47 protein-coding genes (1 of these 47 only partly in view) are annotated in these 57,516 nt (G+C 69.4%); 20 read left to right on the top strand and 27 right to left on the bottom strand.

Annotated elements, in window-relative coordinates; all coding sequences use genetic code 11:
- The 6 genes from KXR53_RS20570 to KXR53_RS20545 all read left to right on the top strand — a co-directional run.
- Positions 1-478 carry the end of a carbohydrate ABC transporter permease gene (locus KXR53_RS20570; protein WP_437377130.1) on the top strand. The gene continues 653 nt to the left of window position 1, outside the view, so only the last 478 of its 1,131 coding nucleotides appear in the window; its start codon lies beyond the left edge, outside the window; the stop codon is at positions 476-478.
- Entirely contained in the window at positions 475-1,368 is an 894-nt protein-coding gene (locus KXR53_RS20565; RefSeq protein WP_437377129.1) for a carbohydrate ABC transporter permease, read from the top strand. The genes KXR53_RS20570 and KXR53_RS20565 overlap by 4 nt, the downstream gene beginning before the upstream one ends.
- Positions 1,369-1,482: 114 nt before the next feature.
- A complete protein-coding gene (locus KXR53_RS20560) occupies positions 1,483-4,692 on the top strand; it encodes an alpha-1,4-glucan--maltose-1-phosphate maltosyltransferase (RefSeq protein WP_437377128.1) in 3,210 nt (1,069 codons plus the stop codon).
- Position 4,693: 1 nt separating this feature from the next.
- Positions 4,694-7,984, top strand: coding sequence for a maltose alpha-D-glucosyltransferase (treS, locus tag KXR53_RS20555; protein WP_437377127.1), 3,291 nt, complete (start codon positions 4,694-4,696; stop codon positions 7,982-7,984).
- A 19-nt stretch (positions 7,985-8,003) separates the two neighbouring features.
- Positions 8,004-10,172: a 1,4-alpha-glucan branching protein GlgB gene (glgB, locus tag KXR53_RS20550; RefSeq protein WP_437377228.1), complete on the top strand. Its 2,169-nt coding sequence runs from the start codon at positions 8,004-8,006 to the stop codon at positions 10,170-10,172.
- A 345-nt stretch (positions 10,173-10,517) separates the two neighbouring features.
- Complete coding sequence (locus KXR53_RS20545) at positions 10,518-12,731, top strand: amylo-alpha-1,6-glucosidase (protein WP_437377126.1); 2,214 nt, start codon at positions 10,518-10,520, stop codon at positions 12,729-12,731.
- 12 nt (positions 12,732-12,743) lie between these two features.
- On the opposite strand, the gene KXR53_RS20540 is transcribed toward KXR53_RS20545, so the two are convergent.
- Complete coding sequence (locus KXR53_RS20540) at positions 12,744-12,968, bottom strand: hypothetical protein (protein ID WP_437377125.1); 225 nt, start codon at positions 12,966-12,968, stop codon at positions 12,744-12,746.
- Between the two features lie 255 nt (positions 12,969-13,223).
- Here KXR53_RS20540 and KXR53_RS20535 point away from each other — a divergent pair, with 255 nt between their 5' ends.
- Complete coding sequence (locus KXR53_RS20535; protein ID WP_437377124.1) at positions 13,224-13,592, top strand: response regulator; 369 nt, start codon at positions 13,224-13,226, stop codon at positions 13,590-13,592.
- Between the two features lie 15 nt (positions 13,593-13,607).
- Here the strand turns inward: KXR53_RS20535 and KXR53_RS20530 are convergent, their stop codons facing one another.
- From KXR53_RS20530 to KXR53_RS20510, 5 genes are all read right to left on the bottom strand, one after another.
- On the bottom strand, positions 13,608-15,134 hold the full coding sequence (locus tag KXR53_RS20530) for a SulP family inorganic anion transporter (RefSeq protein WP_437377123.1): 1,527 nt from the start codon (positions 15,132-15,134) through the stop codon (positions 13,608-13,610).
- Between the two features lie 5 nt (positions 15,135-15,139).
- The gene (locus KXR53_RS20525) at positions 15,140-15,814 is read right to left on the bottom strand and encodes a carbonic anhydrase (protein WP_437377122.1); all 675 of its coding nucleotides are present in this window, start codon (positions 15,812-15,814) and stop codon (positions 15,140-15,142) included.
- A 91-nt stretch (positions 15,815-15,905) separates the two neighbouring features.
- The gene (locus KXR53_RS20520; RefSeq protein ID WP_437377121.1) at positions 15,906-17,228 is read right to left on the bottom strand and encodes an ATP-binding protein; all 1,323 of its coding nucleotides are present in this window, start codon (positions 17,226-17,228) and stop codon (positions 15,906-15,908) included.
- Entirely contained in the window at positions 17,225-17,977 is a 753-nt protein-coding gene (locus KXR53_RS20515) for a response regulator (RefSeq protein WP_437377227.1), read from the bottom strand. The genes KXR53_RS20520 and KXR53_RS20515 overlap by 4 nt, the downstream gene beginning before the upstream one ends.
- 783 nt (positions 17,978-18,760) lie before the next feature.
- Positions 18,761-19,246, bottom strand: a complete 486-nt coding sequence (locus KXR53_RS20510) for an adenosine-specific kinase (protein ID WP_437377120.1) — start codon at positions 19,244-19,246, stop codon at positions 18,761-18,763.
- Positions 19,247-19,587: 341 nt separating this feature from the next.
- Between KXR53_RS20510 and KXR53_RS20505 the strand changes: the two genes are divergently transcribed.
- The 4 genes from KXR53_RS20505 (at position 19,588) to KXR53_RS20490 (ending at position 25,554) form a co-directional block, all read left to right on the top strand.
- Complete coding sequence (locus KXR53_RS20505; RefSeq protein ID WP_437377119.1) at positions 19,588-21,426, top strand: glycoside hydrolase family 15 protein; 1,839 nt, start codon at positions 19,588-19,590, stop codon at positions 21,424-21,426.
- A complete protein-coding gene (locus KXR53_RS20500; RefSeq protein ID WP_437377118.1) occupies positions 21,423-21,926 on the top strand; it encodes a hypothetical protein in 504 nt (167 codons plus the stop codon). The genes KXR53_RS20505 and KXR53_RS20500 overlap by 4 nt, the downstream gene beginning before the upstream one ends.
- 654 nt (positions 21,927-22,580) lie before the next feature.
- Positions 22,581-23,093 carry a hypothetical protein gene (locus tag KXR53_RS20495; protein WP_437377117.1) on the top strand — a complete coding sequence of 171 codons (513 nt, stop codon included), beginning with the start codon at positions 22,581-22,583 and terminating at the stop codon, positions 23,091-23,093.
- 448 nt (positions 23,094-23,541) lie between these two features.
- Positions 23,542-25,554 carry an adenylate/guanylate cyclase domain-containing protein gene (locus tag KXR53_RS20490; protein ID WP_437377116.1) on the top strand — a complete coding sequence of 671 codons (2,013 nt, stop codon included), beginning with the start codon at positions 23,542-23,544 and terminating at the stop codon, positions 25,552-25,554.
- Positions 25,555-25,712: 158 nt separating this feature from the next.
- Here KXR53_RS20490 and KXR53_RS20485 read toward each other — a convergent pair whose 3' ends face one another.
- Positions 25,713-26,084 carry a winged helix-turn-helix transcriptional regulator gene (locus KXR53_RS20485; RefSeq protein ID WP_437377115.1) on the bottom strand — a complete coding sequence of 124 codons (372 nt, stop codon included), beginning with the start codon at positions 26,082-26,084 and terminating at the stop codon, positions 25,713-25,715.
- A gap of 165 nt (positions 26,085-26,249) precedes the next feature.
- Here KXR53_RS20485 and KXR53_RS20480 point away from each other — a divergent pair, with 165 nt between their 5' ends.
- Both KXR53_RS20480 and KXR53_RS20475 read left to right on the top strand, forming a co-directional pair.
- Positions 26,250-27,134, top strand: a complete 885-nt coding sequence (locus KXR53_RS20480; RefSeq protein WP_437377114.1) for an alpha/beta fold hydrolase — start codon at positions 26,250-26,252, stop codon at positions 27,132-27,134.
- Positions 27,135-27,298: 164 nt separating this feature from the next.
- Positions 27,299-27,991 carry an HAD hydrolase-like protein gene (locus tag KXR53_RS20475; RefSeq protein WP_437377113.1) on the top strand — a complete coding sequence of 231 codons (693 nt, stop codon included), beginning with the start codon at positions 27,299-27,301 and terminating at the stop codon, positions 27,989-27,991.
- A gap of 185 nt (positions 27,992-28,176) precedes the next feature.
- Here the strand turns inward: KXR53_RS20475 and KXR53_RS20470 are convergent, their stop codons facing one another.
- Positions 28,177-29,289 carry an ABC transporter substrate-binding protein gene (locus KXR53_RS20470; RefSeq protein WP_437377112.1) on the bottom strand — a complete coding sequence of 371 codons (1,113 nt, stop codon included), beginning with the start codon at positions 29,287-29,289 and terminating at the stop codon, positions 28,177-28,179.
- 386 nt (positions 29,290-29,675) lie between these two features.
- Here KXR53_RS20470 and KXR53_RS20465 point away from each other — a divergent pair, with 386 nt between their 5' ends.
- Positions 29,676-31,379: a tetratricopeptide repeat protein gene (locus KXR53_RS20465; RefSeq protein WP_437377111.1), complete on the top strand. Its 1,704-nt coding sequence runs from the start codon at positions 29,676-29,678 to the stop codon at positions 31,377-31,379.
- Positions 31,380-31,642: 263 nt separating this feature from the next.
- Here KXR53_RS20465 and KXR53_RS20460 read toward each other — a convergent pair whose 3' ends face one another.
- Positions 31,643-32,344 (bottom strand): response regulator transcription factor, encoded by a 702-nt coding sequence (locus KXR53_RS20460; RefSeq protein WP_437377110.1) that lies wholly within the window; start codon positions 32,342-32,344, stop codon positions 31,643-31,645.
- A gap of 132 nt (positions 32,345-32,476) precedes the next feature.
- Between KXR53_RS20460 and KXR53_RS20455 the strand changes: the two genes are divergently transcribed.
- On the top strand, positions 32,477-33,049 hold the full coding sequence (locus KXR53_RS20455; RefSeq protein WP_437377109.1) for a TetR/AcrR family transcriptional regulator C-terminal ligand-binding domain-containing protein: 573 nt from the start codon (positions 32,477-32,479) through the stop codon (positions 33,047-33,049).
- 994 nt (positions 33,050-34,043) lie between these two features.
- On the opposite strand, the gene KXR53_RS20450 is transcribed toward KXR53_RS20455, so the two are convergent.
- The 4 genes from KXR53_RS20450 to KXR53_RS20435 are packed head-to-tail and all read right to left on the bottom strand — an operon-like array spanning position 34,044 to position 37,873.
- A complete protein-coding gene (locus tag KXR53_RS20450) occupies positions 34,044-34,508 on the bottom strand; it encodes a response regulator (RefSeq protein ID WP_437377108.1) in 465 nt (154 codons plus the stop codon).
- A 13-nt stretch (positions 34,509-34,521) separates the two neighbouring features.
- Complete coding sequence (locus KXR53_RS20445; protein WP_437377107.1) at positions 34,522-36,093, bottom strand: sensor histidine kinase; 1,572 nt, start codon at positions 36,091-36,093, stop codon at positions 34,522-34,524.
- Complete coding sequence (locus KXR53_RS20440) at positions 36,090-36,749, bottom strand: response regulator (RefSeq protein WP_437377106.1); 660 nt, start codon at positions 36,747-36,749, stop codon at positions 36,090-36,092. Before KXR53_RS20440 ends, KXR53_RS20445 begins: the two co-directional genes overlap by 4 nt.
- The gene (locus tag KXR53_RS20435) at positions 36,746-37,873 is read right to left on the bottom strand and encodes a sensor histidine kinase (RefSeq protein ID WP_437377105.1); all 1,128 of its coding nucleotides are present in this window, start codon (positions 37,871-37,873) and stop codon (positions 36,746-36,748) included. The genes KXR53_RS20440 and KXR53_RS20435 overlap by 4 nt, the downstream gene beginning before the upstream one ends.
- 169 nt (positions 37,874-38,042) lie before the next feature.
- Here KXR53_RS20435 and KXR53_RS20430 point away from each other — a divergent pair, with 169 nt between their 5' ends.
- Positions 38,043-38,534, top strand: a complete 492-nt coding sequence (locus tag KXR53_RS20430) for an SgcJ/EcaC family oxidoreductase (RefSeq protein WP_437377104.1) — start codon at positions 38,043-38,045, stop codon at positions 38,532-38,534.
- 33 nt (positions 38,535-38,567) lie between these two features.
- Here the strand turns inward: KXR53_RS20430 and KXR53_RS20425 are convergent, their stop codons facing one another.
- Positions 38,568-39,470, bottom strand: a complete 903-nt coding sequence (locus tag KXR53_RS20425; RefSeq protein ID WP_437377103.1) for a LysR family transcriptional regulator — start codon at positions 39,468-39,470, stop codon at positions 38,568-38,570.
- A 105-nt stretch (positions 39,471-39,575) separates the two neighbouring features.
- On the opposite strand from KXR53_RS20425, the gene KXR53_RS20420 reads away from it, so the two are divergent.
- Positions 39,576-40,442, top strand: coding sequence for an SDR family NAD(P)-dependent oxidoreductase (locus tag KXR53_RS20420; RefSeq protein ID WP_437377102.1), 867 nt, complete (start codon positions 39,576-39,578; stop codon positions 40,440-40,442).
- A gap of 3 nt (positions 40,443-40,445) precedes the next feature.
- Here the strand turns inward: KXR53_RS20420 and KXR53_RS20415 are convergent, their stop codons facing one another.
- Genes KXR53_RS20415 through KXR53_RS20400 form a run of 4 tightly spaced genes read right to left on the bottom strand, consistent with a single transcriptional unit; the run spans position 40,446 to position 44,533 of the window.
- Complete coding sequence (locus KXR53_RS20415; protein ID WP_437377101.1) at positions 40,446-41,210, bottom strand: SDR family oxidoreductase; 765 nt, start codon at positions 41,208-41,210, stop codon at positions 40,446-40,448.
- Positions 41,210-42,493 carry an aspartate aminotransferase family protein gene (locus tag KXR53_RS20410; protein ID WP_437377100.1) on the bottom strand — a complete coding sequence of 428 codons (1,284 nt, stop codon included), beginning with the start codon at positions 42,491-42,493 and terminating at the stop codon, positions 41,210-41,212. Before KXR53_RS20410 ends, KXR53_RS20415 begins: the two co-directional genes overlap by 1 nt.
- Positions 42,486-43,502: a phosphotransferase gene (locus tag KXR53_RS20405; protein ID WP_437377099.1), complete on the bottom strand. Its 1,017-nt coding sequence runs from the start codon at positions 43,500-43,502 to the stop codon at positions 42,486-42,488. The genes KXR53_RS20410 and KXR53_RS20405 overlap by 8 nt, the downstream gene beginning before the upstream one ends.
- A complete protein-coding gene (locus tag KXR53_RS20400) occupies positions 43,502-44,533 on the bottom strand; it encodes a histone deacetylase family protein (RefSeq protein ID WP_437377098.1) in 1,032 nt (343 codons plus the stop codon). The genes KXR53_RS20405 and KXR53_RS20400 overlap by 1 nt, the downstream gene beginning before the upstream one ends.
- 93 nt (positions 44,534-44,626) lie before the next feature.
- Between KXR53_RS20400 and KXR53_RS20395 the strand changes: the two genes are divergently transcribed.
- On the top strand, positions 44,627-45,352 hold the full coding sequence (locus tag KXR53_RS20395) for a GntR family transcriptional regulator (protein ID WP_437377097.1): 726 nt from the start codon (positions 44,627-44,629) through the stop codon (positions 45,350-45,352).
- Here the strand turns inward: KXR53_RS20395 and KXR53_RS20390 are convergent.
- The 9 genes from KXR53_RS20390 to KXR53_RS20350 form a co-directional block, all read right to left on the bottom strand.
- A complete protein-coding gene (locus KXR53_RS20390; RefSeq protein WP_437377096.1) occupies positions 45,340-46,116 on the bottom strand; it encodes a class II aldolase/adducin family protein in 777 nt (258 codons plus the stop codon). The two genes, KXR53_RS20395 and KXR53_RS20390, sit on opposite strands and share 13 nt — an antisense overlap.
- A 16-nt stretch (positions 46,117-46,132) precedes the next feature.
- Positions 46,133-47,065: a 2-hydroxyacid dehydrogenase gene (locus KXR53_RS20385; protein WP_437377095.1), complete on the bottom strand. Its 933-nt coding sequence runs from the start codon at positions 47,063-47,065 to the stop codon at positions 46,133-46,135.
- Positions 47,062-48,678, bottom strand: a complete 1,617-nt coding sequence (locus tag KXR53_RS20380; RefSeq protein WP_437377094.1) for an ABC transporter ATP-binding protein — start codon at positions 48,676-48,678, stop codon at positions 47,062-47,064. The genes KXR53_RS20385 and KXR53_RS20380 overlap by 4 nt, the downstream gene beginning before the upstream one ends.
- The gene (locus tag KXR53_RS20375) at positions 48,675-49,502 is read right to left on the bottom strand and encodes an ABC transporter permease (RefSeq protein WP_437377093.1); all 828 of its coding nucleotides are present in this window, start codon (positions 49,500-49,502) and stop codon (positions 48,675-48,677) included. The genes KXR53_RS20380 and KXR53_RS20375 overlap by 4 nt, the downstream gene beginning before the upstream one ends.
- Positions 49,502-50,479 carry an ABC transporter permease gene (locus tag KXR53_RS20370; protein WP_437377092.1) on the bottom strand — a complete coding sequence of 326 codons (978 nt, stop codon included), beginning with the start codon at positions 50,477-50,479 and terminating at the stop codon, positions 49,502-49,504. Before KXR53_RS20370 ends, KXR53_RS20375 begins: the two co-directional genes overlap by 1 nt.
- Before the next feature lie 2 nt (positions 50,480-50,481).
- Positions 50,482-52,074 (bottom strand): ABC transporter substrate-binding protein, encoded by a 1,593-nt coding sequence (locus tag KXR53_RS20365; RefSeq protein ID WP_437377091.1) that lies wholly within the window; start codon positions 52,072-52,074, stop codon positions 50,482-50,484.
- Positions 52,075-52,293: 219 nt separating this feature from the next.
- Complete coding sequence (locus tag KXR53_RS20360) at positions 52,294-53,592, bottom strand: MFS transporter (RefSeq protein WP_437377090.1); 1,299 nt, start codon at positions 53,590-53,592, stop codon at positions 52,294-52,296.
- Between the two features lie 39 nt (positions 53,593-53,631).
- Positions 53,632-53,835, bottom strand: a complete 204-nt coding sequence (locus KXR53_RS20355; protein ID WP_437377089.1) for a DUF2783 domain-containing protein — start codon at positions 53,833-53,835, stop codon at positions 53,632-53,634.
- On the bottom strand, positions 53,832-55,412 hold the full coding sequence (locus tag KXR53_RS20350) for an FAD-dependent oxidoreductase (RefSeq protein ID WP_437377088.1): 1,581 nt from the start codon (positions 55,410-55,412) through the stop codon (positions 53,832-53,834). The genes KXR53_RS20355 and KXR53_RS20350 overlap by 4 nt, the downstream gene beginning before the upstream one ends.
- A 141-nt stretch (positions 55,413-55,553) precedes the next feature.
- Between KXR53_RS20350 and KXR53_RS20345 the strand changes: the two genes are divergently transcribed.
- Together KXR53_RS20345 and KXR53_RS20340 are read left to right on the top strand one after the other, a co-directional pair.
- Positions 55,554-56,504 carry an MBL fold metallo-hydrolase gene (locus KXR53_RS20345; protein WP_437377087.1) on the top strand — a complete coding sequence of 317 codons (951 nt, stop codon included), beginning with the start codon at positions 55,554-55,556 and terminating at the stop codon, positions 56,502-56,504.
- 65 nt (positions 56,505-56,569) lie between these two features.
- Positions 56,570-57,349 carry a helix-turn-helix transcriptional regulator gene (locus KXR53_RS20340; protein WP_437377086.1) on the top strand — a complete coding sequence of 260 codons (780 nt, stop codon included), beginning with the start codon at positions 56,570-56,572 and terminating at the stop codon, positions 57,347-57,349.
- Positions 57,350-57,516 lie beyond the last annotated feature (167 nt).

The raw sequence follows: 57,516 nt of genomic DNA, 5'->3' as shown, positions 1-57,516 counted from the left end.
GTCGCTGGCCCGGTTTCTCGGTTGGGAGAACCCGGCCTTCTTCGCCTCGCCCTGGATGGCGCGGCTCAGCATCATGGCGATGGACGCCTGGATCTGGATCCCCTTCGTCATGATCCTGCTCCTGGCCGGGCTGCAGGCGCTGCCCAACGACATCCTGGAGGCCGCGCGGATCGACGGCGCCAGGGCCTGGCAGTCCTTCTGGAAGATCACCTTCCCGCTGATGCTGCCGGTCAGCGTCACCGCCGTGGTCCTCAGGATCATCTTCGAGCTGAAGCTGGCCGACATCGTCATCAATGTGACGGCGGGCGGGCCCGGCGGCGCCACCGACACGGTGTCGAGCTTCATCTATCGCGAGTACCGGGACCGATCGAATGTCGGCTACGGCACCATGCTGGCGCAGGTCTATTTCGTGATGATCATCGTCTTTGTCAGCGCACTCCTGAGCCTGGTCAGCCGCTGGATGCGGCGGCTGACATGAGCGGCGTGGCGCCCCTGCGCCTCCGGCGCCTGTCCGGCCGCACGCTGCTCTATGCCGCGGCGCTGCTCTGGGCCTTCATCTCGCTGTTCCCGGTCTACTGGACGGTGACGACCTCGTTCAAGACCGCGGTCGACGTCACCCGGGGCCACCTGATCCCGTGGATCGACTTCCTGCCGGACTGGCGCGGCTGGCGCTCGCTCGGCCTGTCGCCGGACACGATCGGCGCCACCTCGACGGTGCGGGAGGAGTTCCTGCTGCGCTTCGAGAACAGCGTCGTGGCCTCGATCGGCGCCTCGGTGCTGGCGGTCGCCATCGGCTCGCTTGCCGCCTACGGCCTCAGCCGCTTCCGCTACCGGTTCGGGCCGTGGCGCAACAAGGACATCTCCTTCTGGTTTCTGTCGCAGCTGATCCTGCCGCCGGTGGTCCTGGCGATGCCGTTCCTGGTGCTCTACAAGGAGCTGGCGCTGCTCGACACACGGATCGGGCTGATCCTGGTCTATGCCCTGATGGTGCTGCCGATCGTGATCTGGATCATGCGCGACCAGTTCGCCTCGATCCCGATCGAGCTGGAGGAGGCGGCGCGGGTCGACGGTGCAACGGTGTGGCAGGCCTTCCTGCGCATCGTGGTGCCGCTGGCCCTGCCCGGCATGGTGGCGGCCTTCATCCTGTCGGTGGTGCTGTGCTGGAACGAGTATTTCTTCGCCGCGCTCCTGACCAGCACAGACGCCAAGACCCTGCCGGTGATGGTGGCCAGCCAGACCGGCTCGCAGGGCATCAACTGGTGGTCGATGGCGGCGCTGTCGACCGCGGCGATCGCGCCGCTCGCGGTCATCGGCGTGTTCCTCGAGCGCTACATCATCCGGGGCCTGACCGCGGGCGCGGTCAAGTAGGAAGCCCGTCTCTCGCCCCGCCTCGCCATCCCTGACCGACGCGGGTCAGGAACCGCGACAGTACGGCCCGTGTTCTGGGAAGAAGAACAAGCCGCAACTGCCGCGAGACCGGTCATGCCCGGACAGACTCTCCAGTTGCGCCGGAAGACCGGCCGCCCCGCAGCCGCCCCGCTCCGGGATCCTCGAATCCTCTACACCCTCACCGGCGACCTCGGGTCGCTGTCGGGCGCCTTCCTGGCCGAGCATCTGCCGCAGGTCGCGCGGATGGGGTTCGACCATCTGGTCGTCGCGGCGCCGCCGGACGCATCCGTCCTGTCGCAATCGCGCGCGGCCATCGACCTGGCCGTCGAGGCCTGCCGCCGGCATGGGCTGGGCCTGATCCTCGATCTCGCCCCGGCGAAGAGCGAAGCGGCGGCGGGACCGGCCGCCGATGACAGACCACCGGATCCGCGCCGCCCTCCATCCCGAGCGCCGAAATCAGTGCTCGACGACGCAGCCGCCGGCCGGCTGCCGCCATCGCTCGCGGCTGCCCGTCGGGCCGGCGTCGACGGCTTCATCTGCCGGGTCGCGAGCCCGGACGAGGCGCGACAATGGGCGACGGTCATCACCCAGGCACGGGCCGAGGCGAGCCCCATCTGGTTCGCCGCCTGGACCGACTGGGAGCCGGATCAGATCCTGCTGCGGGACTGCGGCTTCGACGCCTATCTCTCGGCCGCCGGGATGCTGGAAGCGTGGCGGCGGTTTCCGCTTCACCAGGCGACACCGGTGCTGCCGGCGATCACCTATCCCGAGCCGCCGTGGGGCCCGCGCCTGGCCGCCTGCATCCGCCACACCCCGCTGCTGCGCCGCGCCTATCGGCGGTCGCTGCGGCTGGCCGCCGCAGCGGGAGATGGGCTGCTGGTGCCCATGGGCTTCGAATTCGCCGCCCGCGAGATCCCTGTCGACACTGCCGAGACCGAGCTGAGCTGGGCTCGGCAGACGGCCCCCTTCGATCTGAGCGAGGAGATCACGGCCACTATCGCGGCGCTGATCTCGCCAAACGGCAAGGCCGCCAGGCTGCGCAGCCTCAGCGGCCCGGGGGCCGCGGTGGTCGCCCTTTTCCGCACCGAGGCCGGCACGGCGCCGGAGCGGGCCGAGCTGATCCTGGCCAACACCGACCTGCACCGCCCGGCCACTGCGCAGCCCGCCGAAGTGCTGCGCGGCATCGGCGGCGAATTCGGCCCGTTCTCGCCCAAGCTGGGCGATGCCCCGGCCGGGCTGGACGGCAGCCAGCCCGTCACTCTCGACGCCGGCGAAACCCTGGTGCTGGAGGCGCCCCGCGCGACACCGGTCGCCGCGCCGCCCGCGCGCCTCTCGGAGCAGGAGCTGGACCGCGCCATCCGCGCGCCGCGGGTGGCGATCGAGGCGGTCGAACCCTCGCCCGGCCATCCCCGCTTCCCGGTCAAGCGTATCGCCGGCGAGAGCCTGCGGGTCGAGGCCGACGTGGTCACCGACGGCCATGAGATCACCGCCGTCGTCCTGCTGTGGCGGCCGGAGGACCAGCGGACCTGGCGCGAGCGGCGCATGGCACCGATCGGCAACGACCGCTGGGCGGGGGAATTTCCGCTGGAGCGGATGGGCCGGTACCTCTTCGCCGTCGAGGCCTGGCGCGACGACTTCGGTACCTTCCTGTCCGACCTGCGCAAGAAGCAGCTGGCGGGCTTGGACCTCGCGGTCGAGATCGAAGAAGGCCGTCTGCTGATCGAAGAGGCCCGCGACGCCGCCCGCGGCCGGATCCGGGCCGAGCTGGAGGCGCTGCTGGCCAGCTTTGCCGAGGCCGCGCCGGCTCAGCGGCTGCAGCAGCTGCAGGCGCCGGAGACGGCGGCGCTGATGGCCCGTGCCGACCGGCGGCCCTTCGCCGTCCGCCAGGATCCGCCGCAGACGGTGGACGCCGAGCGCCGTGCCGCCGGTTTCGCCAGCTGGTACGAGCTGTTCCCGCGGTCGGCGAGCGGCGACCCGCACCGGCACGGCACCTTCGACGACGTGATCCGGCGGCTGCCGGCGATCCGGGCGATGGGGTTCGACGTCCTGTACTTCACACCGATCCACCCGATCGGCCGGAAGAACCGCAAGGGTCGCAACAACAGCCTGGTCGCCGGGCCGGACGATCCCGGCAGCCCCTACGCCATCGGCGCGGCCGAGGGCGGCCACGACGCGATCCACCCGCAGCTCGGTACGATTGAGGATTTCCGCCGCCTGCGCGACGCGGCGGCGGAGCACGGGCTGGAGCTGGCCCTCGACTTCGCCATCCAATGCGCCCCCGACCACCCCTGGCTGCGCCAGCATCCGGGCTGGTTCGGCTGGCGGCCGGACGGGTCGATCCGCTACGCCGAGAACCCGCCGAAGAAGTACGAGGACATCGTCAATGTCGAGTTCTATGCCGAGGCAGCGCTGCCCGAGCTGTGGCGGACCCTGCGCGACATCGTCGCCTTCTGGGTCGGCGAGGGCGTGCGGCTGTTCCGGGTCGACAACCCGCACACCAAGCCCTTCCCGTTCTGGGAGTGGCTAATCGCCGACATCCGCAGCCGCGACCCCGGCGTGGTCTTCCTGTCCGAGGCCTTCACCCGGCCGAAGGTGATGTACCGGCTGGCGAAGATCGGCTTCTCGCAGTCCTACACCTACTTCACCTGGCGCAACACCAAGGCGGAGCTGACCAGCTATCTGACCGAGCTGACCACCACGGCGCCGAAGGACTTCTTCCGGCCGCATTTCTTCGTCAACACGCCGGACATCAACCCGCAATTCCTGCAGACCAGCGGCCGCCCCGGATTCCTGATCCGCGCCGCGCTGGCGACCACGCTGTCCGGGCTGTGGGGCATGTATAACGGTTTCGAACTGTGCGAGGCGCAGGCGATCCCGGGCAAGGAGGAGTATCTCGACAGCGAGAAGTACCAGCTGCGCGCCTGGGACTGGGACCGGCCCGGCAACATCATCGCCGAGATCACCCGGCTGAACCGGATCCGCCACGCCAACCCGGCGCTGCAGACCCATCTCGGCCTGACCTTCTACAACGCCTTCAACGACAGCATCCTCTACTACGGCAAGGCGACGCCTGATCGCGGCAACTCCATCCTGGTGGCGGTCAACCTCGATCCGCACCGGCCGCAGGAGGCCGATATCGAGATCCCGCTGTGGGAATGGGGCCTGCCCGACCACGGCGCGCTCGCGGCCGAGGATCTAATGACCGGCCGTGCGTTCACCTGGCACGGCAAGATCCAGCACATCCGCCTGGACCCTGCCGCCCTGCCCTTCGCCATCTGGCGCGTCCGGCCGGTGGAGGCGTGAGATGGCCCGCCGCTCCCCGGTCCCCGGCTTCGACGACCCGGTCTGGTACAAGGACGCGGTCATCTACCAGCTGCATGTGAAGTCGTTCTTCGACAGCAACGACGACGGCATCGGCGACTTCAGGGGCCTGATCTCGAAGCTGGACTACATCGCCAGCCTCGGCGTCGACACGCTGTGGCTGCTGCCCTTCTACCCCTCGCCCCGGCGCGACGACGGCTACGACATCGCCGCCTACACCGATGTGCATCCGGACTACGGCACGCTGAAAGATGCGCGCCGCTTCATCGCCGAGGCGCATCGCCGCGGCCTGCGCGTGATCACCGAGCTGGTGATCAACCACACCTCGGACCAGCACCCCTGGTTCCAGCGGGCGCGGCAGGCCAAGCCCGGCTCCGCCGCCCGCCGCTTCTACGTCTGGTCCGACACCGACCAGGCCTATGCCGGTACGCGGATCATCTTCTGCGACACCGAGAAGTCGAACTGGACCTGGGACCCGGTGGCCGGCGCGTATTTCTGGCACCGCTTCTATTCGCATCAGCCGGACCTGAACTTCGACAATCCGCGGGTGCTGAAGGCGGTGCTCGGTGTGATGCGGTTCTGGCTCGACATGGGGGTCGACGGCCTCCGGCTCGATGCCATCCCCTATCTGATCGAGCGCGAGGGCACCTCGAACGAGAACCTGCCCGAGACCCATGCGATCCTGAAGCAGATCCGGGCCTATCTCGACGCGCGCTATCCCGGCCGGATGCTGCTGGCTGAGGCCAATCAGTGGCCGGAGGACACGCAGGAATATTTCGGCCGCGGCGATGAATGCCACATGGCGTTCCACTTCCCGCTGATGCCGCGGATGTACATGGCGATCGCGCGCGAGGACCGGTTTCCGATCACCGACATCATGCGGCAGACGCCGGAGATCCCGGAAACCTGCCACTGGGCGATCTTCCTGCGCAACCACGACGAGCTGACGCTCGAGATGGTCACCGACAGCGAGCGCGACTATCTGTGGGAGGTCTATGCCGCCGACCGGCGCGCCCGGATCAATCTCGGCATCCGCCGCCGCCTGTCGCCGCTGCTGGAGCGCGACCGCCGGCGCATGGAGCTGATGACCAGTCTGCTGCTGTCGATGCCGGGGACGCCCGTCCTCTATTACGGTGACGAGATCGGCATGGGCGACAACATCCATCTCGGCGACCGAGACGGGGTGCGCACGCCGATGCAATGGTCGCCCGACCGCAACGGCGGCTTCTCCCGCGCCGATCCGGAGAAGCTGGTGCTGCCGGCGATCATGGACGCGCTGTACGGCTATCCGGCGGTGAATGTCGAATCCCAGGCGCGCGACCCGCACTCGCTGCTGAACTGGACCCGGAGGATGCTGGCCCTGCGGCGCCAGCATCGCGCCTTCGGCCGCGGCAGCCTGCGTTTTCTCTACCCCGGCAACCGCAAGATCCTGGCCTATCTGCGCAGCCATGAGGACGAGACGATCCTCTGCGTCGCCAACCTGTCGCGCGCGCCGCAGGCGGTGGAGCTCGAGCTTGCCGATTTCGAGGGCCGGTCGCCGGTCGAGCTGACCGGGGACACCGTCTTCCCGCCGATCGGCCAGCTGACCTATCTGCTGACCCTGCCGCCTTACGGCTTCTACTGGTTCCAGCTGCGGGCCGACGCCGCGGCGCCGAGATGGCATCGCGAGCCGCCGGAGCAGATGCCGGAATTCGTCACCCTGGTGCTGCGCGACGGCCTGGCCGATGTGCTGTCGCCCGCGTCGCGGCGGATCCTGGAGACGGAGAGCCTGCCGGCCTATCTGCCGAAGCGCCGCTGGTTCGCAGCCAAGGATCACCGCATCGAGGCGGTCCATGTCGCGAGCGCCGTCCCGCTTCCCGGGACCGAGCTGATGCTGACCCAGGTGGAGGCGACCGCCGGCGGGACGACGGATTGCTACCAGGTGCCGCTCGGCATCGTCTGGGAGGACGGCAGCCTGCCGGCGCTGCAGCAGCAGCTCGCCATCGCCCGCGTCCGGCGCGGGCGCCGCGTCGGTTTCCTGACCGATGCCTTCTCCCTGCGCGATCTGCCGCTCGCCCTCGTCGACGGCCTGCGCACCGGCCGCCCGATCCCGACCGACGACGGCGAGATCCGGTTCCTGCCGACGACGCGGATGCAGGGTTTCGAGCTGCCGCCGGATGTGGAGATCCACTGGCTGGCGGCGGAGCAGTCGAACAGCTCCCTCGTCCTCGGCGACCAGCTGGTGCTGAAGCTGCTGCGCCGCATCCGCCCCGGCGTCCACCCCGAATCCGAGATGGGGCGCTATTTGACGGAGCACGGCGCGACCAACATCGCCCCGCTGTTCGGCGAGGTCGTGCGCATCGGTGCCGACGGGGAGCCGCGGGCCCTCGCGCTTGTCCAGGGCTTCGTCCGCAACCAGGGCGACGGCTGGACCTGGAGCCTGGACAATCTGCGCCGGACCGTGGACGAGATGACCCTGACCGAAGGGGCCAGCGATGGCGAAGGTTTCGCCGACGAGGCCGGCTTCGCCGCCGCGATCGGCCGGCGACTGGCCGAGGTCCACACCGTGCTGGCCCAGCCGTCCGACAATCCCGCCTTCGCCCCCGAGCCGGCCGATAGCCAGGCGGTTGCCGGCTGGATCGAGGAGGCGCTGGTCGAGATCGACGGCGCGGTCGCCACGGTCGCCGCGATGCGCGACTGGCCGGACGCCGCGACGGAGGAGGCGGCGAAGCGGCTCATCGCCGGTCGCGACGAGCTGGCGCGGCTGGTGGAACTCCTGGCCGACGCAGGGCGCGGCTCGCTGCAGACCCGGATCCATGGCGACTTCCATCTCGGCCAGGTGCTGGTCGCGCAGGGCGACGCCTATCTGATCGATTTCGAGGGCGAGCCGACCCGGCCGATCGCCGAACGCCGGCGCAAGTCGAGCCCGCTGCGCGACGTCGCCGGCCTGCTGCGCTCGATCGACTACGCCGCAGCCACCGCCGACGATGCCACCCGCGACGCTATTCCCGAGGCGATGCGGGAGCGCCGGGCAGCCCTCCTGCTGCGCTATCGCGCCGAGGCCAACCAGGCCTTCCTCGATGCCTATCGCGAGGTCGCCCGCGCCGTGCCGCTCCCTTGGGCGACGCCGGAGGCGGAGGAGGCGCTGATCGGCCTGTTCTCGCTGGAGAAGGCGGCCTACGAAATCCGCTACGAGGCGGCCAACCGCCCCCCTTGGATCGGCCTGCCGATCCGCGGCCTCGCCGCCCTTCTGGACCGGCTCTCCACCAACGCGAAGGTTCTGGCCCATGCCTGATTTCGCGCTGCCGATCGGCCTGGATCCCGCCGCCCTCGACGCGATCGCGGCGGGGCGCCATGGCGACCCCTTCGCCGTGCTCGGCCCCCATCCGACCGGAGCCGGCACCGTGGTCCGCGCCTGCCTGCCGAACGCCGTCGGAGTCGAGGCGGTGGCGCGGGCCGGCGGGCGCCGCCTGGCGGTGCTGGAGCCGATCCATCCAGCCGGGGTGTTCGCCGGCGTGCTGCAGCAGGACGAGCCCTATCTGCTGCGCATCGCCTGGCCGGGCGGCGTGGTGGAGGAGACCGAGGATCCCTACGGCTTCGGGGTACTGCTGGACGAGCCGGACCTGCGTGCCATGGCCGCTGGCGATCCGGAGGCGGTGCGGCGCTGCCTCGGCAGCCGGGTGGTGACGATCGACGGGGTCGAGGGCACGCGCTTCGCCGTCTGGGCCCCGAACGCCAGCCGTGCCTCGGTGGTCGGCGAGTTCAACAGCTGGGACGGGCGGCGCCATCCGATGCGGCTGCGGCACCATGGCGGGATCTGGGAGATGTTCATTCCCCGCCTCGCCGACGGCGCGCTCTACAAGTTCGAGCTCCTGGACCGGCACGGCCATCCGCTGCCGCAGCGCGCCGATCCTCTGGCCCGCGAGACCGAAACGCCGCCGCGCACCGCCTCGGTCGTGCCGCTGCCCCTGCCCTTCCGCTGGACCGACGGCGAATGGATGCAGGGTCGGGCCGACCGTCAGTCCGCCGCGGCCCCGATCGCGATCTACGAGCTGCACGCCGGCTCCTGGCTGCGCGGCGAAGACGGCCGGCCGCTGGACTGGGACGGGTTGCGGGAACGGCTGGTCCCCTATGTCGCCGGCATGGGTTTCACCCATCTCGAGCTGCTGCCGATCGCCGAGCACCCGTTCACCGGCAGCTGGGGCTACCAGCCGCTCGGCCTGTTCGCGCCGACCGCGCGCTTCGGGCCGCCGGAAAGCTTCGCCCGCCTCGTCGATGCCTGTCACCGCGCCGGCGTCGGCGTCCTGGTCGACTGGGTGCCGGCGCATTTCCCCAACGACGCCCACGGCCTGCACCGTTTCGACGGCACCGCCCTGTACGAGCATGAGGACCCGCGCGAGGGCTTTCATCGCGACTGGAACACCTGGATCTACAATCTCGGCCGCACCGAGGTGGCGACGTTCCTGCTGGCCAGCGTGCTGGAATGGCTGGACCGCTACCATGTCGACGGCCTGCGGGTGGACGCCGTCGCCTCCCTGCTCTACCGCGACTACAGCCGCGGCCCGGGCGAATGGATCCCCAACATCCATGGCGGCCGCGAGAATCTGGAGGCGATCGCCTTCCTGCGCCTGCTGAACACGGTGGTGGCCGAACGCCACCCCGGCGCCGTGGTGATCGCCGAGGAATCGACCGCCTGGCCGGGCGTCACCGCCCCGCCGCCGACGGGCGGGCTCGGCTTCTCCTACAAGTGGAACATGGGCTGGATGCACGACACGCTCGGCTACATGGCGCACGACCCGATCCATCGCAAATACCACCACAACGCGATGACCTTCGGCCTGCTCTACGCCTTCAGCGAGCGCTTCGTGCTGCCGCTGTCGCATGACGAGGTCGTCTACGGCAAAAGATCGCTGCTCGGCCGCATGCCGGGCGACACCGCCCAGCGCTTCGCCAATCTGCGCGCCTATTTCGGCTTCATGTGGAGCTCGCCAGGCAAGAAGCTGCTGTTCATGGGTGGGGAGTTCGGCCAGGAGCGAGAGTGGAACCACGACGCCGAGCTCGACTGGCACCTGCTCGACGACCCGCTGCATCGCGGGGTGCAGCGCCTGGTCCGCGATCTCAACCGGATCTACCGCGCGGAGCCGGCGCTGCATCGCCGCGACGCCGAGCCTTCCGGCTTCGCCTGGACTGTGGTCGACGACGCCGAGGCCAGCGTCTTCGCCTATCTGCGCCGCGGTGCGGACGGCGACCGGCCGGTCCTGGCGGTGTCCAACTTCACCCCGGTGCCGCGGCCGGACTACCGCATGGTGGTGCCGCATCCGGGACCGTGGCGCGAGATCCTGAACACAGACGCCCGGGTCTATGGCGGCGGCGGGATCGTCGCCCCTGATCCCGTGGTCATCGGCGATGCTCGTGATGGAAGCGAGATCATGCTGTCGCTGCCGCCCCTCTCCACCGTGATGCTGCGGGCCGAGGCGGCCTGATTCCAGCCCGGAATCCGGCAGGGCCGGCCGACTCATCAACTGTTGCCGTCGGGCTATAGTCCAGCCCGAACAAGGATTTTGGTCCCGGCAACACTTGAACACGACTTCAGTCTGCTTACGTCGTTTGGGTGCCCGGTCACCACCGGAACACGCTCGCACCATCGTTGAGCTGCATCAGGAGGAATGCCATGCATTTCCGCCTTCGAGTGCATGGCCGGCGAGACCATTGCCATTCATCACGCCGCGGCGCGGACGAGGATCCCGCACCGCCTTCGCAGGCCGCGCCCGTACCGGGCCTGACGCCAATCACCTGATACCGGGAACGACGACGGAGACAGTTCGGCGATGCACAGGGTGAGCGCCGAGACCATCCCTCACATCCCAGCCCCCAGCTCCCACCGCACCCAGATCGCCCAGTTCTTCATCCCGGCCGCCGCCTCCCTGCAGGAACGGCGGCCCCGGACGCTGAAGCACGGCGACACCTTCGCGGTGTTCGACCACAACGGCGACGCGCTGTCCGGCCCGGGCAGCCCGGAAGGGATCTTCCATCGCGACACGCGGCATCTGTCGCACCTCTACCTAACCGTCGACGGCGCGCGGCCGATGCTGCTCAGCTCCACGCTGCGCGACGACAACGCCGCCCTCACCTGCGATCTCACCAACCCCGACCTGTTCGATCCGGCCGGCCGTCTGCTGCTCGGCCACGACCTGATCCATCTGCGCCGGTCGCGCTTTCTGTGGAACGGGACCTGCTTCGAGCGGCTGGCGGTGCGGAACTTCGACGAGCGGCCGCAGCGCGTCACGGTCGAGATCGTCTTCGAGGCCGACTTCGCCGACCTGTTCGAGGTGCGCGGCACGCAGCGGGAGCGCCGTGGCCGGCTGCACGAGCCGGAGATCGGCGCCGACCGCGTCGTCCTTCGCTACACCGGGCGGGATCGCCGGACCCGGACCACGACCCTGGCCTTCGACCCGGCGCCGACCGAGCTCACCGGCGGGAGTGCCCGATTCAGCCTGGAGCTCGGCCCGCGGGAGACCCGGCCGCTGTTCCTCGAGGTCCACTGCGGCGGGGACCGGCCCCGTCATCCGTCGAGCCGGGCCTTCTTCGCCGCGCTGCGCGACGCGCGCCGCGCCCTCCGTGCCTCCTCCTCCCGGGCGGCGTCGGTCGCCGGCTCGAACGAGATCTTCAACGAGGCCGTGCGCCGCAGCGTGTCCGACCTCTACATGCTGATCACGGACACCTCGGACGGGCCGTACCCCTATGCCGGCATTCCCTGGTTCAGCACCGTGTTCGGCCGCGACGCCCTGATCACGGCCTTGGAGACGTTGTGGCTCGACCCCGCCATCGCCCGCGGCGTGCTCGGCCATCTCGCCGCGAACCAGGCGACGATGCCGGACGACGCCGCGGACGCCGAGCCCGGCAAGATCTTGCACGAGGTCCGGCGCGGCGAGATGGCCGAACTCGGCGAAGTGCCGTTCCGCCGCTACTACGGCAGCATCGATTCCACACCGCTCTTCGTCATGCTGGCCGGGGCCTATCTGCAGCGCACCGGCGACCTGGTCACGATGCGGCGGCTGTGGCCGAATATCGAGGCGGCGCTCGTCTGGATCGAGCGCCACGGCGACCGCGACGGCGACGGCTTCGTCGAATATGGGCGCCGCGCCGCCGACGGCCTGGTCAACCAGGGCTGGAAGGACAGCCACGATTCCGTCTTCCACACCGACGGCGTGCTGGCGCGGGGCCCGATCGCCCTGGCCGAGGTCCAGGCCTATGTCTACGGGGCCTGGCAGGCGGCGGCGGAGATCGCGCGCCGGCTGGGGCAGCCGGACCGCGCGGCGGAGTACGACGGCCGGGCCGCGGCGCTGCAGAAGGCGTTCGATGCGCAGTTCTTCGACGACGCCCTCGGCACCTATGTGCTGGCGCTGGACGGCGACAAGCGGCCCTGCCGGGTGCGCAGCTCGAATGCCGGCCACGCCCTGCTGACCGGCATCGCCTATCCCGAGCGGGCGGCCGCCGTGGCCCGGACGCTGATGAGCGCCCCGTCCTTCTGCGGCTGGGGCGTGCGGACTCTGGCGGCGAGCGAGGCGCGCTACAACCCGATGAGCTACCACAACGGCTCGGTCTGGCCGCACGACAACGCCCTGATCGCCGCGGGCCTGGCGCGCTACGGCTTCCGGGCCGAGGCGGCGCGCATCTTCGAGGGGCTGTTCGCCGCCTCGACCTATATCGACCTGCGCCGCCTGCCGGAGCTGTTCTGCGGCTTCCCCCGGCAGCGCACCCGCGGTCCGACCTTCTACCCCGTCGCCTGCATGCCGCAGGCCTGGGCCGCGGCCGCGCCGCTGTTCATGCTGCAGGCTTGCCTCGGCGTCGGCTTCGATCCAGACGCGCTCTGCGTGACCTTCGACCAGCCGGTCCTGCCGACGTTCCTTGACGAGGTCCTGCTGCGCAACCTGGCGATCGATGGGGCGGCGATCGACGTCGCCCTGCGCCGGTCCGGCCCCCATGTGGTGGTCGACGCGCTTGACCGCAGCGGACCAATCCGTGTCCTGGCGCGGAGCTGAGCCGGAAGCCTATCAGCCCTCCGGCTCGTCCTCCTCCGGCGTGAGCAGCTCCACCAGGACGGCGACCTTGCCGCTCGGCAGCGGCCGACCGTCCCCGATCATCGCCTCGTCGCTGCTCACCCAGGCCCAGGCCTGGACCAGCTCCTCCCGGCTCGCGCCGGTGCGGATGATGTCGGCCACCAGCGTCTCTTCCACCGGCCCCAGGATCGTCGCGACATCCTCTGCGGTCAGGCTCATCGCTGTGCTCCCATGTGTCGGCCCCGACGGCGCGGGAACCGGCTGCCCGGAAGACGCTCGGTCCGGGCCCGCGCGTCCTCCCGGCTCCATGTCGCTCATGAGCATATCGCTACGAGGACAACCCGCGACACCTTTCCCGGTTCCGATCGGGTGCCGGCCGACACATCCGCCCATCCCGACCCGACGGCCCCCGCTATGGATTTTTTCCTGACGGCTTGGTGTTGATGATGGAGAGACACGAGCGAGAGAGGTGAGATGGAGAGCCGTGAGCGCCCGCCCCGTGTTCTCATCGTCGAGGACGACACCTGGATCGCCGCGATGCTCGAGGAGATCGTGCGGTCGGCCGGGATCGAGGTGGTCGGCCCCGTCGGCACGCTGCGCGAGGCGGTCCAGCTCGCCAGCTCGGAGCGGCTGGATGCCGCACTGCTCGACGTCGGCCTCGGCGACACGGATGTCTACGCCGCCGCCGATGTGCTGGAGGAGCGCAACATCCCCTTCGCCTTCGTCACCGCCAGGTCGGAGGCGGAGATCGAGCTGCTGCACCGCGGCCGTCCGGTGTGGACCAAGCCGCTGCTGCAGCAGCAGATCACGCAAGGCCTGATGGACCTGATCGCGAAGCGCTGACTGCGCCCCGGCAAGTCACGAGGCGCCAAGCGCCGCAGCCAAACGCTGCCCGTGCGGCTGGGCCGACGGCTCGTGCAGCTCGACCCGCGCGCCGGAGGCCGTCCAGCGTTCCGCCCAGTCGGCGATCATCTCCATGCTGGTGTGGTCGATATGGGCCAGCCGGCCGGCGTCGACCCGCACCGTCGCGCCCGCCGGCAGCGCCTCCAGCATGCGCAGCAGGACCGGAAGCTGCAGGAAGGTGGCGGCTCCCTCCAGCCGCAGCTCGGTCTCGCCCGACGGCAGGTCCCGGCGCCGGACACGCAGCGGCATGCGCCGGAGATGCGGCACGACCTCCAAAAGCGACAGCGCCAGCCCGACCAGGACGCCGGTCAGCAGATCCGTCGCCACCACCATCACCACGGTCGCGGCCCAGATCGCCGCCGGCAGCACGCCGTGCCGGTGCAGCAGCTCGCGGACATGCTTCAGGCTGACCAGCCGCCAGCCGGTGACCACCAGCACGCCGGCCAGCGACGCCATCGGCACCTCGCGCAGCAGCCAGGGCAGCATGGCGACTGCGGCGAGCAGCCAGGCGCCGTGCAGGATGGTCGACCAGCGGGTCTGCGCCCCGGCCTGGACATTGGCCGAGCTGCGCACGATCACGCCGGTCATCGGCAGCGCGCCGGCCAGACCGCAGAGCAGGTTGCCGACGCCCTGGGCCGAGAGTTCGCGGTCGTAATTGGTGCGGGGGCCGTCATGCATCCGGTCGACCGCCGCGGCCGACAGCAGCGTCTCGGCGCTGGCGATGATCGCGATCACCAGCGCCGCGGCCAGGATGCCGGCCTCCCCCAGCCGGGACAGGTCGGCCATGGCCGGGATCGAGATCGCAGCGAGGATCGCGTCCGGCACCTCCACGCGCTGGACCGGCAGCGCCAGGGCCGCGGCCAGGGCCGTCCCCGCGGCGACACCGACCAGCGCGCCGGGGACGAGGCGCAGCGACCGCGGCCGCAGCTTCTCCCACAGCACCATCGCCAGGATGGTGGCGCCGCCGGCCAGCACCGCCGCCGTGCCGGACGACCATTGCAGCGGCATGAGGCCGGCGAAGGCCGCCGGGATCGCCGCCAGGTTCTGCAGCCCGTCCGGCAGCGGCGAGCGGCCGAACAGGACGTGGAGCTGCGCCGCCACGATCAGCACGCCGATGCCGGCCAGCATGCCGTGCACCACCGCGGGCGAGATGGCGCGGAACCATTTGCCCAGGCGCAGCAGGCCGGCGCCGAGCTGCAGCAGCCCGGCCAGCATCAGGATCGGGCCGAGCATCGAGAGCCCGAAGTCGCGCACCATCTCGAAGACGATCACCGCGAGGCCGGCGGCCGGGCCGCTGACCTGGAGCGGAGAGCCGGCGAGCAGGCCGACGACGAGGCCGCCGATGATGCCGGTCACCAGCCCCTTCTCCGCCGGCACGCCGGAGGCGACGGCGATGCCCATGCACAAAGGCAGGGCGACCAGGAACACGACGATGGAGGCCGGCAGGTCGCGCGCCAGCGTGGTCGGGAGGAAGCGCGTCATGGCGGCTACTCCGCGGCCAGGCGTGGCATCGGCGGCAAGGCGACCGGTAGGTTGCCGGTGTCGTCGATCCGGCCGAAGCGGCCGGCGGCGCCGTCATAGGCGAGGATGTCGCCGGATTCGAGCTCGAAGAACCAGCCGTGCAGGCGAAGCTGGCCGCGGGCGATCTTCGCTGCCACCGAAGGGTGGGTGCGCAGGTGGTTGAGCTGCGCCACCACATTCTCCAGCGCCAGCGAGCGCAACACCTGCCGTTCGTCGCGGCCCGGCGGATAGGCCTCGCACACCACCCGGTGGGCGGCGTGGCTGTGCCGCAGCCAGGCGGCGACGTTCGGCATGTCCTGCAGCGCCTCGGGGTGCAGCAGCCCCTTCATCGCGCCGCAGTCGGAATGGCCGCAGACCACGATGTCGCGGACGCCTAGCGCCACCACCGCGTATTCGATCGCCGAGGACACGCCGCCATTGGCCTGGGAGAAAGGCGGCACGATGTTGCCGGCGTTGCGGCAGACGAAGATCTGGCCCGGGCCGCTCTGCGTGATCAGCTCGGGCACCACCCGGGAATCGGCGCAGGAGATCACCAGCGCCTGGGGCTGCTGGCCGTCGGTCGCGAGCTTCTGGTAGAGCGGCTGCTGGCTCGGGAAGATTTCGGCGCGAAACCGCGCCATCCCGTGGAAGAGGTCGTCCATCCTTGGCCTCCTATGCGTGGGCGAGAGGTCACGCCAGGAGAGGATGGGAATCCCATTTTTCGCATGTGCGAATGGATTGTGACAAAGTGTTTCAGCGGCGAGGCAAGGTGACCTCGGCCGTCAGCCCGCCCCCCGACCGGTTGACCAGGGACAGACGCCCGCCCTCGCGCTCCACCGCCTGAACGGCAATCGCCAGGCCGAGTCCGACGCCGCCGGTGGCGCGGTTGCGCGATCCCTCGACCCGGCGGAAGGGTTCGCGCACGCGCTCCAGCTCGGCCTCGGGGATGCCCGGCCCGTCATCGGCGACGGCGACCGTGATGTCGGCTTCATTGCACTGCAACGCGACCCGGGCCGAGCCGCCGTATTTCACCGCGTTGTCGATCAGGTTGGCGAAGGCGCGCTTCAGCATCAGCGGCCGGGCCTGCACGACGGCCCGCGGCGGTCCGTCATAGGCGACGTCCTGCCCGGCATCGGTGGCGGCGTCCACCAGCGTGGTCAACAGCGCGACCAGATCTACAGGGCGCGGCGGTTCCGGGTCGACATCCCCCTTGAGATAGGCCAGCACCGAGCCGACCATCGCCTCCATCTCGTCGAGATCGGCTTGCATCTCGGCCTGGAGCGGGCGGTCCTCCAGCAGGTCGGTGCGCAGGCGCAGCCGGCCGATCGGCGTGCGCAGGTCGTGCGACACGGCGGCGAGGGCCTGGGTCTGGTCGGCGATCAGCCGGGCCAGCCGGTCCTGCATGGCGTTGAGGGCGCGGGCCAGCCGGCGGACCTCCAGCGGCCCTTCCACCGCGACCGGCACCGGCCTGCCGCGGCCGATCGCATCCGCCGCCCGGACCAGGTCGCGCAGCGGCGCCCCGAGCGCGCGGACCAGGATCGGCGCCGCGATCAGGAGGCAGCCGGCCAGCAGCGCGGTGGACAGCAGATTGCGCAGGAGATCGGGCAGGCCGTGCTGCAGCCGGGTGACGTCGAAGCCGAGGACGGAGCCGTCGGCGAGGCGGAGCTCTCCCCGCACGCGATGCGGTTCGCCCTCCCCGTTCCCGAGCGCCACGGTGAGGTCGCGCCCGGCCAGGCCGGGATTCCATTTCGCCAGGCGCGCTTCGAGGTCCCGCAGCCAGGACGACGCGGCATCACCCCCGGCGCCGCCCGGGCGTGCCGACCAGCTCAGGGTGAGGTCGGCGGTGGAGAGGGCCTGCGCCAGCCGGGGCCGCTGGTCGGGCGGCACGCTGGCCAGCGCCCGCTCGGCGATGGCCAGCCGCTCGGCCAGATGGTCGGCGTGGATGTTGCCGGCCTTGTAGCGCTCCGCCAGCTCCTGCAGCACCGAGGCGCCGATGAACTGCAGCAGCACGGCGGACAGGACCACCAGGGTGACGCGGCCCAGCAGCCCGCGCGGCCAGACGACGCGGCGGATCACCGATGCTCCACATCCGCGGTGAACATGTAGCCGACGCCGCGGATGGTGCGGATCAGGCCGCCATCCGATCCGCCCGATCCCAGCTTGCGGCGCAGCCGGCTGACCAGCACGTCGACGCTGCGGTCGGACGCGCCGCCGAGGCGGGAGCGCGACAGCTCCAGGAGCCGCTCGCGCCCGATCACCCGCTGCGGATGCTCGAGGAAGCTGACCAGCAGGTCGTGCTCGGCGCCGGACAGCTCGACCTCGGCCCCGCCGGGATCGGTCAACCGGCGCCGGCGGCGGTCGAGGACCCACCCGGCGAAGTGCAGCACCTCGCGGGCGGAGCGCCCGGGGAACGGGTCCAGCGCCGCGCCCCGCCGCAGCGCCGCACGCACCCGCGCCAGCAGCTCGCGCCGGCCGAAGGGTTTGCTGATGTAGTCGTCCGCCCCGACCTCGAGCCCGACCACCCGGTCCATCTCCTCGCCGCGGGCGCTGACCATGATGATCGGCACCGGGCTCCGGGCCCTGAACGCGCGGCAGAGGTCGAGCCCGTCCACGCCCGGCAGCATCACGTCGAGGATCAGCAGGTCGACCGGCGCCGTCTCGATCGAAGCCCACATCTCACGGCCGTTGCCGACCCCGGTGGCATGGAGGCCGTTCTCGCGCAGAATCCGCACGATCAGGGACCGGGTCCCGGGATCGTCCTCGACCACGAGTACCCGATCGGAACGCAACGGGCTGGCGGAATGCAGGGGGCTGGCTTCGATCATCACGGAACCAAGGGTCCTTTGGCGGCGGAACAGGGCAGTGATCGCGTCCTCCCCACGGCCCGGCAGGCGCCGGGCTCCACCGACCGGACGGCGTGCCCCCGATCGACGATGTTTTCGTTAAAATCATCGCTAATGATTTACAGGCAGCCGCAAGCATAACGAGATCTGCAATAGAAGATCTCAGCGACGACCACAACCGCAAGAAGGTCGCATCCGTCATACGAACAAAGGAACGTTCGGACTGTTCAGGGTATTCCGGACCGGATGCGGAACGATGACCACGAAGCGAAGCGGCAAAACAGTCCCGGTGGTCGATTCATCACAAATCCGTTGGAATGAGAGTGGCTTCGACCGCCACGCCCCGCCGCCGGCACGGTGAAACTGCGCAAGCCCAGGGGAACACGTCACGCCGTGTAGCCTCGGCTGTCTTTGAAAACCGGGCGACTGCTCAGTCAGCTCACGACCTGAAACGGAAGTTCAACTCCGTGCGGCCGGACGGACGCCTTGTCCCCTTTGCTGACGTTCGGAGGCCTCCCAGGCTCCTCCGGACCGGACATTCCCGGCGATCAATCCGTGCCCGAAAGCGGACTTGTCGCACGGAGGCCGGATTTGGCGCATCCGATGCGCCGTATTCTCGCGCGACCGTCGTCGGAGATCACCGCCAGCGCCAACAGCCGACGCGTCTGGTTCGCTGCCCTGCGCTGATCACGAACAGAAGCAAGAATTCGGCGACGTGATGAACGCCCAGGGACTTGGCGCAAAACGAACCCATTACAGAAGACACTATAGCTTGTAGCCGATCTTTCGCAGCAGGTCTTTCCGCCACGCAATGTCGTCGTCGGTTTCGACACCCAGCGGCGAGGCGCCATCCACCACGCCGAGCACGCCGCGGCCCAGCTCCGTTTGCGCGACGATCACCTGTGTCGGGTTGGCCGTCGCGCAATAGATTCGGCAGACTTCCGGCACCGCGCGCACGGCAGCCAGCACGTTGACGGGAAAGAACCCGTCTCCCAGGAAGATCAAGAAAGTGTGGCCGGCGCCGATGGCCAAGGCGTTGTCGCGTGCCAGGGCGAGGGAGGCCTCGTCATTACCCGACCAGCGCACTAGCCGCTTACCGGAGGCCTCGCAGAAGGCCAGCCCGAAGCGGATGCCCGGAACCGCGCCCACGAGCGCCTCGTGAATGTCTTCCACGGTCTTGATGAAATGCGACTGGCCGAAGATGAAGTTGGCAGCGTCCGGCTTGACGATGGGCACTACGGTGAATTCCATGGCTGCACTCCTGACAGGGTGAGCTACGCGATCCATGGTAGGCCGCCGGAAGGTGATTGCAAACCGCGACAGGCGGCCGATTTCGCCCCACCGAGGCCGTCACCTTTTGCGCGAGGATTACCCGACTGGGTAGATCGCTGCGACGACGGTGCCGCTGTCACAGCGTGCGTGGCGGGGGCATTCGACTTCGACGCGTCTAAACGCGCCTCGTCGCAGCCTGGCGGGGACAGGTTTCCAGGCGAGGGACATCGGCCTGAGGCGCATTCCGTCGGCCATACCTCCGTGGAAACCCGACCAGCCGGAGGACCGAACAATTGCCACGTGATGGCATTGGGTGACTGATGGCGAAGGCGCAGTTCCCCTCCAATGGCTATCGGCAACCCGACGCGTGCGTCGGCGACCATGCCGTCACCGGCGATTGCCGGACGGCCGCGCTGGTCTCCCGGTGGGGCAGCGTGGACTGGCTGTGCCTGCCGCACTTCTCCGCTCCGACCATATTCGCCGCCCTCCTCGACGAAGCGAGGGGAGGCCGCTTCGCCATCCGCCCCTTGGGCCTCGTCGAGGTGCGCCGCCGGTACGTGGGAGACACTGCCGTGGTGGAAACCACGTTCCGGACGGTATCCGGCACCGCCCGGCTGACCGACATGCTGACGGTGCTTGGCGAGCATGCCGACCGCCTCGAACCCCAGCAGGAGCTGCTTCGGCTGGTGGAGGTCACCTGCGGCGAGGTGGACCTGGAGGTCGTGTATGAGCCCCGGCCCGATTTCGGCCGGACCCGTCCGCGCCTGTCCCGTCGTGGCGCCCTGGGCTGGGCGCTGGAGCATGGGAGCGGGCTGGTGCTCCTCCATACCGATGCGGAGTTGGGGCTGTCCGCCGACAAGGCCACCCTCACCGGCCGGCTGCGCTTGGCGGCAGGGCAGCGGCGCGCTTTTTCTCTGACCTTCGTGGAGCGCGACGTCGGCGTGGTGCTGACGCTCGGCGCGGAGGCAGAGCGGCGCAAGGCTGAAACGCTGGTCTGGTGGGAGGGGTGGAGCGGCCGCTGCCGCCGGTTCGGCCCTCACCACGCCGCCGTGCTTCGCAGTGCCATCACGCTCAAGCTGCTCACCTACAGCCTGTCGGGGGCGGTAGTAGCCGCGCCGACGACCTCGCTGCCCGAGACCATGGGCGGCGTACGCAACTGGGATTACCGCTTCTGCTGGCTGCGCGACGCCTCGCTGACCATGGAAGCCTTCCTCGAACTGGGCTACCGCGCCGAGGCCGAAGCCTTCCTGGAATGGCTGCTGCATGCCACCCGCCTGACCTGGCCGGAGCTGCAGGTCCTCTACGACATCTTCGGTGAAGCCAGCATCCCCGAGGAGGTGCTCGACCATCTGGACGGCTACGGTGGATCGCGGCCGGTGCGGATCGGCAACGGTGCTTGGAACCAGTTGCAGCTGGACGCCTACGGCGCGGTCATCATGGCTGCCGCCGCCTATGTCCTCCACGGCGGCACGCTGGACGAGGGCGAAAAACGCATGCTGGTCGGGTTGGGGAGATGCGTCTGCCGGCTGTGGCGGAAGCCCGATCAGGGCATCTGGGAGATGCGCGGGCCTCCCCGCCACCATACCCATTCCAAGATCGTATGCTGGGCGGCGCTCGACTGCCTGCTGTTCCTCGACGGCCAGGGTGCCCTCTCGGTGCCGCGGGAAGATTTCGCCCGCGAACGCGAGGCCGTTCGCAGATGGGTTGATGAATCGGCCTATGTCCCCGGCCTGGGATACGTGGCCGAGCCGCGCACGCGGCGTCCCGATGCCTCGCTGCTGATCCTGCCCCATTACAGTTACGTGGAGGACGACGATCCGCGCTTTGCCGAGACCTTCGCCTTTATCGAACGCGAGCTGGGACAGGGCGGCCTGCTGCTGCGCTACCCGCCCGGTACCGACGGGATAGAGGGAGAGGACAGTCCCTTCGGCATCTGCTCGTTCTGGGCGGTCGAGGCGCTAGCCCGCATGGGCCGGCTGGACGAGGCGGAGCGCCGCTTCGCGCGGCTGCTTGCCATGGCCAACGACCTCGGCCTCTATGCCGAGGAGATCGACAAGGACGGCCGGGCGGTCGGCAACTTTCCCCAGGCCTTCACCCATGTCGGCCTGATCCAGGCGGCCCTGGCCATCGAGAACGCGCGAAAGGGCGGAGCACGATGAGGGCGTTCCTGCTCATGCTGACCGAGATCGAAACCGTGCTGGTGTGGGGACTGGTGGGGACGGTGGCGCTGACCACCATCATGTATGGCAGCCAGGGCGCCGGGCTTTCTCGGCTTTCGCTGCCATTCCTGGTTGGCGCCTGGCTGTCCCCCGACCGCCGCCGCGCGGTGGTCTTCGGCTTCCTTGTCTACATGCTCGGCGGCTGGGGCTTCGCCCTGCTCTATTGCTGGCTGTTCACCCTGATTGGGATGTCGAGCTGGTGGCTTGGGGTGCTGGCGGGGGCTTTGCACGCGCTGTTCTTGCTGACGGTGGCGCTTCCCGTCCTGCCGCATCTGCACCCGCGCATGGCCTCGGAATACGACGGTCCTACCGCCGAGCGACGGCTGGAACCACCTGGGTTCCTTGCCCTCAACTACGGCCGCCGCACCCCCCTGACCACCCTGGTGGCGCACGTCGTCTATGGCGCCGTTATCGGAGCCGGCTACACACCGCCGAGCTGAGCGCTGGGTCAGGCATGCCGGCCCGCGATCAGCGAACTCCACGCGACCGCCGTAGCGCGCGTGGAGCGGCTTCAGGATACGTCATGGAGGGTGTGTAACCTTGTTGGCCGTCCGAGCGAAGGCCGAGATACGCACCGCGTAGCCCGTGGAGGGCACCATGAACTGGATCGCGGCATTCGCTCTCGCGGCCAGCCCTGCCACAAGAGCCGCCATCGCGGCGGTTCCGCAATGCGTCGGAAGACCGTGGTCATCACGGGAGCGTCGGCGGGAGCGGCCGGGCCACCAAGCTGTTCGCCAGCACGGGCTGGGCGGTTGCCCCGATCGCCCGCAACCCGGCACGCCTGCACCATGCCCGGGACGAGCTGACGGCCAAGGGCGGGTTCGAACCCGGCTACCTGTTCTTGCCGGTGCCGACGGCCGCGCATGGTGGTTCGACCGTCGGGCTCGCGCCGACGCTGCGCTGATCGAGCCCTCACGGCTGCGCCAGGGCATCGCCTGGGTGGCCGGCCTCATGACGAGGATCGCCATGGCCAGGGTCCTCGTGCGCTCACCCCGGAGCTTGCCATCTCCAACTGGGTACGATCCCACCCAGACGGCGAAGAGGTTTCGGCAGGGCAACCTCCGTTACGGCGGCGAGCGAAGTGGGATCAAAGGATGGAGGAAACCATGCGAGAATCGAATATCGCCACCGGACAGCGATTTCAGTTGAACTGGCAAGCCGCCATCGCGGCCGGAATCATCGCCGGGATCGTCTTCCTGGTCGTGGAGATGGGACTTGTTGCCCTCACGGGCGGGGAAATCTGGGGCCCGCCGCGCATGATGGCTGCCATCGCCATGGGGGAGGGAGCGTTGCCGCCGCCGGCGACGTTCTCCTTTGGCATCGTCATGGTGGCGATGATCGTGCATTTCGTGCTGTCGATCGTCTATGGATTCATCCTCGGCCTGATCATCGGGGCGCGGTCCATGTCCACGGGAATCGCGGCACTGGTCGGCCTGGCCTTCGGCCTCGCCCTCTACCTGATCAATTTCTACGGCTTCGCCGCGGTGGCCTTCCCCTGGTTCGCCATGGCACGCAATTGGATGAGCATCCTCGCCCATCTGGTCTTCGGCGGGGTGCTCGGCTGGTCCTACAAGGCCATTGCCGAGCGGACTCGCCGACCGGCCTGAAGCCGGCGAATCCCAGAGCGCGCCGGCATGACCGCGGCCGGGGACCGCAGAGGCGTGCCGATCGAGCAGGGTCGTTTTCCGGGGAGCGGTGTAGCTGCGGCGGGATGTCCAGCGGGCAGAAGCCTGCTAGAAGTGCGCCGTCACCGTAATTCCAAAAGGGATCAACAACATCTTGACGCCAAACGCCTTCCCGACGGTCAGAGCTGGCCCCAAGGGTAGGGATCGGGCCGGTCAGGTGAATGTCCGATGTCGGGTCGTGGTGCCAGCGGCAGCTTTTTGACGCGCTCCAGCCAGGCCCACCGGCTGCTCCGGCCGGAGCTGACGCTCTCTTCTTCCTCACTTCTGGACGAACTGAGCCGCGCCGTCACGGCATGGCACTTCGCTGGTCAGTTCAGCCCTCGCGCCGTAAAATGCCGGGGTCGAAGGCGCTCGCTGGAGGGCGCGCGATATGGCCGGGGCGCATCTGGATCGGCGGCTGCTCGCGATTCTGGCGGCCGACGTCGTCGGCTACTCGCACCTCATGGAGGCAGACGAGGAAGGCACGATCGCGCGTCTGCGCCAGATCCGCACCGATTTGGCCGAGCCTCTGATCGCCGAATACAAAGGCCGTCTCGTCAAGCTCATGGGCGATGGCGCCCTCGTCGCTTTCGAGAGCGTGGTCGACGCGGTCGTCTGCGCGATCGAGATCCAGAAGGCGGTGGCGCAGCACGAGGCGGAGATCCCCGGCGACCGCCGGATCGTGTTCCGGATCGGCGTCAATCTCGGCGACGTGGCGCTGATCGAGGACGATGTCTATGGCGATGGCGTGAATGTCGCCGCACGCCTCGAACAGAGCTGCGAACCCGGGGGCGTGCTGGTCTCCGGCACCGCCTTTGATCATCTCTGGGGCAAGCTCGACCTGCCGCTCGAGCCGATCGGCGAGTTGAAGGTCAAGAACATCGAGCGGCCGGTCCGCGCGTATCGGGTGCGGCTTGCGGGCGCGCGGCCGGAGACGCCGCGGCCTCGGCGCTGGCGCCGCTTCTCTGTTCCCGCGGTCGCAGCCCTGCTGGCGCCGCTCAAGGCCATCCGGTCCAGCGCGTTGGGCCGCACGCCGTCGCCTGAAGCCGACCGCGGAAGAAGGGGAGCAGCCGATAACGCCCCTGCTTCGCCGGTCGCGGGTGTGGCCAGCAATCGGCGTCCTGCGCCCGATAGGCCGGCGGTCGCGGTCTTGCCGTTCGAGACTATCGGCGAGGACGCGTCGATAGCCCGGCTTGCGGTCGGGGTGACAGATGACGTCATCACCGATCTTGCGCGGTTTCGCGGTCTCGACGTCATCGCCCGCAATTCGGCCGCCGTCTACAAGGACCGGACCATCGACAGGCGGAGGATCGGACGAGACCTGGACGTCCAGTACATCGTCGAGGGCAGCATCCAACGACACTCGGAACAGATCCGGGTCAGGGCCCAACTTGTCGATGTCTCGACGGGCGGGATTCTCTGGTCCGAGCGCTGGGACCGGCTCGCAGAGGACGTCTTCGCGATCCAGAGCGAGCTCGCGACGCAGATCGCGGCGACTCTCGGCGGGATGGGCGGCTCGGCCGCGATCACCGCGGAGGAGATGCGCAAGGCGAAGCGCCGGCCGCCGGCGAATCTGACGGCCTATGACCAATACCTTCTCGCCAATGAAGGGCGGACGCTGTTCACCGGAGAGTCAGTGGCGCGCGGCCTCGAGGCTGCGACGAAAGCCATCGCGCTTGACCCCAATCTGAGCCGCGCCTATGTCGCCCGCGCCTGGTTGAACTACATCGCCACCCATTACGGCGCAGAGTTCGAGACGGCGATGCAGGCGATGGAAGCCGACGCCCGGCATGCGCTGTCGCTTGACCCTAATGATGCCGAAGCGCGGGTGGTATTGGCGCACTACCTGACCGCCCGCGGCCGCTTTCAGGAAAGCGAGGCGCAGATCCGGGCCGCCCTGCAGGCCAATCCCGCCAACGCACAGGTCCTCGTGGTCGCCGCCGCGATGCAGGCGTGCAACGGTAAGCCGGAGGAAGCTGCCGAACTGGCGGACCGGGTGATGCGGCTCGACCCCTGGATGACCGCCGAGAATCTGAATGCGATCAAGGACGCCTATTTCTTCGCTGGCCGGTTCGAGGACGTCATCGCCGTGGTCTCGCGCATCCCTGTCGACGCGCGCGGCAGGGGCGCCCGCCTCCTCCTGACCCTCAGCTATGCGCTGCTCGGCCGCACCTCGGAAGCTGCCAAGGCCCGCGCCGACCTGCTTGACCATTATCCCACGATGTCCGCCGAGCTTCTCTTGAACCTGGACTGGGCCTTCGCTCGGCGCGAGGAAGAGGAGCTGTTCCTGGAGGGTTTTCGCGCAGCGGGTCTGCCCATATGCGCAGCCGATGCCGACCTCGCCGGGATTCCGACCGCCAGGCGACTGCCGGAATGTGCGAAGATGGGGCCGGCAATTGGATGATCGGCCAGGGCTGCTGGGCACAATTGGGCTTTGATCGAGTCGACGCGGCCGTCGGGCGGGGTCCGCTCTCGAGATGCCGGTGCGATGTCCGGAACTGACACCCTTCGGCCGGGACTAGGACTGCTGCGACCAACTGAGAGCCACAGGGCCCGGCGGCGTCACCGATCTGCCCGTTCATCATAGGCCTGTTGCGCCTGTTCGATCTCGTGCAAATGCTTGATCGCCCAATCATACACTGCTCCGAACGGGACTTGCAGTGTGCGCCCAAGTTCTGTGATTGAGTATTCGACCGCGACTGGCGAGGTGGCCAGCACCTCGCGAGCAATCAGCCCATTCCGCTCTAGACGTCGTAAGGCTTGCGTCAACGCCTTGTGCGTGACGCCTTCCAATCTCCGCCTGATCTCATTGAAGCGCGTCGGCTTTTCGGCGAGCAGGGTGAGGATCATCACCGACCATTTATTGGCGACCTGATCGAAGAAGGAGCGTGCGGCGCAGTCCGCAAAGAACACCGCATCAACCTGGCACGTCATCCCGATATCCTTCCGTATACCTGCGCACCTGGAGGTGCGTAATTGACCGTAGATAGCCAACGTATATCGTCAGCGCCAAGCCAATCGCTCTGAGCTCGGGATCTGGATCATCCGAACCAATGCAGGGAACGGATCGGCGGGCTCAAGCACCACGCAGGATGAAGCATGGAAACAAGGCGGCACGATTTGTCCCGGCGCGGCATGCTGGCGCTCGCCGGCGCGGCGGGGGGTGCGATCGCCCAGGGGCATGGCGGGGCTTCCGCGGCGACGAGACCGACGGCGAAGCTCTTCGCGACGGAAGCAGGCACGGGCAAGAACGTGATGTTTCTGCACGGCTGGACTTGCGACTCCCATGATTGGAGCTGGCAGCTGCCGCTGTTTGAGAGCAAGTACCGTGTCGTCGCTGCCGACCTGCGGGGGCATGGCAGATCCGAGGTCATGCCGTCAGGTGCCTACGCGCCCGCCGACTATGTTGCCGATATCGAGGCGTTGATCTCGACCAGATACCCCGGCCAAAAGTTCATCATCGTCGGGCATTCAATGGGTGGGCAGATCGCCGCCCGTCTCGCCGCCAAGCGGCCGGACCTGGTCGATGCCGTCGTGTCCGTCGACGGCGCGATCGGCTTTTCCGGCGACGCAGCGCAACTCTTCGCGAAGACTGCCCATGATCTGAACGTCGGCGATCCCGGCGTCGTGGTCCCGGCCCTGTTCCAGCTCGTCTACGACGCCGCGACCGATCCGGCATGCGAGCGCTGGCACGCGAGACGCCTCCAGGGGATGCCGGTGCACGTCGTGCGCGAGTCCTTCGGCCCGCTCTTCTTCGGGGCCGACCAGGTGGGCCTCGGAGAGGCCAGCGCCATATTCTGCGAAAGCTTGATGGTGCCCTTCTACCACCTGTGTCGTGATCCGGCGCAAGCAGACCGCATGCGGCCGTGGTTCTCGCACCCGAAGTCGAAAGTCGACGTATGGTCCAACGCAGGTCACTGGATCATGCAGGACCGCAAGGACGACGTGAACGCCGCGGTGACTGCCTGGATCGACGCGCTCTAGACGACCGCCTTTGGCGCCCCTGAGATCTCCCATGCCCGATCTTGACGTCCTGTTTAGCTCCGTCCGCTTCTGGGAAGCCGTGGCAATGACCGGTGTTGGCTCTCTCCAGTTAGGCGCTCGCGACAGCGAAGGGTGGTGAGCGGCTGTAGCCAGCCGGGCAAGTCATGTTACGCTCCGCTATGTCCTCTTACACTTCCTCAGTTTTTCTAGACCTCGATGGCACCCTGATCGACTCGCAGCCTGGCATCCTAATGAGCTGCCGGGCTGCACTTCGTGCCCTGGGGCATGTGTCGGAACCATCGCTGGATTTATCCGCAATCATTGGCCCGCCGATTGACGACGTCATGCGGTTGCTGCTGCAGCCCTTTGGTGATGATCGAGTTGTTGAAGCGGTGGCAGCCTATCGGGTGGATTATGGCCAGAATGGCTTGTACAACAGTCTTCCCTACTCCGGCATCGCTCAAGCATTGGCCGAGATTCGGCATTCAGGCGCACGGCTGTATCTCGCGACTTCCAAGCGTACGAAGTTTGCTCTGCGTATCCTTGAGCATCTCAATCTTGCTCCCCTTTTCGACGGCATCTACGGCTCCGAAGATGGCGGTGCTCTAGACCACAAGCCGGAACTTATCTCCCATATCATTGAGCAACATGCACTAGCGCCGAGCCACTGCGTCATGGTGGGTGACCGTCGATATGATGTCATTGGAGCTCACGCGAACAAGATGCGCGCGCTTGGTGTACTTTGGGGATACGGCACTCGCGATGAGTTGGAGTCCGCGGGGGCGGATGATCTTGTCGCAGAACCGGCGGGCCTTCCGGGGGCCGTCTTGGCGATGGCCACGTCTGGTATGAAGTGATCGCCTCGGGTCGAAGCCGGCCAGGTCCGCTTCGAGAAGCTGGCTGCAATGGCCGGCTTCGGGGCACCGTCGCCGGTATGGGCTGGCCGGGAAGGGCCCGATCCGGCCGGTCCGGCTGACGTCCGGTTTCGGGCCGCTGGCATCAGCATCATAGCCCTCGTCCGCAGTCGGACCTCCGCGCTCTCTCAGCTGGCGTGGAGGATTCGAAAGCGATCGGGTTCCGCCGGATCTCGATCAACGACTTGGATTGGCGGCCAAGCCCATTGCCAAACGCTGATGCCCGGCGTGCGGGAGAACCGGATCTGCCCGCGGGTGCCTTCAACTGCAACGCGCGGCCAGGATTCGGCAGTGCGCGCCCGGTCCACGCCGTGAGAACGCAGCACATCGGCGAGGACGGCGACCGTGTCGTAGCCCTCGAAGGCTACGAAGGAGGGCGCTTTGGCCAGCCGCTCACGAAGGGCCGTCTCGACTCGTGCACCGAGTGGGCTGAGGCGCTCGGGCAGGTAGCGCAAGAACGGGATTGCGGTGCTGTCGTCGCCCAGCAACGTCGCCCATTCGGCGAATTCCGATTGGCCGGCCGGAGCACCAATCATGATCCCGGCGAGGCGCTGGTCGTGGCGGACGGACTTGACGATCGACACTGCCGGCTCCGGGTGGCCGACCAGAAGAAGGAGGGCTGTCGCGCGACTGTCGACGAGTTCGTCGCACACCGCCGTGGGGGCGAGCGAGCGCATGTCGAGTTCGATGACGGTGCCGCCGCGTGGAACGAGGTAGTCCCGCAGAATGCGGGCTCCAGATGCCCAGTAGACACTCGACTCGGCTGCTACGGCGATCCGACTGTGGCCCGAGCTGAGGAGGAAGTCTGCGTAGATCTGCCAGCCGTAGGACTGCGCCGAGGCAAGGCGCGCGACCCATTTCGTTGGCTGTTCGGTGAGCGCGTCGAGAACCGCTGACGAGCAGAGGAACGGCAGGCCGAGGGCGTCGGCCCTGGCAGCGGCGGCGCGGGCGACGACGCTGTGATACTCCCCCGCCAAGGCAGCCACACCCAGGCGAGCCAATTCATCTACGGCCGCCGCGGCCCTCTGTGGATCAGCCGCGGTGTCTCGGACCACCAGCTCGAGTGGTCTCCCGACGATCCCGCCGGCGTCATTGATTTCGCAAACGGCTAGCTCGAGTCCAGCGAGCAAGTGTTGGCCTGCCTCGACCCAGCCAGGCCGAGTTAGCGGAACCAGAGCGCCGATCCGAACGGCTGATTCATCAGTCCGCTCTGCTCCGGATGGCGATGGTGGCGCATTCATGCGTTGCGTCTCCCGGGTGACGAGTCGGTTGCAGTATGCCCGCAAAGTGAACGTCAGTGGTGCCGAGAGTAGCCGAGCCGAGAATGGCCAGCTTCGGCGCCCCCTGGCCATCGGCCAGGCCTCGCGCCGCCGATCGAGCCGTACCTTTATCGAGCCAGGCTGGCCGGGCAGGACCGGATCCTACAGGCCCAGGCGATGTCCGGTGTCGGGGCGCTGACCCGGTGACCGCTTGTGGCGCCCTCCCGCCGGTCCAGGATGACCGACACGGGCGGAAGCGGGACACCACGGTCATCACAATCAGCGGCAAGAGACCAAAGCGGAAGCTGGCTTTGTAGACTCGTCAGAGGCACTGCAATAGAATTTCGAAGCTGCGCTTCGGAAGGCGATTGGGCCATGGCCGAACAACGCGCCATCGCCGTCTTGCCGCCATTCTTGCTGCCGATGTTGTCGGGTATAGCCGGTTGATGGGCGTCGATGAGCAGGGCACGCTCGCGGCACTCAAAACCAGACGCAGGGATATTCTACAGCCGCTGCTTGCCAAACATTTTGGCCGCATCGTCAAGGTAATGGGCGATGGAGTGCTGGCAGAATTTGCCAGTGTTGTGAATGCCGTCAGCTGCGCAATCGAGCTTCAGAGGGTTATGGGCGCCGCAAATGTGGATCTGCCGGAGGATCGGCGGATCGTATTGCGTGTGGGGATCAACCTGGGCGATGTAATCGTTGAGGGTGGCGATCTCTACGGTGACGGCGTCAACGTTGCCGCCCGGCTGCAAGTCCTGGCCGAGCCTGGCGGCATCTGCGTAGCCGCCAAGGTGCGCGACGAGGTCGGCGGCAAGGTCGATATTGAATTTGAGGATCTCGGCGAACGGCGGCTCAAGAACATGGCGACGCCGGTCCGTGTCTACATGATCCGACCTGCGCCGCCACAGCGCGCCGCGGACTCGCCGATGCTTGCGGCGCCCGACAAGCCATCGATCGCGGTGCTGCCATTCGAGACCGCGGGCCCTGATCAGGAATGGTTTTCCGACGGTATTGCCGAAGACATCACGACAGCTCTGACGAAGAGCCGGAGGCTCCTGGTCGTCTCAAAGAACTACAGTTTCGCCTTCAGGGGGCGCAGGACCCGAGGAAACGAGATCGCCCGCGAACTCCGCGTCCGGTACCTTCTGGAAGGTAATGTGCGCCTGTCTGGCCAACGCGTCCGAGTCTCCACGCGCTTGCTCGAGGGGGAGAGCGGAGAATTGCTTTGGGCGGAGCGGTTCGACCGGGAACTCGAGAACATCTTCGCAATCCAGGACGAGATCACCGAAGCTGTCGTCAAACACCTGGAACTCGAGCTGCTGCCGGAGGAGAAGCAGGCCATTCAGCAAGCTCGTACGGCCAACGTCGAGGCCTATCACTTCGAGCTGCGGGGCCGGCAACTGGCCCTCGCATTGACAAAATTAAACCTCGCCCTAGCCCGACGCATGTTCGGCAAGGCGGCGGAACTCGATCCTGGCTATGCGCGTGCCTATGCCGGCATGGTGATCTGCGATTGTTGCCTGCGCGATTGGCACGGCGAGGCTATCTCGTCGGATGCGATCCTAGCCATCGCGGACAAGGCGCTGAATCTCGACCCCAGCCTTCCGGAAGCGCATACCGCGCAGGGCTTTGCACTGTTCTGCAATGAAAAATACGATGAGGCCGACCTCTCATATCGGCAGGCTCTCTCCATCGATCCCAATTCCTACGAGGCCAATTTCTTCTTTGCCTCCACCATGGTGCGTTTTCTGAACGACCGGGAGAGGATGGTCTCGTTGTTTAAGCTGGCCTCCCGGCTGAGACCGGACGACTATGTTTCGCCGATGATGATCGCCAGCTTTGTCGGCAAGGGCGATCCGGAAAGAGCGGAATGGGCAAGGGTCTGTCTCGAACGGGCGGAACGCGCGACCAACCTCCACCCCGGGGATGCCTCACCACTGCATCGCGGCGCCCTTGCGCTTGCCTATCTCGGCGAGAGGGAGAAGGCGCATTCCTGGCTGGCCCGTTCCCTGGCGATTGTCCCGGATGAGTTCATTGCGCAGGTCAATGCGGCGAGCATCCACGCTTAGTTCGGTGAAGTAGAAGAAGCGCTGCGCTACCGAAATGGCCGCCCGGAAGGTCTCGCAGAACACGATAGACCTGCTTCGACGCGATGCCGACTTCGACGCAATTCGCGATCATCCGCGCTTTTCTCTGGTTCTCCGCCCGCGGAATTCGTGACGCAATCTGGAAGCCGGCGTTCAAGGCGAATGTCTGGCCAGCCCAGACATGCGGCTGGTCCGATTTCGCGCGATGCACGGTCGCTTTGTAACTATCGTGTGGATTGGGTCGGCTATTCTTCACGAACATCGAGAGGGAGGATCTCCCACGCCCGGATGAGCTCGCCGACCGACGTTGCGTGCATCTTCCTCATCACGTTGCTGCGGTGCAGCTTGACGGTGACCTCGCTGATGCCGAGGTCGTAGGCGATCTGCTTGTTGAAGCGTCCCAGCGCCACGGCCCGCAGCACCTGGCGCTCGCGCCGGGTCAGGGTCTTGTAGTGGTCGACATGCTGCCGGGCGATGCGGGCCTTGGCCCGCTGCGCGACGTCGCGTTCGATGCCGGCCGAGACGGCGTCCAGCAGGGTCTGGTCGCGGACCGGCTTGGTGAGGAAATCGATGGCGCCGGCCTTCATCGCCTGGACCGTCATCGGAATGTCGCCGTGACCGGTGAGGAAGACGATCGGCTTGTTCTTGCCGGTGGATGCGAGCTGCTGCTGCAGATCGAGGCCGCTCGTCCCGGGCAGGCGTACGTCGAGAACCAGGCATCCGGAGCGATCCGGCAGCTTGCAGTCCAGCAGCTCGCGCGCCGATGCGAAGCCGGCCGCATCGAGCCCCGCCGACAGCATGAGCTCCTGAAGCGCGGAGCGGATCCTCTCATCGTCATCGACGATCAGGACCAGCGGACGATCCGCGTCGGCAGCGGGCATGCTCATGGGAACCCCTCCGATCGATGGGCTGGCGAAGCCCGAACCCCGATGGTGCCGGAGCGCCACGATCGGGAGCCGCAGTGCCTGGATGGTCTCCAGATACGCAACGCTACGTATCGTTGTCAAGCATTGATCCGTACTGTAGTACTGGGCGGCGGCGTAAGGGCCGTGCGCCGGAAGCGCGAGGGAGGATGGCGGTTGCCGATTGAGAGCGGGAAGGGGCGTGGAGGGCGCGCGCGAAGCAGCGCCGCGACCGCCGCTGTTCGGGCAGCGGCGCTCAGGCTGGCGCGCGAACTGGGCCCGGAGCGGGTCACCATCGAGGGGATTGCAAGCACCGCGGGTGTGGCGAAGACGACGATCTATCGTCGCTGGCCCAACGCCGCCGCGGTCATCATGGACGCCTACCTTGGCGACATCTATCCCCTGATCGCCTATCGTCCGGGCGCAACGCTGCGCGAGACCTTCCGAAATGCGCTCGGCGACCTCGCGCGCGCCCTCAACCCGGCCCGCCGCGACCTGCTGCGCCATCTTGTCGGCGCCGCCCAGTCCGACCCTGATCTCGCGCGCGCCTTCTGGGAGAACTGGATCAGCCCGCGCCGTGAAGAGGGACACCGGGCGATCCAAGCCGCGGGCGTCTCGAGGGAGGACGGCGACGTCCTGCTCGATCTGCTGTTCGGCGCCTTCTATTACAGGATGCTGATCCCATACGCCGACATCGACGACTCCTGGATCGACGCGGTGGTTCAGAAAGTCTGTCCCGAGGCGCCTTGATCCGAAACGGCCGAGCCGATCGATGGTCTCGACCGCGCCGGATTGTCTGACGGGTGACCGGACCACGAGCGCCGACCGCGCGGTCCGGTCTTGCGTCGATCAACCAGCGTCCGCTTTGCGGCGGGCGCGGTCTGGACGGGTCGCATGTGATGGCCGAAGACCGGCTTTCCGTCCTTTGGAGATGGTCCGACACCTGCCGAGGTGCTCACCCTGCTATGGCAAACCGCGCACCCGGCGATAGGATCTCGCCACGCCTCCCGGAGAGACCCGCCTGCGTTGCGAAAGGCCCGCGCATGTAACGCGAGGAGACGCTGCGCGCGGCCGAAGACCGCCGGGACTGGCGGCAGGACGAGAAGGACGACCGGCGCCACGCTGTCGCCCAGCGCGTCTCCCGCGCCATCGCCAGGGCCCAGCCCTAGGCGCAGGAGCGGCTGACCACCGAGCTCTGGACCCGCCTCACCGAGGACGAGCGCATCGACACCGACCTCGCCGACACCGCCCTGCCGCTCGAGACCCTGATCCTGTGCCTGGGCCGCGATATCGGCCTGTCCCGCCGCGCCCTCGCCGCCGACCTCGACTCGGACGGGGCGACAGGCGCGCCGCAGCAGGGGCGCCCGCCGCCGGACCGGCAGCGTTACCTCTACTGCCGACCTTCCGAGGACGCCGAGCCCTACTGGCTCGACACCAAGACCCTGAAGCGGTTCGACCACCCGCCCTGGGAGGAGCCGCTGGACAGCAGCTGAACGCCGCTGCGGCATGAACGCGTCGGTTGGGTTCGCCTTCGGGCGAACCCAACACCCCCGCCGCGCCCGTGTTGGGTTCGCGTGCCGCGAACCCAACCTGCAAAATCTGCGCGAGCGCAGCCTTCCATTCTCCCCCTCCCCTTGCGGGAGGCGGCAGGGGGGAAGGGTCTGCGCGCGTTCGCGCGGCGGGCGTCCTTCATCGGGCTCTGCACCGCTGCGCCCGGGACGATCAACCCGTCGGCTCGGCCGTGTCACCCGAGCAGCGGCCGCTCGGTTTCCGGCCGCGGCAGGCCGTGCCGGGCCAGCTCGAGCGTCAGGATCCTTGTCTCGAGCAGGTTGAAGATCCGCAGCACCACCTCGACCGCATCGAAGGGCTTGGTCAGGAAGTCCTTGGCCCCGAGCGAGAGTGCGCGACGCCGCGCGGCCAGCGTGACATCCGCGGTCAGCACCAGGATCGGCAGATAGGTCTGGGCCGGGATCAGGCGGGAGAAGGTCTCGAGCAGGGCGTAGCCGTCGAGCTCCGGCATCATCAGGTCCAGCAGCACCAGGTCGACCGGATGCTCCTGGAACAGCGGCAGGGCCTGGCGCGGATCGGTGGTGGCCAGCAGCCGGGTGAAGCCCTCGCGCTTCAACAGCCGCTCCAGCAGCACGACATTGGCCGGCTCGTCGTCGACGATCAGGATCGTCGACTGGCGCATCAGGTCGGTCGTCGGCATGGGTCCCTCGTCATCAGCCCTGAACGTCGTCCGCCGTCGTCGGGTGGCGGAGGCTTGGCGGATCTTCCGCGTGCGGCAGGTCGAGATGAAAGGCCGAGCCGCCTTCCGGCAGGTTCTCATGGATCAGCGCCCCGCCCATCGCCTCGGCGAGCTGCCGCGACAGGGCGAGGCCGAGCCCCGAGCCCTCGGCCGCGGACCGGTCGGCGCCCAGCCGGTCGAAGGCCGCGAACAGGCGCTCGGCCCGCTCCGGCGGAATGCCGGGCCCGGTGTCGCGGATGGTGATGCGGACCAGCCCCGGACCGGCCGCCCGATGCTCCAGCACGACCCGCCCGCCGTCGCGGTTGTACTTGACCGCGTTGGACAGGAGGTTGAGCAGCACCTGCAGCAGCCGCCGCCGGTCCGCCAGGACCGGGAGGCCGGATTCGTCCGGCGCCGCGACCTCGATCGCGATCCCGCGCGGCTGCCCCAGCGGCGCGGCGAGCACGGCCGCTTCGGCCAGGATCTCCGCGGCCGGCAGCGGCTCGACCGCCAGGTCCATGCGCCCGGCCTCGATCCGGGCCAGGTCCAGCACCTCGCCGATCAGGCTCAGCAGGTGCCGCCCGGCGCGAAGGATCTGCGCCACGTTCTCGCGCGCCTCCTCGTCTTTCAGGTCTAGCTCCAGCAGCTGGGCGAAGCCGAGGATGGAATTCAACGGCGTGCGCAGCTCGTGGCTCATGCGCGACAGGAACTCGCTCTTGGCCCGGCTCGCCTGCAGCGCCTCCTCCCGGGCGGCGACCAGGTTGCGCTCGCTCTCGCGCAGCTCGGCCTCCCGTTGCCGCAGCAGGATGCTCGCCTCGTGCAGCGCCTGTTCGAGATGGCCGATCTCGTCCCCCGCCGGATCCGGCACTTCGATCTTCTCGCCCCGGGCCAGGCGGTGGGCCATGCCTTCCAGAACCTGGACGCGGCGGACGATGCCGGTCGAGAACAGGCCGACAGCGGCGATGGCGCCGCTGAGGCCCAGCAGCCCCGCCACGACCAGGAGCGCGCGGGAGAGCGCACGGATCCGCTCCGCCGCATCGGTGCGCGCGGCCAGCAGCCCGGCCTCCCGCCGCGACATCGTGTCGATCTCGGCCCGCAGCACGTCGAGATCCTTCTTGCTGTCGGTCAGCGCCACCGTCAGCGCCTGCGGGTTCGAGGGATCGGCGGCCGCGGCCCGCCGCAGCTCCGCCAGGCTGGCCAGCTTGGTCGCGACCATCGCCCGGATGCGCTGCAGCCGGTCCTTCTGCTCGGGGTCGACGAGGCGCCTCCCCATCCGCTCGATCACCACCGGCAGCCCGGCCTGCGCCCGGTCATAGGGCGTCAGGAAGGACTCCTGCCCGGTCAGCAGATAGCCGCGCACGCCGGTCGCGGCCTCGGCGATCTGGGCGTGGATCTCCTGGATGTCGGACTGGATCGCGAGCGTCAGCCGCACCTGGTCCTCGGCGACGGTGCTCTGCCGGTCGGCCAGGAAGACGAAGGCCAATGCGCCCAGCAGCAGCGCCAGCGGCACGGCGACAACGATGATGCCCTTGGTCTTCAGCGGCCAGTCGACGAAGCGCCCGGTCATGACGATGCGGCCGATCCCGGCAACAGGCCGCTGCGCGCGGCGAGGACCGCCGCCTGGGTCCGGTCGCCGACGCCGAGCTTGGCGATGATCCGCTCGACATGGATCTTCACCGTGCCCGGGGCGATCGAGAGGCTGCGCGCGATCTCCTTGTTGGTCAGGCCCTCGGCCACCTTGGCCAGCACCTCGCGCTCGCGCCCGGTCAGGCCATCGAGGGCGCCCACCGGCGGGGCGGGACGGGCCGAGACGCGGCGCAGCAGCCGGGCCACCAGATCGGCATTGAAGAAGGCGTCGCCCTCCAGCACCCGCCGCATCGTCGCCAGGATGTCGGTCCGGCTGGCGTCCTTCAGCAGATAGCCCGACGCGCCCGCCTCGATCGCGGCTTCGAGGTAGTCGAGACTGTCGTGCATGGTCAGGATCAGCACCCGGGTTTTCGGGGCCACGCGCCGGATCTCCCGGGTCGCGGCGAGGCCGTCCAGCTCCGGCATGCGGATGTCAAGGATGGCGAGGTCGGGCGCCTGTGCCCGGCAGGCGGCCACGGCCTCAGCCCCGTTCCTGGCCTCCGCGTCGATGCGGAAATCGGCCTCCCGCCCGATCATGGCGGCGAGGCCGGCCCGGGCCAGGTCGTGGTCGTCGGCGATCAGCACGGATGCGGTCATCGGCCATCCGCCCCGGCCGGCAGCGGAATGGCGGCGCGGATGGCCGTCCCCTTCCCCGCCGCGCCCTCCAGCTCGAGCCGGCCGCCGAGCACCGCCAGCCTCTCGCGCATCCCGGCGATGCCCAGGCGCTCGCCGGCGGCGTCCGGCACCCCGACGGCCGCGATGCCTCTGCCGTCGTCGACGACGTGGAGATGCGCGTGGCCGCCGTCCTCGAACAGCCGCAGCTCGATCCGGTCCGCCCCCGCATGCTTGACCACATTGGCGAGGGCTTCCTGTGCGACCCGGTACAGCACCAGGCAGACCATCGGCGGCCAGCGCTCCGCGGCCGGCGACAGCTCGGCGTCGACGGAGAGGCCGCCGAGCGTCTCCAGCCGTGCCCGCAGCGCCGCCGCGAGCCCGAGCCCGTCCAGCTCCGGCGGGCGGAGATCGGCGATGGCGGCGCGGATCTCGGCCACCGAGCGGCGCGCCAGCCCGGCGAGTTCCTCCAGCTCCTGCCGCAGCGCCGCATCGTCCGGCAAGCCCGCGGTCACCGCCTGCAGCCGGTAGCCGAGCGCCGCCAGAGTCTGGGCCGAGCCGTCGTGCAGGTCGTGCGCCACCCGGCGCCGCTCCTGCTCCTGCGCTTCGATCAGGCGGCGCACCAGCGCCGCGAGCTCGGCGCGCTTGTCGGCGAGGTCATCGAGCAGCCGCTGCCGCTCCGCCGCCTGGCGCTGCAGGCCGACGGCTGCGGCGATCCGGCGGACCGCGACATCCAGAGCATCGCGGTCTTCGGCCGCCAGCTCGCGCCGCCCCGGCAGCAGGCGCAGCGCGAGCCGGGCGGTCGCCCCGCCGTCGCGGGCACACAGATCGATGGTGCCGCCGGAGTCGCGATCGGACTGCCCGACCATCGACCGCCACGCCGGCAGCCCGTGCGACGCCTCGATCTCCAGCACGCCCGACCCGGCGCCGGCGAAGGCCGCGATCCGCGCCAGCACCGTCCCGGCCACCTCCTCGAACCGGCCGTGCTCCAGACCGGCATGGATATCGACGATGAAGCGCAGACGCGCCGCGCGCGCCTCGGCATCGCGGTAGAGGCGGCGCAGTTCGACCACGGAGGAAGCCTCGGCGGCTTCCGACGACAAGGGCATCGTTTCGCTCTCGCTCCGTTCCGGACGGATTCCGGCCTAGCATAGCCCGGCGACCAGCGTTGCGCCCTATGCCGTTCGGCAGATCCGCCCGGCAGACGCGCAGCCGGCCTCCTTCCCCCAAATCCAGGCCATGCGGCGCCGATGCGCCGCCCGACAAAGGAGACCGATCATGCGTGTTACCCTGGCCACTGTCCTCGCCCTGTCCGCCCTTTCGCTGCCGGCCTTCGCCGCCGATACGGCCGCTGTCCCCCAGACGGCCGCCGCCACGGCCACGCCGGCCCAATGCGAGCCGATCACGGAAGAGGGGGTCGCGAAGCTGTTCGACCGCTGGAACGCGTCCCTCGCCACGCTCAAGGCTGAGGCGGTGGTGGCCAACTACGCCGAGGACGCGATCCTGCTGCCGACCCTGTCGAACACGCCGCGCCTGACCCAGGAGGCACGGATCGACTACTTCAAGCACTTCCTGGAGAAGCGGCCGCAGGGGACGATCGACAGCCGGGTGATCCGGATCGGCTGCAACAAGGCGACCGACAGCGGCACCTACACCTTCACGCTGGATGACGGCAGCAAGGTTCCGGCGCGCTACACCTACACCTATGCGTTCATCGACGACGCCTGGCTGATCACCTCGCACCACTCCTCGGCCATGCCCGAGAAGTAAGGCCGAAGGGCGCGCCGGACGACGGCGCGCCCGTCACGGCTTCAGCACCGAGCGGGCGACGTCGATGAAGGCGCGCAGCTTCGGCTGGTCCTGGGCCCGCCGCGGGAAATAAAGGAACAGGCCGGGCGTCCGCGGCAGGAACGGCTCCAGCACCTTGTGGAGCAGCCCGGCCGCGAGATCGGCTTCGACGGCGATATCGGGCAGATAGGTGAGGCCGAGCCCGGCGCGGGCGAAGGAGGACAATAGCCCGCCGTCATTGACGATGATGCTGCCGGGCGGGTCGACCGTCAGGGCGCGGCCGTCGCGCTCGAATTCCCAGCGATAGATCGCGCCGGAGGTCGGGAAGCGGTAGCGGATCGCCTCGTGCCGCGTCAGGTCCTCCGGCCGCTCCGGCCGGCCGCGGGCGTCGAGATAGGCGGGGCTGCCGACCACGCTCCAGGCGATGTCGCGGGTCAGCCGCACCGCCACCATGTCGAGCTCGACATACTCGCCGATGCGGATGCCGGCGTCGTAGCCCCGCGCGGCCAGGTCGACGGTCGCGTCCTCGACCGCGACCTCGATCGCGATCCGGGGATGGCTGCGCCGCAGCGCCGCCACCACCGGCTCGACGATCAGCGGCACGGCCATGCGCGGCACCGTCAGGCGCAGCAGCCCGGCCGGCACCGATCCCATCGCGCCCACCTCTTCGATTGCCGAAACGATCTCCGTCGCCGCCGGCCCGACCCGCGCCAGCAGCGCGGCCCCGGCCTCGGTCAGCCCGACCCGGCGCGTCGTCCGCACGAACAGCAGCGCCCCGAGCCTGGCCTCCAGCGCCTTGACCGCCTGGCTCACCGCCGCCGGCGAGACGCCCAGCCGCGCCGCCGCACCGGTGAACCCGCCCGCCTCCGCCACGGCCAGGAAGGCGGAGAGACCGGTGAAGGGATCGGGCGCATTCATGCCCGGATTATAAATCGGATCTTAAAGGCTCAGGAAGGCAGCCCCGATTTTTCGGGGCAATCGCCGCCGGTAGGCTCTCCCGCATCGGCCAACAGGGAGGACACCATGGCCCAGGAAGAGACCTTCGATCCGGCCACGGCCGGGCTGCCGCGCCGCGTCGTCCTGGCGGGCGCGATCGCTGCCGGCGGGGCCGCCCTTCCGGCCGCCGCGGTCGCCCAGACGCCCGGCCTGCTGGCCGGGAAGGTGGCGATCGTCACCGGCGCGACATCCGGGATCGGGGCGGCGACCACGGCCGCCCTGGCGCGGGCCGGCGCCAAGGTCGCGTTCAACGGCCGGCGCGAGGCGCTGGGCCGCGAGGTCGAGGCGCGCATCCGCTGGGAGGGCGGCGACGTCGCCTACACCAAGGCCGATGTCCGTGACGCGGCCCAGATGGAGCGGTTCGTCGCCGACACGGTCCAGCGCTGGGGCCGGCTCGACATTGCCTTCAACAATGCGGGGATCGACCTGCCGCCAGCGCCGATCGCCGACACCGACATCGCCGGCTTCGACGACCAGGTCGCGACCAATCTCCGCGGCGTCTTCGTCTCGATGAAGTACGAGCTGCCGCATCTGGTGCGGGCGAAGGGCGCCATGATCAACACCGCGTCGATCGGCGGCCGCCACGCCTTCCCGAACATCGTCGCCTATGGTGCGACCAAGGCGGCGGTGATCCACATGACCCGCGCCGCGGCCCAGGAATACGGCCGCGACGTGCGCATCAACGCGATCTCCCCGGGCCCGATCGAGACGCCGATGCTGGAGCGGGTGCGGCGCGACTGGAAGGTGACGACCGAGCAGCTGGTCGCGCCCTATCCGATGCGCCGGGCCGGCACGCCCGAGGAGGTCGCGGCGGTGGTGGTCTTCCTCGCCAGCGACGCCGCTTCCTATGTCAGCGGCCATGTCATCGGCATCGACGGCGGCGACCTGGCGTGATCCCTAGACCGAAGCCAGCAGGCCGCCATCGACATAGATGATCTGGCCGTTGACGAAGTCGGAGGCGGCGGAGGCCAGGAACACGGCGGCGCCGCCCAGCTCGTCCGGCCGGCCCCAGCGCGCTGCCGGGGTGCGGCGCTTGACGAAGGCGTCGAACTCCGGGTCGTCCATCAGCGCGCGGTTCAGCTCGGTGGCGAAATAGCCGGGGCCGATGCCGTTGACCTGGATGTTATGCCGGGCGAACTCGACCGCCAGGTTGCGGGTCAGCATCCTCAGCGCGCCCTTGGCCGAGGCGTAGGGGGCGATGGTCGGCCGGCCCAGCTCGCTCATCAGCGAGCAGATGTTGATGATCTTGCCGGCCTGCCGCTCCACCATTCCCGGCAGCACCGCGCGGGCGGCGACGACGCTGCCGATCAGGTGCACGTCGAGGATCATCCGCCAGTCCTCGATCGCGAAATCGAGGAACGGCTTGCGCAGCTGGATGCCGGCATTGTTGACCAGGATGTCGATCGCCCCGACCGTCTGCACCGCCTGGCCAATTGCGGCGGTCGCGGCCTCGGCGTCGGTCAGGTCGAAGCGGGCCGGATGGGCGTCGATGCCGTCGTCGCGCAGCCGACCGACCGCCTGGGCCAGGGGGCCGTCGTCGCGGCCGTTCAGGATCACCGTCGCACCGTGGCGGCCGAGCGCGGCGGCGACCGAGAAGCCGAGCCCCCGGGAGGAGCCGGTGACCAGCGCCCGCTTGCCGGTCAGGTCGAACAAGGTGCTCATCACAACGTCTCCTGATCGTGGAGGGTGCGGTCGAGTGCGTCGACCAGCATCTCGGCATGCTCGCGGCCGAAGACCAGCGGCGGGCGCAGCTTCAGCACGTTGCCGTGCCGGCCGCAACTGCTGACCAGCACCCGCCGCCGGCGCAGCCCGTTCACCACCCGCGCCGCCAGCGCGCCGTCAGGCTCTCGCGTCGTCCGGTCGCGCACCAGCTCGACCCCGATGAACAGCCCGGCGCCGCGCACGTCGCCAATGGCGGGATGCCGGTTGGCCAGGGCCGGCAGCGCCTCCTGCAGGAAGGCGCCGGTGTCCCGGGCATTGGCGACCAGCCCTTCGCCCTCGATCACGTCGAGCACCGCCATGCCGACCGCGGCCGAGACCGGGTTGCCGCCGAAGGTGTTGAAGTAGCGGGTGCGGCGGCCGAACTCCGCCAGCACCTCCGGCCGCGCCGCCATGCCCGCGATCGGGTGGCCGTCGCCCATCGGCTTGCCCATGGTCACCATGTCCGGGACGATGCCGTGGCGGGCGAAGCCCCACATCCCGTCGCCGGTGCGGCCGAAGCCGGGCTGCACCTCGTCTGCGATGACCAGCCCGCCAGCCGCCCGCATCGCCGCCGCGGCCGGGGCCAGGAAGCCGGGCGGGTCGGCGAAGACCCCGTCGCTGGAGAAGATGGTGTCGACCAGCAGCGCCGCCGGCGTGATGCCGTGGCTTCGCATGTGCTCGATCGCCGCCGTCACCCGGGCGGCGAAGGCCCGGCCGACATCACCGTCGCCGCGGTAGCCATCCGGTGCGGCGACCAGGCGGACATGGTCGCCGATCCGGACCGCGCTGCCGAGCGAGGGCGACATCTCCGCCAGCGCCACGGTCACGCCGTGATAGGCCCAGTCGGTGACGATCACGCCGGTGCCGCCGGTGACGGCGCGGGCGACCCGCAGGGCGAGATCGTTCGCCTCGCTGCCGGTGCAGGTGAACATCACATGGCCGATCTCGGGCGGGAAGGTCGCCAGCAGCCGCTCGGCATAGTCGAGCACGCCTTCGCCGAGGTAGCGGGTGTGGGTGTTCAACACGGCCGCCTGCTGCGCCAGGGCGGCGACGACATGCGGATGGCAGTGCCCGACCGAGGCGACGTTGTTGTAGGCGTCGAGATAGCGCTCGCCGTCGGGGTCGTAGAGCCAGACGCCCTCGCCGCGCACGACATGCAGCGGCTCCTCATAGAACAGGCGGTAGGCCGGCCCCAGCAGCCGGTCACGGCGGGCGCGCAGGGTGGCGGTGCGGGGATCAGACATGGGCGGCCTCCTCCCGGCAGATGCGGTGCAGGCGGTCGGCGGCCGCCTGCCGGTCGAGATCGGTCAGGCGCCGCAGCCGCGACCAGGCCGCCTCGTTGTTGCGAAGGATGTAGGCCCGGTTCTCCGGATGGCGGCGCGCGCGCCAGGCGCCGATGACCACGATCATCACCAGCCGCGTCGCCATCAGATCGCAAAGCAGGTCGATCTCCTCTTGCCGCAGCGGCAGCGCGGCGTGGTAGCCGGCGATCAGCTCGGCCGCCGGCCCGAGCGGATCGTCGCCGTCCGAGAGGTGATAGGCGGCGGCGACGGCGACGTCGCTGGCCAGCACGGTCCGCACCGCGTCACCGAAATCGATCAGGCCGGTGGTGGTGTCGGGGTCGGCCGGATCGACCAGGATGTTGCTGGGGTTCGCGTCGGCGTGGATCACCTGCCGGCGCAGCCCCGGCAGGGCCGGCACCACCGCCCGCTCGAACCGGTCGAGGCCGGCTTCGGCCAGGGCACGGCGTTCCGCATCCGCGATCTCGCCCAGCAGGTCGCGCAGCCGCGCCGCGCGGGCCATGTCCCAGATCAGCTCATGCGCCTCGGCCGGGTGGCGGAATTCCGCCAACCCGGCGGCGACGCGGCCGACCAGCGCGCCGATCCGTCGGCGCTGGCGCGGCGACCGTGCGGTGACCGCCGCCAGCGGCGTCCCGTCCAGGAAGGACAGGAGCCGGGCGACTCTCGACGTTCCGCCGCGGTCCAGCTCGATCTCGACCGTCCCATCCCGTGCCGGCAGGATGCGCGGCACCGGCAGGGCCGGATCGGCCCGCTCGAGATGCCGCAGGATCTCCGTCTGAAGATTGGTGGCCTGCCGGTCCTCGGCCGGGTCGGCGATCTTCAGCAGCACGCGCCGGCCGACCGCGGTCTCGATCCGGAAGTTCTGGTCCCTCTCGCTGCTCAGGGGATGGGCGCGCCCTTCGATCCCGTAGTGGTCGCGCACCAGCCGCTCGGCGTCCTCCGGCGAGAGCATCAGCCGGAGAAGCCGTCGAAGAAGCGCGTCAGCAGCCGGCCGAGCACGTCGACGGCATAGCCACCCTCCTGGATGATCGCCGCCGGCTTGCCCAGCGCTGCGATCTTCTCGCCCGCCCGGGCGAAGCCGTCCTCGGTCACCTGCAGCGCCGCCAGCGGCTCGTCCTTCGAGGCGTCGAAGCCGAGGCTGACCACCACCGCGTCGATCCCGGCCCGACCGATCGCCGCCAGCGCCTGGTCGATGGCGGCGAGCCAGCCCTCATCGCCCGTGCCGAGGGCGAGCGGCAGGTTGAGGTTGCTGCCCTCCCCCGCCCCAGCCCCGGTCTCGCCGGCATGGCCGACATACCAGGGGTAATAGCGGTTCGGGTCGCCATGCACCGAGGCGGTGAAGACGTCCGCCCGCTCCCAGAAGATGCCCTGGGTGCCGTTGCCGTGATGGGCGTCGATGTCGAGCACGGCGACGCGCATCGCGCCGCGGTCGCGCAGCCGCTGCGCCGCCAGCGCCGCGTTGTTCAGGTAGCAGTGGCCGCCGGCCCGGGCCGCATAGGTGTGGTGCCCGGGCGGCCGCGCCACCGCATAGGCGGCACGGCCGGCCGCCGCCTCATCGGCCGCGGCGACGGCGCAGGACGCGGCGGCGACGGACGCCATCCAGGTCTGCGGCCCGATCGGGCAGGAGGTGTCGGCGGTGTACCAGCCGAGCCGGCCGACGATGGTGCCGGAGGGCCTGGCGCCCTGGGCCAGCATCTCCGGGCTCGGATGGATGTTGGGCACCAGCTCGGGCCCATGGTCGGGCAGCGCCGCCCACTCCGCCCAGGCGCCTTCGAGGAAGTCGAGATAATCCGCCGCATGGACCGACTGCAGCACGGCGCGGTCGACCGGCGGCGGCTCGACGACCTCGAGCCCCATCTCGTGCACGGCGGTCAGCAGCGCCTCGGCCCGGGCCGGCACCTCGAAGTTGCGGCGGAGCTGCCCCCGCTGCAGGAAGAACTGCGGCGTATGGCTGCGCTGGATGTCGTTCCAGAAGACCTTCATGTCATCGTCTCATCATCGAAGGGCGCCAGCCTCGACCGTCACCGGGCAGCTGATGTATGATGCATCATCCTTGGATACCATACCACCTGCTGCATGGACACGCACCGGACGTCCCCGATCACGGCAAAACCGACCTCCCGCCCGGTACCCGGCCTGGTCGCTATCGACCACGAGAATCTGGGCGACATCGTCTACGGCAAGCTGAGCGCGGCGCTGATGGAAGGCGCCCTGCGCCCGGGGGAGCGGTTGCGGATCCGCGACCTGGCGCAGCTGATGGGCACCAGCGTCACCCCGGTGCGCGACGCCATCCTGCGGCTGGTGCAGGAGCAGGTGCTGACCCTGCGCAGCCTGCGCGACATCCGCGTGCCGTCGCTGACCCTGGAGCAGTATCTCGAGATCCGCGACATCCGGATCGAGCTGGAGGGGCTGGCGGCGGAGCGGGCGGCGGCGCGGGCCACGGCGAAGGACCTGAAGCTGCTGGAGCGGCTGATCCGCCAGAACGAGACAGCCATCCGCAGGGGCGACACAGCCGCCGCCATCGCGCTGAACGAGCAGTTCCACCTGGCGCTGCCGGCGATCGCCGGGCTGCCGACCCTGGCCGGCATCCTGAAGCCGCTGTGGATGCGGATGGGGCCACTGATCTCCGAGCTCTACGAGGCCGGCGGCCGATCGATGATCGAGCATCACTATCCCGTCCTGGAGGCGATCCGCGCCGGCGACGGCCCGGCGGCGCAGCGGGCGATCGCGCAGGACATCCTGAAGGGCGGCGAGGTCATCCTGCAGCGCAAGCTGCTGGAGGCCTCGTCTCACGACCAGTAGGGCGGTTTCCCGTCCTCGACCAGGACCAGCGCCGCCTTCCACCCCTTCTCGCAATGCTCCAGCGTGGCGCCGCGCCGGAACTGGTCGGCGGTGTGCAGGCGCACCTCCTCAGGCGGCAGCACCAACTCCGCCCCACCGGCCAGGGCCTGGATCTGCGCCTGGCAGGCGCGCTCCAGATAGTAGATCTGATTGAACGCCTCCGGGATCGTGCGCCCGGCCACCAGCAGCCCGTGGTTGCGCAGGATCATCGCCTGGCGGTCGCCGAGGTCGCGCACCAGCCGCTCGCGCTCGTCGAGGTCGAGGGCGATGCCCTCATAGCCGTGATAGGCCAGGCGGCCGTAAAACTTCAGCGCGTGTTGGCTGATCGGCAGCAGCCCGTGCTTCTGCGCCGAAACGGCGATGCCGGCGGCGGTGTGGGTGTGGACGACGCAGGTCAGGTCGTGCCGGGCGGCGTGGATCGCCGAATGGATGGTGAAGCCGGCGGCGTTCACCTCCTGGTCCATCGCCGCATCGGCGCCGCCGACCACCCGGCCGTCGAGGTCGATCTTGACCAGGTCGCTGGCGCGCATGCGGTCGAACAGCACGCCGTAGCGGTTGATCAGGAAGTGGTCCTCCGGCCCCGGCACCCGGGCGCTGATATGGGTGTAGATCAGGTCGGTCATCCGGAAATGCGCGACCAGCCGGTACAGCGCGGCCAGGTCGCAGCGCGTCTTCCACTCCGCCTCGCTCATGCCGGCCGGCACTGTGCCCATGCGTCCGTCCATCCGGCCCTCCTCTCCGTCAATAGCCACGGTCGCGCTCCACCAGCCCGATCAGCGGCTGGCGCGCGACAGCGCGGCGATAGTTCTCCGCCGCCTGGCGGGCGATGTCGCGCCGGTCGGTGCGCGACGCCATGTGCGGCGTCACCACCACCGCCGGATGCCGCCAGGCGGGATGGTCCGACGGCAGCGGCTCGACCTCGAAGACGTCGAGCACGGCGCCGCGCAGATGCCCTTCGTCGAGGAGGCCGAGCAGGTCGTCCAGCACCAGCTGCTCGCCCCGGCCAACATTGACGAAGGCGGCGCCGGGTTTCATCCGAGCCAGCACCCTGCGGTCGAACAGGCGCCGCGTCTCTGCCGTCAGCGGCAGGATCGACACCACCATGTCGCAGGCCTCGATGCAGGGCGCCAGCCCCTCCGGCCCGGCGAAGCACTCCACGCCCTCGATCCGCTTCGGGCTACGCGACCAGCCTCGCACGCGGTAGCCGAGATCACGTAGGGTCGGGGCAATGCCGAGGCCGATCGCGCCGAGCCCCAGCACCCCGACGGTCCAGTTCCTGGCCGGAACCGGCGGCGGCGTCTCCCACAGCCGCAGTTCCCGCTGGCGGGCGGCGAGGTCGAAGTCGCGGTGGAAATACAGCACGGACCACAGGACATATTCACGGATCCCGGCCGCCATGGCGCCATCGATCATCCGGCACAGAGGCCGGTCGGGCAGCTCCGGGTCGGCGGTGATGTGGTCGACCCCGGCGCCGATCGAATGGATCAGCCGAAGCCGCGGCATCCGGGCCAGCACGCCGGCCGGCGGCCGCCAGCAGATCGCCATCTCCACCGCCTCCGGATCCACGTCCGGCCACAGCCGGACATCGGCGCCCGGCAGGGCGGCCTGCATCGGCTCGACCAGATAGCCGAGGTCGAGCGTGGTGGAGAGCAGCAGGACCGTGGGCGCGCTCATGCCGCCGGCTCCATCGCCAGCGCCGGCGGCGTCCAGTGCCGGCCTGGGATGCTGTCCAGCAGCTCGCATGTGTAGTCATGGGCCGGGGTGGCGAAGACCGCGGCGGTCTCGCCCTGCTCCACGATCTCGCCGCGGCGCATCACCGCGATCCGGTCGCAGATCTGCGCCGCGACCCGCAGGTCGTGGGTGATGAACAGCATCGAGAGGCCGAGGCGCCGGCGCAGGTCGCGCAGGAGGTCCAGCACCTGTGCCTGGACCGAGACGTCGAGGGCCGAGACCGGCTCGTCCGCGATCAGCAGCTCCGGCTTCATCGCCAAAGCCCGGGCGATGCCGATGCGCTGGCGCTGGCCGCCCGAGAATTCGTGCGGGTAGCGGCCGGCGGCGGCGCGGTCCAGCCGCACGAGATCGAGCAGCTCCAGCGCCTCCGCCTCGGCCTGGGCCCGCGGCACGCCATGGGCGATCGGCCCCTCGGTGATGATCTCGCCCACCCGCCGCCGCGGGTTGAGCGAGGCGAACGGGTCCTGGAACACCATCTGGATGCGCCGGCGATAGGGCCGCCAGCCGGACCGCGACAGGGGGCGGAGGTCGGCGCCGTCGAAGACGATGCTGCCGTCGTCCGGGCGCACCAGGCGGACCAGCGTCCGGGCCAGGGTCGACTTGCCCGAGCCACTCTCGCCGACCAGGCCCAGCGTCTCGCCGCGCCGGATCTCGATCGTAGCGCCGTCGATCGCCTTCGTCGCCGGACGCCGGAACAGGCCGTGCGAGCGGTAGGTCTTGCGGATGTCGCGCGCCGCGACCAGCACCTCCTGCCCCGCGGCCGCGCCGTCGTCCGGCGCCTGCCCCTCGAAGCGGGGCACGGCGCGGATCAGGGCGCGGGTGTAGGGATGGGCCGGCGCGTTCAGCACCTCCCACGCCGGCCCGGTCTCGACGATGCGGCCGTGCTGCATCACCGCGACCCGGTCGGCGATCTCGGCGACGACGCCGAAATCGTGGGTGATGAAGATCACCCCCATGCCGCGTCGGCGCTGGATCGACCGGATCAGGCGCAGGATCTGCATCTGGGTGGTGACGTCGAGCGCCGTGGTCGGCTCGTCCGCGATCAGCATCGCCGGCTCCAGCGCCAGGGCCATGGCGATCATCACGCGCTGGCGCTGCCCGCCGGACAGCTGGTGCGGGTAGGACCGGGCGATCCGCGCCGGGTCGGGCAGCCCCACCGCCTCGATCAGCTCGGCCACCCGGTTGCCGGGGCGCATGCCATGGACCTGCATTACCTCGGCGATCTGGTCGGCGACCCGCATCAGCGGGTTCAGCGCGGTCATCGGCTCCTGGAAGATCATGCCGATGCGGGCGCCGCGCAGGGCGCGCAGCTGCTCCGGCTTCATCGCCAGCAGGTCGCGGCCCTCGAACAGGATGCGGCCGGACCGGACCGGCAGCTGCTTTGGCAGGAGGCCGGTGACCGCGGCGGTGGCGACCGACTTGCCGGACCCGCTCTCGCCGACGATGCACAGGATCTCGCCGGCCTCCAACGTCAGCGACATATCGGAGACAGCGTTGGGCCGGTCGCCGCCTGGCGGCAGGGCGACGGTGAGGCCGGTGATCTCGAGCAGGCTCATCGCCGGGTCCTCGCCAGGCGCGGGTTCAGGGCATCGCTGAGCCCCTCCCCCACCAGGTTGAGCGACAGCACGGTCAGGAAGATCGCGACGCCGGGAAAGACGCTCATCCACCAGGCCAGGCGGATGACGCTGCGGCCGCTGCCGATCATGAAGCCCCAGGACATCAGGTTCGGGTCGCCGAGGCCGAGAAAGGACAGCGAGGATTCGAGCAGGATCGCGGTCGCCACCATCAGGCTGGCCAGCACCACCACCGAGGAAGCGACGTTCGGCAGGATCTCGCGGAGGATGATGGCGGCGTGCGACCGGCCCAGCACCTCCGCCGCCTGGACGAATTCGCGGCTGCGCAGCGACAGGCATTCGGCCCTGACGACGCGCGCCACCGGCGGCCAGGAAACGACGGCAATCGCCGCCACGATCGACCCCAGGCTGGGCGTCAGGATGGCGACCACGACCACGGCCAGGACGAAGCCGGGCACGGTCTGGAAGATCTCGGTGAAGCGCATGATCAGGTCGTCGACCCGGCCGCCGGCGTAGCCGGCAAGCGCGCCGAGCAGCACGCCGATGCCGACCGCCGCCAGGGTCGAGACCACGCCGATCAGCATCGAGACCGAGGCGCCGTAGGCGATGCCGGCGGCCACGTCGCGCCCGAGCGAGTCGGTGCCGAGCAGGAACTGCTCCTCGCCCGGCGGGGTGAAGGGCGCGCCCTGCATGTCCCAGGGCGAGAACGGGAACAGCAGCGGCGCCAGCGCGGCGAGGGCGGCGAGCGCGATCAGGAACACGAGGCCGATGACGGCGCCCTTGTTGCGCAGGAAGGCCCGTGCCATCACACCGCCTCCACCCGCGGATCGATCACGAGGTACAAGAGGTCGGTCACCAGGTTGAACAGCACCACCAGCACCGAGGTGCAGAGGAAGACGCCGAGCAGCAGCTGATAGTCCCGCGCCAGCAGCGCATCGAAGGCCAGCCGGCCGATGCCGGGCCAGGCGAAGACGGTCTCGACCAGCACGGCGCCGCCGATCAGCTGCCCGGCCTGGATGCCGGCCAGGGTGACGATCGGCAGCAGCGCGTTGCGCAGCACGTGCCGGCGCAGGATGCGCCCTTCCGGCACGCCCTTGGCCCGGGCGGTGCGGACATGGTCCTGGTCCGCCACCTCCAGCATCGAGGCGCGGGTCATGCGGGCATAGACCGCCATGTAGAACAGGCCGAGCGTCACCGCCGGCAGGGTCAGGTACCACAGCGTGTCGAGCGCCGCGGCGAGGCCGGCCAGGTCGGCGCCGACGGTCGAGCTGCCGAAGCTGGGCAGCCAGTTCAGCCAGACGCTGAACACCAGCACCAGCATCAGCCCGACCCAGAAGATCGGGGTGGCGTAGAAGCACAGCGCGACGACCGTGACCACGCTGTCGAGCCAGCGCCCGGCATGCCGCGCCGCCACCACCCCCGCGACCACCCCGGCCAGCAGCGCCAGCAGGAAGGCGGTACCGGTCAGCAGCAGGGTCGCCGGCAGCCGCTCCAGGATCAGCGAGGCGACGCTGCGCTGCTGCGGATAGGAAAAGCCGAGGTCGAACTGCGCCACATGGCCGAGATAGATGGCGAGCTGCGTCAGCAGCGGCTTGTCGAGGCCGAATTGCTGCCGCAGCTGGTCGACCAGCTGCTGGTCCGCCGCCCCGGACTGGCCGGCGATGACGCTGGCCGGGTCGCCCGGGGCGGCGTGGATCAGGAGGAAGCTGACGATCGCGACCGCCAGCACGACCAGCACCATCTTGACGAGGCGCCGGCCGAGCAGGATCAGGATCCGCGCCATGCTCAGGCGATGAACACGTCGTCGAAACAGGCGTGCACGCCGGTTCCGGTGGTGATCAGGTTGGTCACCCGGCGGTCGTGGATGGTCGGGAAGCTCATCTCCATCAGCCAGACCACCGGCACCTCCTCGGTCAGGATCTTCTGCACCTCGTAGAAGGCCTTCTTCCGCTCCTCCGGATCGCCGGACAGGCGGGCGGTCTCGAACAGCTTGTCGACCGCGGGGTTGGAGTAGCCCTCGGTGTTCGCGAAGGTCACCTTCTTGATGTTGCTGCTGACATAGGTGCGCTCGACGCCCAGCGTCGGGTCGCCGTACTGGTAGACGAAGTTGATCGCGGTCTCGTAGTCCCAGTCGCCGACGCGCTTGGCCCAGCTGCCGGCGTCGGTCGTCTCCAGCACCACCTGGATGCCGATCTTGCCCAGCGACGCCCGGATATATTCCGACAGGCGCGACCAGATCTCGCCATAGGGGATGGCGAGATGCTTGATGGTGAAGCGGACGCCGTTGGCGTCGGGCTTCAGCCCGGCTTCGTCCAGCAGCTTTGCCGCCGCGTCGAGGTCGTAGGCCTGCAGCTTCGCGTCGGGATCGTGATAGCGGGTGGCCGAGGCAATCGGGCTGGTCGCCGGCTTGCCGACGCCGAACCAAAGCCGCTTGACGATGAAGTCGCGGTCGATCGCATGGCTGATGGCCTGGCGCACGCGCACGTCATCCAGCGGCTTCACCCGGTTGTTGAGCTCGAGCCACATCAGCGGCGCGAAGTATTCCCAGCCCTTGGTCTCGACCATGACGTTGGGGTTCTGCTGGAACCGCGGCACGTCGAAGGGTTCGATGTCGTTGAACTGGGTCATCTGGACCTGGCCGGTCTCCAGCGCCAGGGCCCGGCTCTGGCTGTCCGGCACGATCCGGTAGATCAGTTGGTCGAGATAGGGCTGCCCGGATTTCCAGTAATCGGCGAATTTCTTCAGCCGGATGAAGCTGCCGCGCTGCCAGGCGTCGAAGGCGAAGGGCCCGGTGCCGACCGGTTTCTGGTTCGCCGGGTTGTTGCGGTAATCCGTGCCGTCATAGAGGTGCTTCGGCATGATCGCGCAGGTGGTCACGTCGAACATCAGCAGGAACGGCTCGAACGGCGAGTCGAGCGTCAGCTTCACGGTGTTCGGGTCCGGCGCCTCCGCCGACTTGATCTTCGAGAACACGCCGCGGGCGCGCGGCGCCAGCTCCATGTGGAACTTCATGATCGAGAAGATCACGTCGTCCGCCGTCATCGGCTTGCCGTCGTGGAACTTCACGTTCGGCTGCAGATGGAAAGTGTAGGTCAGCTTGTCGTCCGACAGCTCCCAACTCTTCGCCAAAGCGGGCTGGGGCGTCAGGTCCGGGGCGTAGCTGATCAGCCCCTGATAGATCTTGCTGGTGACGATCAGGGTCGGCCCCTGATTGTTCACGCCCGGAATCAGGATCGGCGGCTCCGGCGTGATCACGGTGGTGAGCGTGCCGCCGGATTTCGGCGTCACGCCCTGGGCCCTGGCCTCGGCGAGGCTCAGGAGCGAGAACGCCCCGGCAGTGGCGAGCAGATCCCGCCGCGTCAGGCCATGGATGTCCATTCTTCGATCGCCTCCCCTGCTGCTGGTCGGCCGGTCAGTCTCCGCCGTCCCGATCCGGCTTCTGCAAAACCCGTGCCATTTGGCGCATCATGTTTGATGCATCATAATTGGACGGTCAAGAGCCGTGGAGAGCGGATGCCGACCGGGGTTGGCTGGATCGATCCGGGGCGGTTTGCCCAGGATTTGATCAGGCCGGCCCCGGCGGGAATGGCGTGCGCGCTACTCCAAATTCACCGCGTAGCGCCGATGGAACAGCCCGGCGAGGAAGGCGAAGGCGGCGACCGCAGCGAGGTACAGCCCGGGCGACGCCGGGTCGCCGGTGGCCGATAGGAGCCAGGTGGTGATCAGCGCGGACAGGCCGGCGAAGATCGCGGCGGCGATGTTGTAGGCCAGGGCGACTCCGCTGAACCGGACCTCGGTCGGGAACAGGTCGGTCAGCAGGGCGCCGAAGGTGCCGTTGGCGAAGGCGCCGGCCAGGCCGACCGCGGCCAGCAGCAGGACGATGTCGACGCTGTGCCCGATCATCGCCTGGTAGGCCGGATAGGCGCCCAGCATGATGGCGGCGGCGCCGATGCGGTGGAGATAGCGCCGGGGCACCGTATCGCCGGCGAAGCCGATGACCGGGATGGCGAGGGACAGCAGGCCGACCGCGACATTCACCGCGAGCGAGGCGGTGGCCGGGTCATAGCCCGCGACCTTCGACAGATAGGGCGCCAGCGCCACCATCACCAGCCCGTTATAGGCCTGCACCAGAGCGGTCACGCCGACGCCGACCGCGAGCGGGCCAGGGAAGCGGCGGAAGATCTCCAGCGCCGGCAGCCTGGCCGGCCGCTGGCGCATGCTGCGGAAGGCCGGGGTCTCCTCCAGGGCGCGGCGCAGCACGAAGCTGATCGCGCCAAGGAGGCCGCCGATACCGAAGGCGATGCGCCAGCCATAGTCCTCCATCGCCGCCGGCGTCAGCACCCCGTGCAGCGCCGCGCTGATCGAGGTGCCGAGGAAGACGCCGGTGTTGGCGCAGAAGATGACGATGCCGCAGGCCAGGCCGGCCCGGCGCGGCGCGGTCTCGACGACATAAGTCAGGGCGCCGGGCAGCTCGCCGCCGACGCACAGCCCCTGGACAAAGCGCAGGGCGGTGAAGAGCAGCGGTGCCGCGAGGCCGATCGTGGCGTAGCCGGGCGTCACCGCCATGGCCAGCGTGACGCCGGTCATGATCAGGAGCGACGCCATGAACGACCGCCGCCGGCCGGTGCGGTCGCCGACATGGCTGAACACCAGCCCGCCCAGCGGGCGCGACAGGTAGCCGATGGCGAAGACGGCGAAGGCGCTGATCAGCGACACCAGCGGGTCGTGCGACGGGAAGAAGGTCGCGGCGATGTACTGGGCGAAGATGCCGTAGATGATGAAGTCGTAGAATTCGAGCCCGGCGCCCAGGCTGGCCAGGACCACCACCCGCCAGTTGATCGCGCTCGCCTGCGGCGGCGCGACGGCCTGGACGTGCACGTCCGACTGCAACGTCATCTGCCCCTCCCTGTTGTCGTTGGTTGTCGCGCCGGCGGATCAGACCGATGGCTCGCGGGCGCGTTCGATGGCGGCGATCACCGCATCCGGGTCGCCGGCCAGATTGGCCAGGATCAGCACCAGCCGCGCGTTCAGCGCCGCGCTTTCGGCGAAATCCAGCCCCTCATGCGCCCGCATCAGCGCGGCGTAGATGTCGTCGCCGCGGCCAGCCAGGCGGTCGCGGCCGAGATCCTGCGTGGTCATGGCGTTTCCCCTTTGGCCCGGGCCAGCGCTGCCCTCACCTCCCCCGCCGAGGCGCCGGTCAGCCGGGCCGCGACGTGCTGGTCCGGCCGGATCAGATACAGCGCCTCGCCGTAGCGCGCGGCGGCGAAGCCGTGCGGATCGCGCAGGCCTCCGGCGCCGACCCGCAGCACCGGCAGGCCAGTGCCCTCCGGCACCGCCATCCCGCCAACCGCCAGCAGGGAGAAGCCGCCGCCGAGCCGGTTCAGCAGGAAACATCCGCCATCCAGCAGGGCATCCGGGCACACCGCGCCCGGCGACAGCAGACCCTCGGCGGGCTCGGCCGGCGTCTGCAGCGACAGACCGCCGAGCGCGCAGGGCAGCGACAGGCGGCCGGAATTGACCAGCCGGCGGGCGAAATCGTGCTCCGCAGCCAGATCCAGCACGGCGGTGCGGAACACGCGCTCCATCTCGCTCTTCGGGGTCATGAACCGCGTCGCGCGCGCCGAGTGCAGGATGTTCTCGTCCGCCGCCCGGATCCGCTCCTCGTCATAGCTGGCCAGGAGATCCGGCGGCGCCCCGCCCTGCAGCACCAGCGCCAGCTTCCAGGCCAGATTGTCGGCGTCCTGGATGCCGCCATTGCCGCCGCGGGCGCCGAAGGGCGAGACCACATGGGCGGCATCGCCCAGGAAGATCACCCGGCCGTGGACGAAACGTTCCAGCCGGCGACACTGGAAGCTGTAGACCGACACCCAGTCGAGCGTGAAGGGTCGGTCGCCGACCATCGCCCGGATGCGCGGGATCACCCGCTCGGGCCTGCGCTCCGCCTCCGGGTCGGCGTCGGGCCCGAGTTGCAGGTCGATGCGGTAGATGTCGTCCGGCTGCTTGTGCAGCAGCGCCGACTGGCCGGGATGGAAGGGCGGCTCGAACCAGAACCAGCGCTCCGGCGGGAACTCCGCCTTCATCTCGACATCGGCGATCAGGAAGCGCTCCTCGAAGGCCTGGCCGAGGAAGTCGAGCCCCAATTCGCGGCGCACGGTCGAGCGCACGCCGTCGCAGGCCAGCAGGTAGTCGGCTTCAATCGTGTAGCCGCCGTCGGGCGTCTCGACCCGGACCCGGATGTGGTCGCCGCCCGGCTCGACAGCGGTGACGCGGTTCTTCCAGCGCAGGTCGATCAGCCCCGGCAAGTCGGCGCAGCGCTCCACCAGATACTGCTCGACGTAATACTGCTGCAGGTTGACGAAGGCCGGCATCTTGTGCCCGGGGTCCGGCAGCAGGTCGAAGGCATAGACCTCGCGGTCGCGGTGGAACAGCCGGCCGACCTTCCAGGTCACGCCCTTGGCCAGCATCCGCTCGCCGCCGCCGAGCCGGTCGAAGATCTCGAGCGTGCGCTTGGACCAGCAGATGGCGCGGGAGCCGACGGAGACGACATCGTTGTCGTCCAGCACCACGCTCGGCACGCCGTGCAGCGCCAGGTCGATTGCCGCCGCCAGCCCGACCGGGCCGGCGCCGACGATGGCGACGGGGTAGCGCCGCGGGCCGCCGCCGGACAGCTCCGGCGGGGTGCGCGTCGCGAAGCGCTGAGTGGCGTATCGGGCCATCGGCCCCTCCCCTGCTCCGGCTCTCCTCGGCCGTTCGCCCAGCATGATCCGGAGGGCGGCCTTCGTCTGTCCTCAGATCTGAGGACAGCGGAGACGGCGCCGCCGGCCTATGCTGACCGGAACAACGCGGGAGGACCGCCCATGACCAAGACCTTCGCTTCGGCCGGCGACCTGGCCGAGAAGTCGATCTCCTTCACCCAGCTAGGCGACGGGCTCTACGCCTTCACCGCCGAGGGCGACCCGAACACCGGCGTGATCATCGGCGACGACAGCGTCATGGTGGTCGACGCGCAGGCGACGCCGGTGATGGCGCGGAAGGTGATCGAGCGGATCCGCGGCGTCACCGACAAGCCGATCAAATACGTCGTGCTGAGCCATTACCACGCGGTGCGGGTGCTCGGCGCCTCGGCCTATGGCGCCAGCGAGATTGTCGCCTCGGAGACCTGCCGGGCGATGATCCATGAGCGCGGGCAGGAGGATTGGGAGTCCGAGTTCGGCCGCTTCCCGCGCCTGTTCCAGGCGGCGGAGTCGATCCCCGGCCTGACCTGGCCGACGGTCACCTTCAAGGACCGCATGACCATTCATCTCGGCCGCCGTCGGGTCGACCTGCTGCATCTCGGCCGCGCCCACACCGCCGGCGACATCGTCGCCTGGGTGCCGGATGCCGGGGTGATGTTCTCCGGCGACATCGTCGAATACCGCTCCGCCTGCTATTGCGGCGATGCGCATTTCGGCGACTGGCCGAAGACGCTCGACGCCATCGCCGCCCTCGGGCCGGAGGCGCTGTCGCCCGGCCGCGGCGATGCCCTGATCGGCGCCGCCAAGGTGGCCGAGGCGCTGGAGCTGACCCGCGATTTCATCCTCAGCACCTACCGGCCGGTGGCCCGGGTGGCGGCGCGCGGCGGCTCGCTGAAGGAGGCGTGGGACGCCTGCCGGGCCGCCTGCGACCCGAAATTCTCGAGCTACGCCATCTACGAGCACTGCCTGCCCTTCAACGTCGCCCGCGCCTATGACGAGGCGCTGGGCATCGACACGCCGCGGATCTGGACCGCCGCCCGCGACCGGGAGATGTGGGCCGCCCTGCAGGGTTAGCCGGCCGCCGCGATGTGCTAAGCTCCGCCCCGGGATCGGGTGCAGGCACCCGCGAGGGAGGAGAGATGCAGCGGATCGAGGCCGAAGCGCCCGAAGGGCTGTGGGATGTCGAACTCTATGCCGGCATCGTCGACGCGCTGAGCACGCCGGATTTCGGGCCGGTGTTGCTGGACGCCCTCGGCGCCGTCGCGGGGGTGGAGGAGATCTTCGCCTTCCATCGGGCGGCGGACGGTGCGATGCCCGCGGTCATTCTCTCCGCCGGGGCCGAGCGCCAGGCCGGCGGACGGGCCGAGGCCTATCGCCGCCACTACTTCCGCTTCGATCCGCTGAACAGCGTGTTCCGGGCCGGCGGCGAGCGAGGCGGGCTGTGCCTGCGGGTCCGGCCGGACGACATCGCCGACCGCGACTACCGGCGCGACTGCTATGCCCGGCCCGGCTTCGCCGAGAAGCTGTCGATCCTGCGCCCCGGCCGCGGCGGCTGGATCACGCTCAGCCTGTTCCGCCATGGCGGCGCCGGCGCCTTCTCCGACGGCGAGGCGCAGGATCTCCGCGCCCTCGGCCGGGTCCTGCTGCCGCTGATCGAGGCCCATGGCCGGACGCTCGGCGCCGACCGGCCGGGGCCGGGCTCCGCCGCCGCGGTCGAGGCGCGGCTGCGCAGCCTCTGCCCGGCCCTGACCGAGCGCGAGCGCGCGGTCTGCGCCCGCACGGTGATCGGCATGACTGCCGAGGGCATCGGCCTCGACCTCGGCATCCGGCCGACCAGCGTGCTGACCTATCGCCGCCGGGCCTATGAGCGGCTGGGCATCAGCACCGCCCTGCAACTCGCCGCCCGGCTGTTCCACTGAGGCGGCCGGGCGGAGCGGCTACAGCACGAAGTCTGCCGCGGTGAGCGCGTGGTCGGAGATGACGTTGATGGCGAAGTCCGGGATCTTGTCGCCGTTGGCGTCGGCATAGACCACCTGGATCGCCCCCGCCGTAACCACCCGCAGCTCGCCGGCCTGGCGGGTGAAGT

The sequence above is a fragment of the Inquilinus limosus genome, from assembly GCF_051487185.1.
GTDB classification, from domain to species: Bacteria; Pseudomonadota; Alphaproteobacteria; order DSM-16000; family Inquilinaceae; genus Inquilinus; species Inquilinus limosus_F.
The sequence above is the reverse complement of the archived record's forward strand: the minus strand, read 5'-3'. Positions and strand labels throughout refer to the sequence as shown.

Coding starts and splice junctions, on each gene's coding strand:
- KXR53_RS20350 (WP_437377088.1), bottom strand. CDS start 55,412: ATGGCCCGATACGCCACTCAGCGCTTCGCGACGCGCACCCCGCCGGAG.
- KXR53_RS20370 (WP_437377092.1), bottom strand. CDS start 50,479: ATGGCGCGGATCCTGATCCTGCTCGGCCGGCGCCTCGTCAAGATGGTG.
- KXR53_RS20535 (WP_437377124.1), top strand. CDS start 13,224: ATGGAGAGCCGTGAGCGCCCGCCCCGTGTTCTCATCGTCGAGGACGAC.
- KXR53_RS20415 (WP_437377101.1), bottom strand. CDS start 41,210: ATGAGCACCTTGTTCGACCTGACCGGCAAGCGGGCGCTGGTCACCGGC.
- KXR53_RS20495 (WP_437377117.1), top strand. CDS start 22,581: ATGGAGGAAACCATGCGAGAATCGAATATCGCCACCGGACAGCGATTT.
- KXR53_RS20385 (WP_437377095.1), bottom strand. CDS start 47,065: ATGAGCGCGCCCACGGTCCTGCTGCTCTCCACCACGCTCGACCTCGGC.
- KXR53_RS20380 (WP_437377094.1), bottom strand. CDS start 48,678: ATGAGCCTGCTCGAGATCACCGGCCTCACCGTCGCCCTGCCGCCAGGC.
- treS (WP_437377127.1), top strand. CDS start 4,694: ATGGCCCGCCGCTCCCCGGTCCCCGGCTTCGACGACCCGGTCTGGTAC.
- KXR53_RS20525 (WP_437377122.1), bottom strand. CDS start 15,814: ATGGACGACCTCTTCCACGGGATGGCGCGGTTTCGCGCCGAAATCTTC.
- KXR53_RS20390 (WP_437377096.1), bottom strand. CDS start 46,116: ATGGACGGACGCATGGGCACAGTGCCGGCCGGCATGAGCGAGGCGGAG.
- KXR53_RS20365 (WP_437377091.1), bottom strand. CDS start 52,074: ATGGACATCCATGGCCTGACGCGGCGGGATCTGCTCGCCACTGCCGGG.
- KXR53_RS20475 (WP_437377113.1), top strand. CDS start 27,299: ATGTTACGCTCCGCTATGTCCTCTTACACTTCCTCAGTTTTTCTAGAC.
- KXR53_RS20355 (WP_437377089.1), bottom strand. CDS start 53,835: ATGACCACGCAGGATCTCGGCCGCGACCGCCTGGCTGGCCGCGGCGAC.
- KXR53_RS20425 (WP_437377103.1), bottom strand. CDS start 39,470: ATGAATGCGCCCGATCCCTTCACCGGTCTCTCCGCCTTCCTGGCCGTG.
- KXR53_RS20505 (WP_437377119.1), top strand. CDS start 19,588: ATGGCGAAGGCGCAGTTCCCCTCCAATGGCTATCGGCAACCCGACGCG.
- KXR53_RS20395 (WP_437377097.1), top strand. CDS start 44,627: ATGGACACGCACCGGACGTCCCCGATCACGGCAAAACCGACCTCCCGC.
- KXR53_RS20545 (WP_437377126.1), top strand. CDS start 10,518: ATGCACAGGGTGAGCGCCGAGACCATCCCTCACATCCCAGCCCCCAGC.
- KXR53_RS20430 (WP_437377104.1), top strand. CDS start 38,043: ATGCGTGTTACCCTGGCCACTGTCCTCGCCCTGTCCGCCCTTTCGCTG.
- KXR53_RS20410 (WP_437377100.1), bottom strand. CDS start 42,493: ATGTCTGATCCCCGCACCGCCACCCTGCGCGCCCGCCGTGACCGGCTG.
- KXR53_RS20540 (WP_437377125.1), bottom strand. CDS start 12,968: ATGAGCCTGACCGCAGAGGATGTCGCGACGATCCTGGGGCCGGTGGAA.
- KXR53_RS20470 (WP_437377112.1), bottom strand. CDS start 29,289: ATGAATGCGCCACCATCGCCATCCGGAGCAGAGCGGACTGATGAATCA.
- KXR53_RS20560 (WP_437377128.1), top strand. CDS start 1,483: ATGCCCGGACAGACTCTCCAGTTGCGCCGGAAGACCGGCCGCCCCGCA.
- KXR53_RS20345 (WP_437377087.1), top strand. CDS start 55,554: ATGACCAAGACCTTCGCTTCGGCCGGCGACCTGGCCGAGAAGTCGATC.
- KXR53_RS20400 (WP_437377098.1), bottom strand. CDS start 44,533: ATGAAGGTCTTCTGGAACGACATCCAGCGCAGCCATACGCCGCAGTTC.
- KXR53_RS20490 (WP_437377116.1), top strand. CDS start 23,542: ATGGCCGGGGCGCATCTGGATCGGCGGCTGCTCGCGATTCTGGCGGCC.
- KXR53_RS20375 (WP_437377093.1), bottom strand. CDS start 49,502: ATGGCACGGGCCTTCCTGCGCAACAAGGGCGCCGTCATCGGCCTCGTG.
- KXR53_RS20480 (WP_437377114.1), top strand. CDS start 26,250: ATGGAAACAAGGCGGCACGATTTGTCCCGGCGCGGCATGCTGGCGCTC.
- KXR53_RS20405 (WP_437377099.1), bottom strand. CDS start 43,502: ATGCTCTCGCCGGAGGACGCCGAGCGGCTGGTGCGCGACCACTACGGG.
- KXR53_RS20445 (WP_437377107.1), bottom strand. CDS start 36,093: ATGACCGGGCGCTTCGTCGACTGGCCGCTGAAGACCAAGGGCATCATC.
- KXR53_RS20440 (WP_437377106.1), bottom strand. CDS start 36,749: ATGACCGCATCCGTGCTGATCGCCGACGACCACGACCTGGCCCGGGCC.
- KXR53_RS20420 (WP_437377102.1), top strand. CDS start 39,576: ATGGCCCAGGAAGAGACCTTCGATCCGGCCACGGCCGGGCTGCCGCGC.
- KXR53_RS20450 (WP_437377108.1), bottom strand. CDS start 34,508: ATGCCGACGACCGACCTGATGCGCCAGTCGACGATCCTGATCGTCGAC.
- KXR53_RS20500 (WP_437377118.1), top strand. CDS start 21,423: ATGAGGGCGTTCCTGCTCATGCTGACCGAGATCGAAACCGTGCTGGTG.
- KXR53_RS20565 (WP_437377129.1), top strand. CDS start 475: ATGAGCGGCGTGGCGCCCCTGCGCCTCCGGCGCCTGTCCGGCCGCACG.
- KXR53_RS20340 (WP_437377086.1), top strand. CDS start 56,570: ATGCAGCGGATCGAGGCCGAAGCGCCCGAAGGGCTGTGGGATGTCGAA.
- KXR53_RS20530 (WP_437377123.1), bottom strand. CDS start 15,134: ATGACGCGCTTCCTCCCGACCACGCTGGCGCGCGACCTGCCGGCCTCC.
- KXR53_RS20360 (WP_437377090.1), bottom strand. CDS start 53,592: ATGACGTTGCAGTCGGACGTGCACGTCCAGGCCGTCGCGCCGCCGCAG.
- KXR53_RS20485 (WP_437377115.1), bottom strand. CDS start 26,084: ATGACGTGCCAGGTTGATGCGGTGTTCTTTGCGGACTGCGCCGCACGC.
- KXR53_RS20510 (WP_437377120.1), bottom strand. CDS start 19,246: ATGGAATTCACCGTAGTGCCCATCGTCAAGCCGGACGCTGCCAACTTC.
- KXR53_RS20435 (WP_437377105.1), bottom strand. CDS start 37,873: ATGCCCTTGTCGTCGGAAGCCGCCGAGGCTTCCTCCGTGGTCGAACTG.
- KXR53_RS20515 (WP_437377227.1), bottom strand. CDS start 17,977: ATGATCGAAGCCAGCCCCCTGCATTCCGCCAGCCCGTTGCGTTCCGAT.